Annotated in this window: 55 protein-coding genes and 4 tRNA genes; 17 read left to right on the forward strand and 42 right to left on the reverse strand. The window is 53.7% G+C overall.

From position 1 onward, the window contains the following. The first annotated feature begins 93 nt into the window (after positions 1 to 93). From FDX19_RS24260 to FDX19_RS24275, 4 genes are all read left to right on the forward strand, one after another. Positions 94 to 169: transfer RNA gene (locus FDX19_RS24260), tRNA-Val, on the forward strand. Positions 170 to 215: 46 nt separating this feature from the next. Further along, positions 216 to 291: transfer RNA gene (locus tag FDX19_RS24265), tRNA-Val, on the forward strand. 46 nt (positions 292 to 337) lie between these two features. Then, positions 338 to 413, forward strand: a tRNA-Val gene (locus FDX19_RS24270). Positions 414 to 459: 46 nt separating this feature from the next. Further along, a tRNA-Val gene (locus FDX19_RS24275) sits at positions 460 to 535 on the forward strand. 106 nt (positions 536 to 641) lie between these two features. On the opposite strand, the gene FDX19_RS24280 is transcribed toward FDX19_RS24275, so the two are convergent. From FDX19_RS24280 to xapA, 3 genes are all read right to left on the reverse strand, one after another. Then, entirely contained in the window at positions 642 to 1,526 is an 885-nt protein-coding gene (locus FDX19_RS24280) for a LysR family transcriptional regulator (RefSeq protein ID WP_137384713.1), read from the reverse strand. A 98-nt stretch (positions 1,527 to 1,624) separates the two neighbouring features. Beyond that, a complete protein-coding gene (locus tag FDX19_RS24285; RefSeq protein WP_137384714.1) occupies positions 1,625 to 2,881 on the reverse strand; it encodes a nucleoside permease in 1,257 nt (418 codons plus the stop codon). Between the two features lie 56 nt (positions 2,882 to 2,937). Then, positions 2,938 to 3,771 carry a xanthosine phosphorylase gene (xapA, locus tag FDX19_RS24290; protein WP_137384715.1) on the reverse strand — a complete coding sequence of 278 codons (834 nt, stop codon included), beginning with the start codon at positions 3,769 to 3,771 and terminating at the stop codon, positions 2,938 to 2,940. A 290-nt stretch (positions 3,772 to 4,061) separates the two neighbouring features. On the opposite strand from xapA, the gene FDX19_RS24295 reads away from it, so the two are divergent. Beyond that, positions 4,062 to 4,403 (forward strand): FlxA-like family protein, encoded by a 342-nt coding sequence (locus FDX19_RS24295; RefSeq protein ID WP_137384716.1) that lies wholly within the window; start codon positions 4,062 to 4,064, stop codon positions 4,401 to 4,403. On the opposite strand, the gene FDX19_RS24300 is transcribed toward FDX19_RS24295, so the two are convergent. Next, positions 4,394 to 5,320, reverse strand: coding sequence for a LysR family transcriptional regulator (locus FDX19_RS24300; RefSeq protein WP_137384717.1), 927 nt, complete (start codon positions 5,318 to 5,320; stop codon positions 4,394 to 4,396). The genes FDX19_RS24295 and FDX19_RS24300 overlap by 10 nt on opposite strands. Positions 5,321 to 5,409: 89 nt before the next feature. Between FDX19_RS24300 and FDX19_RS24305 the strand changes: the two genes are divergently transcribed. Beyond that, on the forward strand, positions 5,410 to 6,411 hold the full coding sequence (locus FDX19_RS24305; protein ID WP_137384718.1) for a bile acid:sodium symporter family protein: 1,002 nt from the start codon (positions 5,410 to 5,412) through the stop codon (positions 6,409 to 6,411). Here FDX19_RS24305 and FDX19_RS24310 read toward each other — a convergent pair. From FDX19_RS24310 to zipA, 3 genes are all read right to left on the reverse strand, one after another. Further along, the gene (locus FDX19_RS24310; RefSeq protein ID WP_045445890.1) at positions 6,408 to 6,626 is read right to left on the reverse strand and encodes a DUF3820 family protein; all 219 of its coding nucleotides are present in this window, start codon (positions 6,624 to 6,626) and stop codon (positions 6,408 to 6,410) included. The genes FDX19_RS24305 and FDX19_RS24310 overlap by 4 nt on opposite strands. Before the next feature lies 1 nt (position 6,627). After that, the gene (gene ligA / locus FDX19_RS24315) at positions 6,628 to 8,643 is read right to left on the reverse strand and encodes an NAD-dependent DNA ligase LigA (RefSeq protein ID WP_137384719.1); all 2,016 of its coding nucleotides are present in this window, start codon (positions 8,641 to 8,643) and stop codon (positions 6,628 to 6,630) included. Between the two features lie 71 nt (positions 8,644 to 8,714). Beyond that, entirely contained in the window at positions 8,715 to 9,728 is a 1,014-nt protein-coding gene (zipA, locus tag FDX19_RS24320; RefSeq protein WP_137384720.1) for a cell division protein ZipA, read from the reverse strand. Between the two features lie 230 nt (positions 9,729 to 9,958). Here zipA and cysZ point away from each other — a divergent pair, with 230 nt between their 5' ends. The 5 genes from cysZ (at position 9,959) to crr (ending at position 14,819) form a co-directional block, all read left to right on the forward strand. After that, positions 9,959 to 10,720 carry a sulfate transporter CysZ gene (gene cysZ / locus FDX19_RS24325; protein ID WP_137384721.1) on the forward strand — a complete coding sequence of 254 codons (762 nt, stop codon included), beginning with the start codon at positions 9,959 to 9,961 and terminating at the stop codon, positions 10,718 to 10,720. Between the two features lie 163 nt (positions 10,721 to 10,883). Beyond that, positions 10,884 to 11,855, forward strand: a complete 972-nt coding sequence (cysK, locus tag FDX19_RS24330; protein WP_003038091.1) for a cysteine synthase A — start codon at positions 10,884 to 10,886, stop codon at positions 11,853 to 11,855. 383 nt (positions 11,856 to 12,238) lie between these two features. After that, positions 12,239 to 12,496 carry a phosphocarrier protein Hpr gene (gene ptsH / locus FDX19_RS24335; RefSeq protein WP_002913505.1) on the forward strand — a complete coding sequence of 86 codons (258 nt, stop codon included), beginning with the start codon at positions 12,239 to 12,241 and terminating at the stop codon, positions 12,494 to 12,496. A 45-nt stretch (positions 12,497 to 12,541) separates the two neighbouring features. After that, positions 12,542 to 14,269 (forward strand): phosphoenolpyruvate-protein phosphotransferase PtsI, encoded by a 1,728-nt coding sequence (gene ptsI / locus FDX19_RS24340; RefSeq protein ID WP_137384722.1) that lies wholly within the window; start codon positions 12,542 to 12,544, stop codon positions 14,267 to 14,269. A 40-nt stretch (positions 14,270 to 14,309) separates the two neighbouring features. Beyond that, positions 14,310 to 14,819, forward strand: coding sequence for a PTS glucose transporter subunit IIA (gene crr / locus FDX19_RS24345; protein ID WP_000522253.1), 510 nt, complete (start codon positions 14,310 to 14,312; stop codon positions 14,817 to 14,819). A 145-nt stretch (positions 14,820 to 14,964) separates the two neighbouring features. On the opposite strand, the gene FDX19_RS24350 is transcribed toward crr, so the two are convergent. After that, positions 14,965 to 15,204, reverse strand: a complete 240-nt coding sequence (locus tag FDX19_RS24350; RefSeq protein ID WP_137384723.1) for a cytoplasmic protein — start codon at positions 15,202 to 15,204, stop codon at positions 14,965 to 14,967. After that, positions 15,201 to 16,067: a pyridoxine/pyridoxal/pyridoxamine kinase gene (pdxK, locus tag FDX19_RS24355; protein ID WP_137384724.1), complete on the reverse strand. Its 867-nt coding sequence runs from the start codon at positions 16,065 to 16,067 to the stop codon at positions 15,201 to 15,203. The genes FDX19_RS24350 and pdxK overlap by 4 nt, the downstream gene beginning before the upstream one ends. An 82-nt stretch (positions 16,068 to 16,149) precedes the next feature. On the opposite strand from pdxK, the gene ptsJ reads away from it, so the two are divergent. Together ptsJ and FDX19_RS24365 are read left to right on the forward strand one after the other, a co-directional pair. Further along, on the forward strand, positions 16,150 to 17,442 hold the full coding sequence (gene ptsJ, locus FDX19_RS24360; protein ID WP_137384725.1) for a transcriptional regulator PtsJ: 1,293 nt from the start codon (positions 16,150 to 16,152) through the stop codon (positions 17,440 to 17,442). A 13-nt stretch (positions 17,443 to 17,455) separates the two neighbouring features. Further along, a complete protein-coding gene (locus FDX19_RS24365; protein ID WP_137384726.1) occupies positions 17,456 to 18,172 on the forward strand; it encodes a type 1 glutamine amidotransferase in 717 nt (238 codons plus the stop codon). A 90-nt stretch (positions 18,173 to 18,262) separates the two neighbouring features. On the opposite strand, the gene cysM is transcribed toward FDX19_RS24365, so the two are convergent. From cysM to FDX19_RS24415, 10 genes are all read right to left on the reverse strand, one after another. Then, positions 18,263 to 19,174, reverse strand: coding sequence for a cysteine synthase CysM (gene cysM, locus FDX19_RS24370; protein WP_137384727.1), 912 nt, complete (start codon positions 19,172 to 19,174; stop codon positions 18,263 to 18,265). A gap of 118 nt (positions 19,175 to 19,292) precedes the next feature. After that, the gene (gene cysA, locus FDX19_RS24375) at positions 19,293 to 20,390 is read right to left on the reverse strand and encodes a sulfate/thiosulfate ABC transporter ATP-binding protein CysA (RefSeq protein WP_137384728.1); all 1,098 of its coding nucleotides are present in this window, start codon (positions 20,388 to 20,390) and stop codon (positions 19,293 to 19,295) included. Then, complete coding sequence (cysW, locus tag FDX19_RS24380) at positions 20,380 to 21,255, reverse strand: sulfate/thiosulfate ABC transporter permease CysW (RefSeq protein WP_137384729.1); 876 nt, start codon at positions 21,253 to 21,255, stop codon at positions 20,380 to 20,382. The genes cysA and cysW overlap by 11 nt, the downstream gene beginning before the upstream one ends. Continuing rightward, entirely contained in the window at positions 21,255 to 22,088 is an 834-nt protein-coding gene (gene cysT, locus FDX19_RS24385; RefSeq protein ID WP_003038061.1) for a sulfate/thiosulfate ABC transporter permease CysT, read from the reverse strand. The genes cysW and cysT overlap by 1 nt, the downstream gene beginning before the upstream one ends. Then, positions 22,089 to 23,105, reverse strand: coding sequence for a thiosulfate/sulfate ABC transporter substrate-binding protein CysP (cysP, locus tag FDX19_RS24390; RefSeq protein WP_137364488.1), 1,017 nt, complete (start codon positions 23,103 to 23,105; stop codon positions 22,089 to 22,091). A 305-nt stretch (positions 23,106 to 23,410) separates the two neighbouring features. Continuing rightward, positions 23,411 to 24,202, reverse strand: coding sequence for an SDR family oxidoreductase UcpA (gene ucpA, locus FDX19_RS24395; RefSeq protein WP_137384730.1), 792 nt, complete (start codon positions 24,200 to 24,202; stop codon positions 23,411 to 23,413). 205 nt (positions 24,203 to 24,407) lie between these two features. Then, complete coding sequence (yfeX, locus tag FDX19_RS24400; protein ID WP_137384731.1) at positions 24,408 to 25,307, reverse strand: porphyrinogen peroxidase; 900 nt, start codon at positions 25,305 to 25,307, stop codon at positions 24,408 to 24,410. Between the two features lie 92 nt (positions 25,308 to 25,399). Continuing rightward, the gene (locus FDX19_RS24405; RefSeq protein WP_137384732.1) at positions 25,400 to 25,975 is read right to left on the reverse strand and encodes an RpoE-regulated lipoprotein; all 576 of its coding nucleotides are present in this window, start codon (positions 25,973 to 25,975) and stop codon (positions 25,400 to 25,402) included. A 59-nt stretch (positions 25,976 to 26,034) separates the two neighbouring features. Continuing rightward, positions 26,035 to 26,484: a DUF2919 domain-containing protein gene (locus FDX19_RS24410; RefSeq protein WP_137384733.1), complete on the reverse strand. Its 450-nt coding sequence runs from the start codon at positions 26,482 to 26,484 to the stop codon at positions 26,035 to 26,037. Then, the gene (locus tag FDX19_RS24415; protein ID WP_048210972.1) at positions 26,471 to 26,896 is read right to left on the reverse strand and encodes a GNAT family acetyltransferase; all 426 of its coding nucleotides are present in this window, start codon (positions 26,894 to 26,896) and stop codon (positions 26,471 to 26,473) included. The genes FDX19_RS24410 and FDX19_RS24415 overlap by 14 nt, the downstream gene beginning before the upstream one ends. Before the next feature lie 211 nt (positions 26,897 to 27,107). On the opposite strand from FDX19_RS24415, the gene amiA reads away from it, so the two are divergent. Both amiA and hemF read left to right on the forward strand, forming a co-directional pair. Further along, entirely contained in the window at positions 27,108 to 27,977 is an 870-nt protein-coding gene (gene amiA / locus FDX19_RS24420) for an N-acetylmuramoyl-L-alanine amidase AmiA (protein ID WP_137384734.1), read from the forward strand. Between the two features lie 2 nt (positions 27,978 to 27,979). Then, the gene (gene hemF, locus FDX19_RS24425; RefSeq protein WP_137384735.1) at positions 27,980 to 28,879 is read left to right on the forward strand and encodes an oxygen-dependent coproporphyrinogen oxidase; all 900 of its coding nucleotides are present in this window, start codon (positions 27,980 to 27,982) and stop codon (positions 28,877 to 28,879) included. 99 nt (positions 28,880 to 28,978) lie between these two features. Here hemF and eutR read toward each other — a convergent pair whose 3' ends face one another. The 21 genes from eutR to FDX19_RS24530 all read right to left on the reverse strand — a co-directional run bounded on the left by eutR (position 28,979) and on the right by FDX19_RS24530 (position 48,912). Beyond that, on the reverse strand, positions 28,979 to 30,031 hold the full coding sequence (gene eutR, locus FDX19_RS24430; RefSeq protein ID WP_137384736.1) for an HTH-type transcriptional regulator EutR: 1,053 nt from the start codon (positions 30,029 to 30,031) through the stop codon (positions 28,979 to 28,981). 48 nt (positions 30,032 to 30,079) lie between these two features. Continuing rightward, positions 30,080 to 30,610 carry an ethanolamine utilization microcompartment protein EutK gene (eutK, locus tag FDX19_RS24435; protein ID WP_137384737.1) on the reverse strand — a complete coding sequence of 177 codons (531 nt, stop codon included), beginning with the start codon at positions 30,608 to 30,610 and terminating at the stop codon, positions 30,080 to 30,082. A gap of 11 nt (positions 30,611 to 30,621) precedes the next feature. Continuing rightward, positions 30,622 to 31,281, reverse strand: a complete 660-nt coding sequence (eutL, locus tag FDX19_RS24440) for an ethanolamine utilization microcompartment protein EutL (RefSeq protein WP_137384738.1) — start codon at positions 31,279 to 31,281, stop codon at positions 30,622 to 30,624. Between the two features lie 9 nt (positions 31,282 to 31,290). Next, positions 31,291 to 32,187 (reverse strand): ethanolamine ammonia-lyase subunit EutC, encoded by an 897-nt coding sequence (gene eutC / locus FDX19_RS24445; protein WP_137384739.1) that lies wholly within the window; start codon positions 32,185 to 32,187, stop codon positions 31,291 to 31,293. A gap of 20 nt (positions 32,188 to 32,207) precedes the next feature. Then, entirely contained in the window at positions 32,208 to 33,569 is a 1,362-nt protein-coding gene (eutB, locus tag FDX19_RS24450; RefSeq protein ID WP_003038029.1) for an ethanolamine ammonia-lyase subunit alpha, read from the reverse strand. A gap of 11 nt (positions 33,570 to 33,580) precedes the next feature. Then, a complete protein-coding gene (gene eutA / locus FDX19_RS24455; protein WP_137384740.1) occupies positions 33,581 to 34,984 on the reverse strand; it encodes an ethanolamine ammonia-lyase reactivating factor EutA in 1,404 nt (467 codons plus the stop codon). Next, positions 34,981 to 36,213, reverse strand: coding sequence for an ethanolamine utilization protein EutH (gene eutH, locus FDX19_RS24460; protein WP_003835043.1), 1,233 nt, complete (start codon positions 36,211 to 36,213; stop codon positions 34,981 to 34,983). Before eutH ends, eutA begins: the two co-directional genes overlap by 4 nt. Positions 36,214 to 36,332: 119 nt before the next feature. Beyond that, entirely contained in the window at positions 36,333 to 37,520 is a 1,188-nt protein-coding gene (gene eutG, locus FDX19_RS24465) for an ethanolamine utilization ethanol dehydrogenase EutG (RefSeq protein WP_137384741.1), read from the reverse strand. Beyond that, complete coding sequence (gene eutJ, locus FDX19_RS24470) at positions 37,510 to 38,349, reverse strand: ethanolamine utilization protein EutJ (protein WP_137384742.1); 840 nt, start codon at positions 38,347 to 38,349, stop codon at positions 37,510 to 37,512. The genes eutG and eutJ overlap by 11 nt, the downstream gene beginning before the upstream one ends. A 32-nt stretch (positions 38,350 to 38,381) precedes the next feature. After that, the gene (locus FDX19_RS24475; RefSeq protein WP_137384743.1) at positions 38,382 to 39,785 is read right to left on the reverse strand and encodes an aldehyde dehydrogenase family protein; all 1,404 of its coding nucleotides are present in this window, start codon (positions 39,783 to 39,785) and stop codon (positions 38,382 to 38,384) included. An 11-nt stretch (positions 39,786 to 39,796) separates the two neighbouring features. Continuing rightward, positions 39,797 to 40,084, reverse strand: a complete 288-nt coding sequence (gene eutN / locus FDX19_RS24480) for an ethanolamine utilization microcompartment protein EutN (RefSeq protein ID WP_137384744.1) — start codon at positions 40,082 to 40,084, stop codon at positions 39,797 to 39,799. Positions 40,085 to 40,194: 110 nt separating this feature from the next. Next, positions 40,195 to 40,488 (reverse strand): ethanolamine utilization microcompartment protein EutM, encoded by a 294-nt coding sequence (eutM, locus tag FDX19_RS24485; RefSeq protein WP_003835054.1) that lies wholly within the window; start codon positions 40,486 to 40,488, stop codon positions 40,195 to 40,197. 36 nt (positions 40,489 to 40,524) lie between these two features. Further along, positions 40,525 to 41,541, reverse strand: a complete 1,017-nt coding sequence (gene pta, locus FDX19_RS24490) for a phosphate acetyltransferase (protein WP_137384745.1) — start codon at positions 41,539 to 41,541, stop codon at positions 40,525 to 40,527. Beyond that, a complete protein-coding gene (gene eutT / locus FDX19_RS24495; protein ID WP_137384746.1) occupies positions 41,538 to 42,341 on the reverse strand; it encodes an ethanolamine utilization cob(I)yrinic acid a,c-diamide adenosyltransferase EutT in 804 nt (267 codons plus the stop codon). The genes pta and eutT overlap by 4 nt, the downstream gene beginning before the upstream one ends. 9 nt (positions 42,342 to 42,350) lie before the next feature. Beyond that, positions 42,351 to 43,058, reverse strand: a complete 708-nt coding sequence (eutQ, locus tag FDX19_RS24500; RefSeq protein ID WP_137384747.1) for an ethanolamine utilization acetate kinase EutQ — start codon at positions 43,056 to 43,058, stop codon at positions 42,351 to 42,353. Further along, complete coding sequence (gene eutP / locus FDX19_RS24505; RefSeq protein ID WP_016153958.1) at positions 43,036 to 43,515, reverse strand: ethanolamine utilization acetate kinase EutP; 480 nt, start codon at positions 43,513 to 43,515, stop codon at positions 43,036 to 43,038. Before eutP ends, eutQ begins: the two co-directional genes overlap by 23 nt. 12 nt (positions 43,516 to 43,527) lie before the next feature. After that, positions 43,528 to 43,863: an ethanolamine utilization microcompartment protein EutS gene (eutS, locus tag FDX19_RS24510; RefSeq protein WP_137384748.1), complete on the reverse strand. Its 336-nt coding sequence runs from the start codon at positions 43,861 to 43,863 to the stop codon at positions 43,528 to 43,530. Positions 43,864 to 44,086: 223 nt separating this feature from the next. Continuing rightward, a complete protein-coding gene (locus FDX19_RS24515; RefSeq protein ID WP_137384749.1) occupies positions 44,087 to 45,541 on the reverse strand; it encodes an MdtP family multidrug efflux transporter outer membrane subunit in 1,455 nt (484 codons plus the stop codon). Beyond that, positions 45,538 to 47,586 carry a multidrug efflux transporter permease subunit MdtO gene (gene mdtO, locus FDX19_RS24520; protein ID WP_137384750.1) on the reverse strand — a complete coding sequence of 683 codons (2,049 nt, stop codon included), beginning with the start codon at positions 47,584 to 47,586 and terminating at the stop codon, positions 45,538 to 45,540. Before mdtO ends, FDX19_RS24515 begins: the two co-directional genes overlap by 4 nt. Then, positions 47,586 to 48,617, reverse strand: a complete 1,032-nt coding sequence (gene mdtN / locus FDX19_RS24525; protein ID WP_137384751.1) for a multidrug transporter subunit MdtN — start codon at positions 48,615 to 48,617, stop codon at positions 47,586 to 47,588. Before mdtN ends, mdtO begins: the two co-directional genes overlap by 1 nt. A 19-nt stretch (positions 48,618 to 48,636) precedes the next feature. Then, positions 48,637 to 48,912, reverse strand: a complete 276-nt coding sequence (locus FDX19_RS24530; protein WP_137384752.1) for a YtcA family lipoprotein — start codon at positions 48,910 to 48,912, stop codon at positions 48,637 to 48,639. A 402-nt stretch (positions 48,913 to 49,314) separates the two neighbouring features. On the opposite strand from FDX19_RS24530, the gene FDX19_RS24535 reads away from it, so the two are divergent. Further along, the gene (locus FDX19_RS24535) at positions 49,315 to 50,556 is read left to right on the forward strand and encodes an anaerobic sulfatase maturase (RefSeq protein ID WP_137384753.1); all 1,242 of its coding nucleotides are present in this window, start codon (positions 49,315 to 49,317) and stop codon (positions 50,554 to 50,556) included. Positions 50,557 to 50,599: 43 nt separating this feature from the next. On the opposite strand, the gene FDX19_RS24540 is transcribed toward FDX19_RS24535, so the two are convergent. Beyond that, a complete protein-coding gene (locus tag FDX19_RS24540; protein WP_137384754.1) occupies positions 50,600 to 52,252 on the reverse strand; it encodes a sulfatase-like hydrolase/transferase in 1,653 nt (550 codons plus the stop codon). Between the two features lie 614 nt (positions 52,253 to 52,866). After that, entirely contained in the window at positions 52,867 to 55,146 is a 2,280-nt protein-coding gene (gene maeB, locus FDX19_RS24545) for an NADP-dependent oxaloacetate-decarboxylating malate dehydrogenase (RefSeq protein WP_137384755.1), read from the reverse strand. A 280-nt stretch (positions 55,147 to 55,426) separates the two neighbouring features. Here maeB and tkt point away from each other — a divergent pair, with 280 nt between their 5' ends. Then, positions 55,427 to 57,421, forward strand: a complete 1,995-nt coding sequence (tkt, locus tag FDX19_RS24550; RefSeq protein ID WP_137384756.1) for a transketolase — start codon at positions 55,427 to 55,429, stop codon at positions 57,419 to 57,421. Positions 57,422 to 57,473: the final 52 nt, after the last annotated feature.

The following is a 57,473-nucleotide window of genomic DNA, read 5'->3' on the forward strand; positions in this document are numbered from 1 at the left end:
CCCTTACAAGGAGGGGGTCGGCGGTTCGAACCCGTCATCACCCACCAACTACTTTAAGTAGTCTCCGCCGTGTAAAGTAAGAAATTGAGAAGTGGGTGATTAGCTCAGCTGGGAGAGCACCTCCCTTACAAGGAGGGGGTCGGCGGTTCGATCCCGTCATCACCCACCACTTTCTCGCCAGCTGGATTTCTTACAATAAAATGAAGTACCGAAGTGGGTGATTAGCTCAGCTGGGAGAGCACCTCCCTTACAAGGAGGGGGTCGGCGGTTCGATCCCGTCATCACCCACCACTTTCTCGCCAGCTGGATTTCTTGTTAAAATGTGCAGTACCGAAGTGGGTGATTAGCTCAGCTGGGAGAGCACCTCCCTTACAAGGAGGGGGTCGGCGGTTCGATCCCGTCATCACCCACCACTTTCTCGCCAGCTGGATTTCTTGTTAAAATGTGCAGTACCGAAGTGGGTGATTAGCTCAGCTGGGAGAGCACCTCCCTTACAAGGAGGGGGTCGGCGGTTCGATCCCGTCATCACCCACCACTTTCTCGCCAGCTGGAAACTGCCTGATGCGCTGCGCTTATCAGGCCTACAGACAATACCGCACGCGTAGGCCGGATAAGACGTTAGTCGCCATCCGGCACAGACATCACATCGTCAATGCCGCTACCAGTTTCTCCAGCGCGGGCGTCGCCTGTTGTTGGTCATATACAATATACAAATCCGCCGGAATACGTTCCTCTAACGGGCGGAACACCACTCCCGGCCAGTTCATCTGCGCATAACTGTCCGCGATTAAGGTAATCCCAATCCCCATACTGATCATCGCCAGCACCGTTTGCGGCTCCCTCACCTCGCGAATAATCATTGGCGTAAAGCCAGCGCTCAGGCAAACACGCTGCAAAAACGTCCAGTCAGTATGAACGGAAGGCATCGTGACGAAATATTCGTTCCGCAACGCCTCCAATGGTATCGCTGCAAGCGCGGCCAGTGGGTGCTCTTCTGGCATCGCTACCAGAAAAGAGGACTCATGCAAACGCAGGCTGGTGAATCCAGGCGAAGGTTCGGTCGCCATCCGCCATACCCCCGCATCCAGCTCACGCCGCTCCAGCATCGTCATCTGCATTGCCGGCATATGTTCACGAAACAGCACTTCAACGTTGGGATTCTCCTTCAAAAAACGCCGCATTACCGGGCGCATTTTCCCCCACATCGCAGTACCGATAACGCCAAGCTCAATTCGCCCTGCCTCACCACGACCAATCTGCTCCACTCTCGCCAGCGCCTGATTGGCACTGGATAACAGTCGGCGCGACTCTTCCATCAATATCTTCCCGGCGTGAGTTAACGCCACGCTGCGGGAATGACGGATAAATAGCAAAGTGCCGAGCTGTTGCTCCAGCTCTTTAATATGGGTACTGAGCGGCGGTTGCGACATATTCAGGCGAGCAGCGGCACGTCCAAAATGCAGTTCTTCTGCGACAGCAAGAAAATAACGCAGTAACTTCAGATCGATGCGGTGCGTGCGTTCCATGGATAATGCGCTCCTGAAATAAGGATAATGCGCAAAGTTACCACATTGCCTCGCAGAAAATGAAACGGCGGGTATCAGAACCCGCCGCCAATGGAGCGTTAATGTGCCGGTGATTTCTGCGCCAGTCGTTCAGGCTCATGCTTGTACTTAAAGAACAATGCAAAGATAACCGCCAGAGCCAGTGCATATGCGGCAAACACCAGCCAGATGGTCTGCCAATCCTTGACGCCATCGACAGAAAAATAGTCCACCGCCATACCGCTCAGGATTGACCCCACCCACGCGCCAACGCCATTTACCATCGTCATAAACAGCCCCTGCGCACTGGCGCGAATATTAGAGCTAACCTCCTGCTCGACAAATACCGACCCTGAGATATTGAAGAAATCAAACGCACAGCCGTAGACAATCATCGACATCAGCAGCAGCACAAAACCAAACGGCGACGGATCGCCAAAGGCAAAGAAGCCAAAACGCAGCGTCCATGCCAGCATGCTCATCAGCATCACCGTTTTAATGCCAAAGCGTTTAAGGAAGTACGGAATAGTGAGAATAAAACCCACCTCCGCCATCTGTGAAACAGAAAGCAATATGGAGGGGTACTTCACCACAAAGCTGTCGGCAAATTCCGGGTTACGGGCAAAATCATGCAGGAACGGATTGCCAAAGACATTAGTGATTTGCAGCACCGCCCCCAGCATCATCGCAAACAAAAAGAAGATTGCCATCTGCGGTTTTTTAAACAGGACAAAGGCGTCCAGACCAAGCTTGCTGGCAAGAGTGGTGCTTGCTTTCTTCTCAGCAACCGGGATTTTCGGCAACGTAAGCGCATACAGAGCCAGCAGCAGCGATGCACCTGAAGCGATATACAACTGCGCGCTGCTCAGTTCCAGCCCCATCAGGCTGACTGTCCACATCGCCACAATAAACCCTATGGTGCCAAACACACGAATTGGCGGGAACGCGGTGACCGGATCCTGACCCGATTGCGCCAGGCACGAGTATGAGACGCTGTTCGATAACGCAATCGTCGGCATATACGCCATTGCGTTAACCAGCATCACCCAAAACATGGTCTGTGGATCGGTAACGGTTGTGGCATATAACAACACGCCCGCACACACCAGATGACAAAGCATATAGGCGCGCTCGGCGCGTAGCCATTTATCGGCAATAATACCCATAATGCCCGGCATGATAATCGCCGCCAGCCCTTTCGAACTGTAAATCATACCGACGTTCGCGCCGGTAAAATCCAGGGTGTTAATCATGTAAGAACCCAGGGTTACCAGCCAGCTTCCCCAGATAAAATATTGCAAAAACGACATGAGCTTTAAGCGAGATGCGATACCCATTTTTCCGTTCCTTGCCATAAAGTAAGACCCCGCAAGCGGGGTCATTTTTTAGTTATTCAGGCCAGTTTGCGCAAGAATCCGCAGATCAAATTGATGAAATTCTGCCGGGAGAGTTCCGCCGCTGCCAGCGTCTGCGCGTGGGATAATTTCACATCACCCAAACCTTCCGCCAGGTTGGTGATGGCCGCCACTGCAACCACTTTCAAACCGCAGTGTCGCGCAGAGATAACTTCAGGCACCACCGACATCCCCACCACGTCGCCACCGATGATTTGCATCATGCGGATTTCTGCCGCGGTTTCAAAGTTCGGTCCCGGATAAGAAACAAATACACCTTCACTCAGCGGGAACCCTTCCTCAGCGGCAACGGTTTGCAGGACCGCACGGTAGTCAGCATCATAGGCATTCGCCAGCGAAAAGAATCGCTCGCCAAAACGCTCATCGTTAAGTCCCACCATCGGTGTGCCCGGCATTGTATTAATGTGATCGCTAAGCGCAACGAGGCTACCCGGACCGACTTCGGGGCGCAAAGAACCTGCGGCATTGGTGCAAAACAGCAACTCACAGCCCAGCAGCTTCAGCGTACGAATGGCATCCGTCATCACCGTCATGCCGCGACCTTCATAGAAATGTCCACGTCCTTTCATACAGGCCACCGGAATTCCCGCCAGATTCCCCAGCACCAGCTCACCAGCATGACCGTGTACGGTGCTCACCGGGAACCCCGGCAGTTTCTCGTAAGAGATGGCTACCGCATCCTCAATTTGATCCGCCAACGCACCCAGGCCGGAGCCGAGGATAAAGGCTACGCGCGGCGTAAAATCCGGCTTGTAACCACGAATGATATCGGCGCTATACCAGGGATTTTGCGAGAAAAGAGAGTGGCTCATGAGATGTCCTTAATACTGAGTAATCGAAAATAACGTAGCGTACCGCACTGTTATAGCGAGACTGCGCAATCGATTACCAATACCGTTTATCCCAACAACCGATAGTAAATCGGTATCGATGAGTTGCACTAAATCAGCCTGAAATCACATTATTTTTGAGCCAGAAATGGCACAGGAATACAGATACATGAAGGTTTGGGATTTTTATGATTAAACTCCACTCGCCGTATTGTCGCTGAAGTTCTGTTCGCTGATGCCGATACTCATGTTTTATGGCGCGAGGAATCCGTATGACAACTATCAACGTTTCCACCCCAACTGTTCAAAGCAGTAGCGGCGGTGGAAAAGCATCAGCCGGGAATGACATCTCCGCACAGATTTCACAAATCACCCAAAAGATAACCAAGCTAACCCAGCAGCTCAAAGATATCCCCAATAGCAGTGGCAGTGTTGAGCAGAAGCGCGAGCAGCAGGAGCTTATTCAGACTCAAATCAAGATGTTACAAGCACAGCTGGCTCAATTGTTGCGCCAGCAGGCCGAGGAGTCACAGCAAAAGCAAAGCGCCGATCAAAGAAAAGCTGAGGGCGTCAACAATGCTACCGATCCACATCGGGTCGATATTTATATCTGATACAACGGATCGCGTGCCCGACCGGCGGTTAATTCACTGGCCTGCATCCGCACCACGTCCCACAGCGCCTGGGCCGCAGTCGATAAAGAACGATTTTTACGTCGTGCCAGCATCAGTTGCCGTTCCACAACCGGCGTCAGGCGCTTAACCTGCAGATGACTGCCCTGCGGTAAGGGGAGCGCCAGCGCAGGCAGCACGCTGATACCAATCCCGGCTTCGACCATCGGGAACAGCGTTGCCGGGTGCCCAATCTCCTGAACAATGTTGGCATCAATAGAAAAATGAGACAATGCCGCATCAATCAGCGGTCGGCTACCGGAGGCATAATCCTGCAAAACCAGGCGCTCATGCTGCAGATCCTGCCAGTTAATCCATTCCCGGTGAGCTAGCGGGTGATCCTGACGACACAACAACAGAAACGGCTCCGATAGCACCGCTTCACACTGCAGATCGGTCACGGCTCCCGGATCAATCACAATACCAAAATCCACTTCCCCCTGACGAATACTCTCCAGTACCCACTGTTGTGGCCGGTCGTGCAGGACAAAATCGATTGCCGGATACAGCTGATTGCTCTGCGCAATACACTGCGGAATGAGATGCGCGGAAATCGTCTGGCTGGCGGCAACGCGCACCGTACCGGTTAACTGCGTTCCCACCTGGCCTGCTTCGCGCAGCGTGCTGTGCAGTTCATCCAGAATGCGTTCCAGCCGTGCTGCCAGTTGCTGCCCGGCTTCCGTCAGCACCACCTCGCGCGTTGTACGATCCAGTAGCCTGACACCCGTCTGCCCTTCCAGCTCTTTTACACTATGACTGACCGCCGACTGGCTTAAGCCGATGATATCCCCCGCCCGGCTAAAACTTTTGGCCTGAGCGACGGTGACAAAGATACGTAATTGGCGCAAAGAATAATTCATCGATTCAATTCATATATAGATGCAATAAATCAATTTTATTTCTCAAACGGAAAAACGCAAAATGTTCCTACCGAATTTCAGGAGCTTTTATGAAACTTTTTCGTATCCTTGATCCGTTCACGATAACGCTGATTACCGTCGTTTTATTGGCCTCATTTTTCCCTGCAGAGGGCGGCTTTGTGCCTTTCTTTGAAGGCCTAACCACCGCCGCCATTGCCCTACTCTTTTTTATGCACGGCGCAAAGCTCTCGCGTGAAGCCATTATTGCCGGCGGTAGCCACTGGCGTTTGCATCTGTGGGTCATGTGCAGCACCTTTGTGGTCTTCCCCGTGCTGGGTGTCCTGTTTGCCTGGTGGGCACCGGTCAACGTTGATCCGATGCTCTACACGGGTTTCCTGTACCTGTGTATTTTGCCTGCCACGGTGCAGTCGGCAATTGCCTTTACGTCACTGGCGGGCGGTAACGTTGCCGCCGCCGTGTGCTCCGCCTCGGCCTCCAGCCTGTTGGGTATTTTCCTCTCTCCGCTGTTGGTCGGACTGGTGATGAATATGCATGGTGCAGAGGGCAGCCTGGAGCAGGTAGGGAAAATCATGCTGCAACTGCTGCTGCCATTCGTACTTGGGCATCTTTCACGTCCATGGATTGGCGACTGGGTGTCGCGCCATAAAAAATGGATCGCCAAAACGGACCAGTCATCCATTCTGCTGGTGGTTTACTCTGCTTTCAGTGAAGCGGTCGTGAATGGCATCTGGCACAAAGTTGGCGTCGGTTCACTGCTGTTTATTGTGATTGTCAGCCTTGTATTACTGGCCATCGTGATTGGTATCAACGTCTTTGTCGCACGCAAATGTGGTTTCAACAAAGCCGATGAAATTACCATTGTCTTCTGTGGGTCGAAAAAGAGTCTGGCGAACGGGATCCCCATGGCCAATATCCTGTTCCCGACTTCGGTGATTGGTATGATGGTGCTGCCGTTGATGATCTTCCATCAAATCCAACTGATGGTATGCGCCGTGTTGGCGCGTCGGTATAAGCGCCAGACGGACGCATTACAGGCGGCGCAGCAGAATAGCCGCGCCGCGAAGGCTTAAAGCGGACGTTTCAGGGGCTGTACCAGCTGTGTCAGCCCCTCGGTTTTAATCAGCAGCGTGATTTGCATTAGCTCGCCCAGTTTACCCGGCGGAAATTCATCTTTGCGGGCAAACCACAACAGATACTCTTCCGGAACGTCAATCAGCCGACGCCCCTTATATTTTCCGAAAGGCATCACGGTGTTGGCAATGTCAATCAGTTGCTCTTTTTCCATCTCAGGCGCCCAGTAAGCGGATCATTTCCGCTTCATCGATAACGGCAATACCCAACTCCTGCGCTTTTGCCAGCTTCGAACCTGCCGCTTCGCCGGCAATAACCAGATCGGTTTTCTTCGACACGCTACCGGCCACTTTTGCCCCCAGTGCGGTCAGCCGCGCTTTGGCATCATCACGCGACATCAGGCTCAGACTCCCGGTCAGTACGACCGTTTTACCGGCGAAAGGACTGTCGATCTCTTCGGCATTGACGACGACGGGAGCTGGCCAGTGAATCCCCTGCGCCAGCAGTTGCACGATCACCTCGCGGTTGCTCTCTTCGGCAAAGAAGTTAAACACGTGAGTGGCCACCACAATGCCGACATCCGGTACTTTTTGCAGCTCTTCAATAGAGGCCGCCTCCAGCGCATCCAGCGTACCGAAATGCGCCGCCAGGCCAGCCGCCGTGGCTTCACCGACTTCGCGAATGCCCAGCGCATACAGGAAACGGGCAAAGGTGGTTTCTTTCGCTTTTTCCAGCGCGTTCACCACGTTTTGCGCCGACTTCGGCCCCATACGATCGAGACCGGTCAGCTTACCTGCGGTCAACGTGAACAAATCCGCTGGTGTGTGCACGTACTCTTTCTCGACCAGTTGATCGATAATTTTGTCGCCCATACCGTCAACATCCAGCGCACGACGGGAAACGAAGTGTTTGAGCGACTCTTTACGCTGCGCACCACAGATTAAACCGCCCGTGCAGCGAGTCACGGCTTCGCCTTCCACGCGTTCAACGTCAGAGTTGCACACCGGACAATGAGTGGGGAACTCGATTTCGCGCGTATCTTCAGGACGCTCGGACAACACCACGTTAACCACCTGCGGGATCACATCGCCCGCACGACGAATAACGACTTTGTCGCCAATGCGTAACCCCAAACGTTCGATTTCATCGGCATTATGCAACGTCGCGTTACTGACCAGCACGCCAGCCACCTGCACCGGCTCGAGGCGGGCGACGGGCGTAATCGCGCCGGTACGCCCGACCTGAAACTCAACGTCACGAACAAAAGTCATCTGTTCCTGCGCCGGGAACTTAAAGGCTACCGCCCAGCGCGGCGCGCGGGCAACAAAGCCCAGTTGCTCCTGCAGCGCCATGGAGTTGACTTTGACAACCACGCCGTCGATATCAAATCCCAACGTTGGGCGGTCTTCTTCAACCTGATGATAGTAAGCGAGTACTTCCTGCGGAGAGTCGCACAACGTTACCCTGTTGCTGACCGGTAGGCCCCACGCTTTAAACTGCAGCAAGCGCCCCAAATGCGTATCGGGCAGTTCGCCGCCTTCCAGCACGCCGACGCCATAGCAGAAGAAAGTAAGCGGTCGCTTCGCGGTGATACGCGGATCGAGCTGGCGTAATGATCCTGCCGCCGCATTACGCGGGTTAGCAAACACTTTGTTGCCCGTGCGGCGGGCTTCTTCGTTAATTTTTTCAAACCCGGCCTGCGGCAAAAACACTTCGCCGCGCACTTCCAGACGTGCCGGAATATTATCGCCACGCAGTTTTAACGGGATCGCACGGATGGTGCGCACGTTCGAGGTAATATCCTCGCCAGTCGTACCATCACCACGCGTTGCCGCGCTGACCAGTACACCGTTCTCATACAGGATACTGACCGCCAGACCATCCAGCTTCAGCTCACAGCACCAGGTCAGCTTATCCGTGCTCTTCAGTCTGTCCTGAACGCGCTTATTGAAAGCGAGAAAACTCTCCTCATCAAACACGTTATCCAGCGACAGCATCGGCACTTCATGACGGATCTGGCTGAATGCCGCCAGAGGTGCGGCACCTACGCGCTGGGTGGGTGAATCGGGCGTCACAAGTTCAGGATGCTGCGCTTCCAGTTCACGCAGTTCGCGCATCAGGCGATCATATTCCGCATCAGGAATTTCCGGCGCGTCCATCACATGGTAGAGATGCTCATGATGGCGAAGCGTGGTTCGCAGTTCTGTCAGTTGTTGTTCGATTGATTCCATATCGCACCATCAATGATAAAAAACCCCCGACAGGCGGGGGTTCAGAAAGGAGAGGTCACGCCAGAGGAAAATCAGGCGTGAGATTCTTTAACTTCGCGGATGCGGTCCTGATACTCGCGCAGTTTCTGCGGCGTCATCATACGACGTTGATCGTCAAGCACCACACCACCCACTTCATCGGCAATGTGCTGTGCGGACTGCAGCATCAGCTTGAAGTTTTGCAGCTCGTCGCCATAGGACGGAACCTGCATAAAGATAGTGACGCCCGGCGTGCTGAAATCGCCGGTCATCTCAGGGTCAAACGTCCCTGGGTTAACCATATTGGCAAGACTGAACAGCGACGGGCCACTACCATCCGGGCTGAGATGACGATGGAAAATATTCATATCGCCAAATTTAAAACCAGCCTGCTGAATGCTGTTGAGCAACACTTCACCGTTGAGCTCGCTGCCATGATGCGCCGCGACGTTCATAATGATGACCGCTTCTTTACGCTGCGGTTTTTCAGCAACAGGCGCTTCTTCAACTACCGGCTCAGGCTGCGGTTGCGGTTCAACAACAGGCTCTACGGGCTGGAAAGTCTGCGGCGCAGGTTGCGGTGCTTGCTGCACGGGCTGCTGAACCTGCGGAGCAACGGGCTGATGCTGCATCGGCTGCTGCACAGGTTGTTGCTGAACAGGCTGATGTTGCACCGGCTGTGGCTGTTGTACAGGCTGCGGCTGCTGCTGAGCATGCGGCGGCGGTACCGGCGCTTGTGCAGGCTGCGGCGCGGGTTGACGCGGCTGAGCAGACGCATAAGGCGGCTGGTACTGGTGTTGCGGCGACTGAGGAGGAACACCATGTTCCTGCGCGCTGCCGGGAGCATGATTCACACGATGCACGCGGACTTCGCCCACGCCTTCGTCTTCCTCGACGTTGTCGTCGTAGGAATCCTCGTCATCACGTTTAGACTTCATGCGTTTCAGTGGGCGATCGCGGAATATAGAAGACCGTTCTTTACGGCTAGTCCAGAAACCATGTACCAGTAAAGCGATTATGGCGATCGCGCCAACAATGATTAATATCAGACGCAAATCCTGCATCATTATATTCTCTGTTGTTCTAACACCTTGCCACCACGGCAAACATTTACTCACTAAGAGTATTTGCCGATTACGCCAAGTGCAAGTGCACTCTTGGCTTTCACGGCATAAAGATGAATAAAAACGTGCTTTTTGCTGTTTTTTCGAACATTTCTGAACAGCCTAACGCTCAACAACCCGGTAAGATACGCAAAGTTTACCAGAGCTTTTATAACAAGGAGTATGTCCTGACCATGGTTTCATCATCTGCAGTTGTACCTCGCAGCGGTTTTTATTACTTTTCTCAGGGATGGAAACTCATCACGCAACCGGGAATTCGTCGCTTTGTTATCCTGCCTTTACTGGTGAATATTCTGCTGATGGGCGGCGCATTCTGGTGGCTGTTTACGCAACTGGACAGTTGGATCCCCGCGCTGATGAGCCACGTCCCGAACTGGCTACAGTGGCTGAGCTATTTGCTATGGCCGATTGTGACTGTCTCCGTGCTACTGGTGTTTGGCTACCTGTTCTCCACCATCGCCAACTGGATTGCCGCACCGTTTAACGGCTTGTTGGCAGAACAACTCGAAGCCCGCCTGACGGGCGCGACGCCGCCTGACACTGGCGTTCTTGGCATCATGAAAGATGTGCCGCGTATTATGAAGCGTGAATGGCAAAAGCTGGCGTGGTATCTCCCGCGCGCCTTTGTGTTATTGCTCCTCTATTTTATCCCCGGCGTGGGGCAGACCGTCGCACCTGTACTGTGGTTCCTGTTCAGCGCGTGGATGCTGGCTATTCAATATTGTGATTATCCGTTCGACAACCACAAAGTGCCCTTTAAAGAGATGCGGATCGCCCTGCGCACACGCAAAGTCACCAACATGCAGTTTGGTGCGCTAACCAGTCTGTTTACGATGATCCCGGTGCTCAATCTGTTCATCATGCCAGTTGCGGTTTGTGGTGCCACGGCGATGTGGGTAGACTGCTACCGTGCTAAACACGCGTTATGGAAGTAATGCAAAAATGTGTAAAACAGGGATGGCTTATGCCGTCCCTTATTCCATACTGACGTCGAATATTTCCTTTCTGAATATAGATATGCTAAATCCTTACTTCCCCATACTTTCTCAACAGGTATGCTGAAGCGGTATCCCAATTTCATACAGTTAAGGACAGGCCATGAGTAAGATTTTTGAAGACAACTCGCTGACTATCGGTCATACGCCGCTGGTTCGACTGAACCGTATCGGTAACGGACGCATTCTGGCGAAGGTGGAGTCACGTAACCCGAGCTTCAGCGTCAAATGCCGTATCGGTGCCAATATGATTTGGGATGCCGAAAAACGTGGTGTACTGAAGCCGGGCGTTGAGTTGGTCGAACCGACCAGCGGTAACACCGGGATCGCGCTGGCCTACGTTGCTGCCGCCCGTGGTTACAAACTCACCCTGACGATGCCAGAAACCATGAGCATTGAGCGTCGCAAGTTGCTGAAGGCATTGGGTGCAAACCTGGTGCTGACCGAAGGCGCGAAAGGCATGAAGGGCGCGATTCAAAAGGCAGAGGAGATTGTTGCCAGCGACCCAGAAAAATTCCTGCTGCTTCAGCAATTCAGCAACCCGGCGAACCCGGAAATCCACGAGAAAACCACCGGCCCGGAAATCTGGGAAGATACCGACGGTCAGGTTGATGTGTTTATCTCTGGCGTCGGTACCGGCGGTACGCTGACTGGGGTGACTCGCTACATTAAAGGGACCAAGGGCAAAACGGACCTCATCACCGTTGCCGTTGAGCCGACAGACTCGCCGGTTATCGCCCAGGCGCTGGCGGGTGAAGAGCTGAAACCAGGCCCGCATAAAATTCAGGGCATTGGCGCAGGCTTCATTCCTGGTAACCTTGACCTGAAGCTTATCGATAAAGTGGTTGCCATCACTAATGATGAAGCGATTTCCACGGCGCGCCGCCTGATGGAAGAAGAAGGTATTCTGGCAGGTATCTCTTCAGGTGCTGCGGTTGCTGCCGCGCTTAAGCTCCAGGAAGATGAAACCTTTACCAATAAGAATATAGTGGTTATTCTACCGTCATCGGGTGAGCGTTATCTGAGCACTGCACTGTTTGCCGATCTCTTCACTGAGAAAGAACTGCAACAGTAATGCCAGCATGTTAAATACGCGTAAAAAAGCACCCTTTTGGGTGCTTTTTTGTGGCCTGCTTCAAAGTTTCAACCCACCTGGCATTGATTCAGCCCGCCGGAACTGGTATTTAACCAAACTAATTATTTTGATGCGCGAAATTAATCGTTACAGGAAAAGCGCTAGCTGAATCGATTTTATGATTTGGTTCAACTCTTCCTTTCGCGGCATAATGTTTAATGACGAACGAAACGTCAGCGGCAAGAAGTTGCCAGCAACGGATTGCACCGAACTCCTTTTGTGTCGCGTCCTGTTTACGTCGACGCTAACAATACAGGCTAAAGTTGAACCGCCAGGCTAGACTTTAGTTCCACAACACTAAACCTATAAGTTGGGGAAATATAATGTTCCAGCAAGAAGTTACCATTACCGCTCCGAACGGTCTGCATACTCGCCCTGCTGCTCAGTTTGTTAAAGAAGCAAAAGGCTTTACGTCTGAAATCACTGTGACTTCCAACGGCAAAAGCGCTAGCGCAAAAAGCCTGTTTAAGCTGCAGACTCTGGGCCTGACTCAGGGCACCGTTGTTACCCTTTCCGCAGAAGGCGAAGACGAGCAGAAAGCAGTTGAGCATCTGGTTAAACTGATGGCTGAACTCGAGTAAGTTCAACGAGTTCTTTTAAATATCAGTCACAAGTAAGGTAGGGTTATGATTTCAGGCATTTTAGCATCCCCGGGTATCGCTTTCGGCAAGGCACTGCTGCTGAAAGAAGACGAAATCGTCATTGACCGGAAAAAAATTTCTGCCGACAAGGTTGATCAGGAAGTTGAACGTTTTCTGAGCGGTCGTGCCAAGGCATCTGCGCAACTGGAAGCGATCAAAACCAAAGCTGGTGAAACATTCGGTGAAGAAAAAGAAGCCATCTTTGAAGGGCATATCATGCTGCTCGAAGATGAGGAGCTGGAGCAGGAAATCATAGCCCTGATTAAAGATAAGCACATGACGGCTGACGCAGCTGCGCATGAGATTATCGAAGGTCAGGCCACAGCCCTGGAAGAGCTGGATGATGAATACCTGAAAGAACGTGCGGCTGACGTACGTGACATCGGTAAACGCCTGCTGCGTAACATCCTGGGTCTGGCAATTATCGACCTGAGCGCTATCCAGGAAGAAGTTATCCTGGTTGCCGCTGACTTGACCCCGTCAGAAACCGCACAGCTGAACCTCGAGAAGGTGCTGGGTTTCATCACTGACGCAGGTGGACGTACCTCTCATACCTCAATCATGGCGCGTTCTTTGGAACTGCCTGCCATCGTAGGTACCGGTAGCGTCACCTCTCAGGTGAAAAACGACGACTATCTGATTCTGGATGCCGTAAACAATCAGGTTTACGTCAACCCAACTAACGACGTTATCGAACAACTGCGTGCCGTTCAGGAGCAGGTTGCTACCGAGAAAGCGGAACTCGCTAAGCTGAAAGATCTGCCCGCTATCACGCTGGACGGTCACCAGGTTGAAGTGTGTGCCAACATCGGTACCGTTCGTGACGTTGAAGGCGCTGAGCGTAACGGCGCTGAAGGCGTGGGTCTGTATCGTACCGAATTCCTGTTCATGGACCGTGAATCGCTGCCGACTGAAGAAGAACAGTTTGCTGCGTATAAAGCCGTTGCTGAAGCGTGTGGCTCTCAGGCGGTTATCGTACGTACCATGGACATCGGCGGCGATAAAGAACTGCCGTACATGAATTTCCCGAAAGAAGAGAACCCGTTCCTGGGCTGGCGTGCCGTGCGTATCGCGATGGATCGTAAAGAGATCCTGCGTGACCAGGTTCGCGCTATCCTGCGTGCCTCTGCTTTCGGCAAACTGCGCATCATGTTCCCGATGATTATCTCTGTTGAAGAAGTGCGTGCGCTGCGCAAAGAGATCGAAATCTACAAACAGGAACTTAGGCTCGAAGGTAAAGCATTTGACGAAAGCATTGAGATTGGCGTGATGGTGGAAACACCGGCTGCGGCAACAATTGCACGTCATTTAGCCAAAGAAGTTGATTTCTTTAGTATCGGCACCAATGATTTAACGCAGTACACCCTGGCAGTTGACCGTGGTAATGATATGATTTCACACCTTTACCAACCGATGTCGCCATCTGTTCTGACGCTGATCAAGCAAGTTATTGATGCTTCTCATGCTGAAGGCAAATGGACCGGCATGTGTGGTGAGCTTGCAGGCGACGAACGTGCTACACTTCTGTTGCTGGGGATGGGTCTGGACGAATTCTCTATGAGCGCCATTTCTATCCCGCGCATTAAGAAGATTATCCGTAACACGAACTTCGAAGATGCGAAGGTGTTAGCAGAGCAGGCTCTTGCTCAACCGACAACGGACGAGTTAATGACGCTGGTTAACAAGTTCATTGAAGAAAAAACAATCTGCTAATCCACGAGATGCGGCCCAATTTACTGCTTAGGAGAAGATCATGGGTTTGTTCGATAAACTGAAATCTCTGGTTTCTGATGATAAGAAAGACACCGGAACTATTGAGATTGTTGCTCCGCTCTCTGGCGAGATCGTCAACATCGAAGACGTGCCGGATGTAGTTTTTGCTGAAAAAATCGTTGGTGATGGTATTGCTATCAAGCCAACCGGTAACAAAATGGTTGCCCCTGTTGATGGCACCATCGGCAAAATCTTTGAAACCAACCATGCGTTCTCTATCGAATCTGATAGCGGCATTGAGCTGTTTGTTCACTTCGGTATTGATACCGTTGAACTGAAAGGCGAAGGCTTCAAGCGTATCGCTGAAGAAGGCCAGCGTGTGAAAGTGGGCGACCCGGTTATTGAATTCGATCTGCCGCTGCTGGAAGAGAAAGCCAAGTCTACCCTGACGCCGGTTGTTATCTCCAACATGGACGAAATCAAAGAACTGATCAAACTGTCCGGTAGCGTGACCGTGGGTGAAACTCCGGTTATCCGCATCAAGAAGTAATTCTTGCCGCAGGGAAGAATGGCGCCAGATGGCGCCATTTTTTTATCTAACGGACGTCAAAACCTGCCGGATGGCGCGACGCTTCTCCGGCCTACGAAAAACGCCGTAACGTAGGCCAGGTCAGGCGTATGCGCCGCCATCAGCATTAAATTTGTGAAGTAACCGGTCGGTAACACGCCTCGCGCATCAGGATTTTCATACCTTCCGGCCCGCTTTCCAGCATCCGCCGTTCCGAATCCGCCACTAGCAGTTCACAATCATAGCCACCGGCAATCCCAAACATGGCGCGCGCCACACAGATATCTTCCAGCGCTTCTGTTCCGCTGGTATCAAAATGTCCAACGATGCGTCCATGCTGACTAACCACCAGTCGATAACTCTTCATCGCGCCTCCCCTGCCGGTGGCAGAATTAACTCATCACAACCGCACAAGTGCGTCCATGTCATCACTTCCAGCACGCGCTGTGCAGCATCGTGCGTGGCAGCAGTAAGTGGTTTTCCCAGCACGATACCGCTCACCAGTTCAGCGCAGAACAGATCGCCGGTCCCCTTCAGCTCCGTTTTCACCCGCGGATGGGCTAGCACCTCAACCGTTTCAGCCGTCACGACGGCAACCTGAATGACCTCCTCGGTTTCTCCCGGCGCGCTAGTGATTACCACCCATTTCAGCGTATCGGTGAGCAGCGATTTGGCTGCCGATATCGCTTCATCCAGCGTGCGACACGGTTTACCGCTCAACATCTGCAGCTCAAACACGTTTGGCGTCAGTCCCTGTGCCAGCTGTAGCAGATGCTTGCGATACGCCTCCGGTATTTCGGCCTTTACGTACATGCCGCTGTCTGTATCGCCAATCACTGGATCGACCAGAATACACAGATCCGGGTGGGTAGCCCGAACGGTCTCCAGCCACTGTGCCAACAGAGCGATTTGTTCCGCACTGCCCATATACCCCGTGGTCACCGCTTTTAGCTCACGTAACGCATCGCGTTCATTTAAGGCGCGAAGATAGCCGCTAAACCAGTCTGCCGGGATAACACCGCCATAAAAGGTCTCATAATGCGGGGTATTGCTGAACAGTACCGTTGGGATCGCGGTGACGCGTAATCCCTGCGCTTTGATGGCCGGGACGGCGATACTGTTACCTACGCTGCCATACACCACCTGTGACTGGACGGCGACGATATCGGTTTGTAACGCCCGATGCTTGTCGTCGAAGAGCACTGACTGTATTTCACTCTCCTGCTGCATAAACTTTTCCTCTCGCTGGACAGCGGGCTATCGCCTCACTATTATCGTCATATGCTAAAATTCATTTTGTCATAGGTCAATAATGATCGACGGAAAAACCGCTAACGAAATTTTTGACAGTATTCGTCAACATGTCGCTACAGGCACCCTCGCCTCAGGCGAAACGCTTCCGCCGGTGCGCGAGCTGGCGACGACATTGAACGTCAACCGCAATACTGTCGCGGCGGCTTATAAACGACTGGTCACCTCCGGGCTGGCACTCAGTCTTGGGAGAAACGGGACGGTAATAAAAGGGATTTCCTCCCCTATCGCGCTGGAGGGAGGGAGTCCGGATACCCCACTTACCGACCTTTCCGGCGGTAACCCTGCGCCGACTTGTCTCCCCGATCTCAGTCGTTATTTCGCGCAAATAAATAAGAACCCACGTCTGTATGGCGATGCCGTCGTATCGCCTGAGCTTAAAACCTGGGCCACACGCTGGATGCAGGATGCCCTCCCTGGCGTGGGAGAAATTGATATCACCAGCGGTGCTATTGATGCCATTGAACGACTACTGTGCGCCCATTTATTGCCGGGCGATAGCGTCGCGGTAGAAGATCCCTGCTTTTTAAGTAGTATCAATATGTTGCGTTATGCGGGATTCTCAGCAAGCCCGGTCACCGTAGACAACGAAGGCATGCAACCCGACATGCTGGAGGCGGCGTTACAAAGAGGGGCGCGGGCAGTGATCCTGACGCCGCGGGCCCACAACCCGACGGGATGTAGCCTGAGCGCCTCACGCGCCGCCCAGTTACAAAAAATCCTGGCCCGCTATCCGCAGGTACTGGTGATTGTCGACGACCACTTTGCACTGTTGTCTGCATGCCGTTGGCACCCGGTGATTGCCACGCAAACTACGCACTGGGCAGTCGTCCGTTCAATGTCGAAAACATTAGGCCCGGACTTACGCCTTGCCATCGTTGCCAGCGATCCGGTCACTTCTGCAAAACTGCGGTTACGACTCAACGCCGGCAGTCAGTGGGTCAGTCATCTGCTGCAGGATTTAGCCTGCGCCTGCCTGAGCGATGAAGAGTATCAACGTAAGCTGGTCCAGACTCAGCGGTTTTACGCAACACAGCAGCAAAAACTGACCACCGCTCTCAGAGGATATGGCATTGATCTGCCCGTCGGTGATGGTCTGAATCTGTGGCTGCCTCTGGCGCACCACAGTCAATCACTTGCTTTTGCCCTGGCAAAATCTGGTTGGCTGGTACGCGAAGGTGAGGTGTTTGGTGTGAATACACCATCGCACGGTCTGCGCATTACGCTGTCGACCTTAAACGACAGCGATATTCATAAGCTGGCGGCTGATATTCATCAGGCGCAAAAGCGCTAACAGGAGAGAAAAAGTGCGAGTTCATTTTGTTATTCATGAGTCTTTTGAATCTGCTGGCGCGTATCTGCCGTGGGCAGAACAGCGTGGCTATACCATCACCTGGTCACGGGTTTACGCCGGAGAATCGGTTCCCGCCAATGCTGATGGGTTCGATATGCTGGTCGTCTTTGGTGGCCCGCAGTCTCCCCGCACCACGCTGGCAGAGTGCCCGTATTTTGACTCTCAGGCCGAACAGCATCTGATCAATCAGGCGATTTCAGCACGCAAAATTGTGGTGGGGATCTGCTTAGGTTCACAGCTGATTGGCGAAGCGCTGGGCGCGAAGGTGTGTCAAAGCCCGGAAAAAGAGATTGGTCATTATCCCATTACACTGACTGAAGCAGGTAAAGCGCACCCGCTGATCGCCCACTTTGGATCGCCACTGATGGTCGGTCACTGGCACAACGACATGCCTGGATTAACCGATCAGGCGACAATTCTGGCGACAAGTGAAGGCTGCCCGCGACAAATCGTGCAATACGGTAATTTTATCTATGGCTTCCAGTGTCATATGGAATTCACCGCCGAGGCAATCGAGGGGCTGATTCAGCATTCAGAACAAGAGTTAGCAGAGGCCAAAGGAAAACGCTTCATCCGCTCTGTGGAAAAGATGCGTGAATGGGATTATCAGCAGATGAATGAAAAACTGTGGCAGTTCCTGGATAAACTGGTAGAGAACCGTAACGATTAGTCATTGAAGGCCGGATAAAACACGCAACGTCTTATCCAGCGATCGTGTCGTCTGTTTGCCTGATGGCGCGACGCTTATCAGGCAAACAAATTAGATCCCTGCGCCCTGGTTGAAGTGCTCTTCACCAAAAACGCCGGTCGAAAGGTAGCGATCGCCGCGATCGCAGATGATCGCCACCACCACAGCGCCGGGCGTAGCACGCGCCACGCGTAACGCCCCTGCCACCGCGCCGCCAGAACTGACACCGCAGAAAATGCCTTCACGAATCGCCAGCTCACGCATGGTGTTTTCTGCATCATTCTGATGAATATCCAGCACCTCATCCACCAGCGAGGCGTTAAAAATGCCCGGCATATACTCCGCAGGCCAGCGGCGGATTCCCGGAATGCTGCTGCCCTCTTCCGGCTGCAGCCCGACAATCGTCACCGGTTTAGCCTGCTCGCGCAGAAAACGAGATACACCAGTAATGGTGCCGGTCGTGCCCATGCTGGAGACAAAATGGGTAATGCGTCCGGACGTTTGCTGCCAGATTTCCGGGCCGGTTGTGGTGTAGTGCGCGTACGGGTTATCCGGATTATTAAACTGATCGAGAAGTTTACCTTCTCCACGCTGCGCCATCTCAAGGGCTAAATCGCGCGCGCCTTCCATTCCCTGCTCTTTGGTCACCAGAACCAGTTCAGCCCCGTATGCCCGCATCGCCGCACGGCGTTCCTGACTCATGTTGTCTGGCATCAGCAGCTTCATGCGGTAACCCTTCAGCGCGGCGATCATCGCCAGCGCGATACCGGTATTTCCGCTGGTTGCTTCAATCAGTACATCGCCGGGCTTAATTTCTCCGCGCTTTTCCGCTTCGACGATCATCGACAGCGCAGCCCTGTCTTTCACCGAGCCCGCTGGATTATTCCCTTCCAGTTTGACCCAAATTTCACTGCCGTTTTCCGGCGCAAGGCGCTGCAGTTTCACCAGAGGCGTATTGCCAATCGTTTGTTCTAATGTGTTCACGTTTTCAGCTCAATAAAATGCCGGGTGGCGCTGCGCTTACCCGGCCTACAGGTCATACTTTAGCCCGTAAGCCCGGTAAACGCAGCGCCACCGGGAGATAACGATGCGAATTAACCTATCAGGCCGATTGCGCCAGGGCAAGTTCCGCTTCACGCGTTTCAATGCGCTGATCACCATTGTACAGACGTGCATTTTGCAGCCCGACAAACAGACGTTCGCCACGAGCTGGGGAATCATCTCCCTGCATGACCACTGTCAGCGGTTCGTTATACCACCCCAGTGGCTGCACAACTAATTGGGTGTAGTGACCTTTCGGGCTGGCTTCCAGCACCTGTACCGGCAACGGGGAATCCAGGCTGGTACGACGGCTGACGTCCACTTCCCACGGGCGCAGGAACAGGTCGACCGGCCCTTGATACGCTGGCGTATAACCCAATGGCCAACGGTGTGCGCCGACATGGAACTGTCCGCCACGAATCGTCCCCTGCAGACGGTTAACCTCACCCATAAATTCCAGCACAAAGCGGGTAGCCGGTTCGCGCCATACCTGATCCGGCGCATCGGCTTGTTCAATATGTCCCTGGCTCATTACCACCACGCGATCGGCCACTTCCGTCGCCTCTTCCTGATCGTGGGTAACAAACACGCTGGTGAATTTCAGTTCTTCGTGTAACTGACGCAGCCAGCGACGCAACTCTTTACGCACCTGAGCATCAAGTGCACCAAATGGCTCATCGAGTAGCAGGATCTGCGGTTCCACCGCCAGCGCTCGTGCCAGCGCCACACGCTGTTTTTGCCCGCCAGAAAGCTGCGCCGGAAAGCGATCCGCCAGATGGGCAAGCTGCACCATCTCCAGCAATTTGGTGACTTTCGCCTTGATGGCCGCCGCGTTTGGACGCTCGCGACGCGGTAAGACCGTCAGCCCAAAGGCGATATTGTCGAAAACGGTCATATGGCGAAACAGCGCATAATGCTGAAAGACGAAGCCAACTTTACGGTCACGCGCATGTAAGCGACTGACGTCAGTACCATGAAAGCGAATATGCCCGCTGGACTGATGTTCCAGCCCGGCAATAATTCGCAGCAGCGTGGTTTTACCCGAACCGGAGGGTCCCAGCAGCGCGACCATCTGACCTGAAGGAATATCCAGCGAGATATCGTTCAGCACCTGGGTGCGACCAAAAGACTTCTTAATATTGGCAATCTCAATGCTCATGATTTTCCTCCTGCTGCGCGCGTTTTTCCTGGTTCTCCAGGCGCCATTGCAGCATGCTCTTCAAAAACAGGGTAATAATCGCCATCAGCGTTAACAACGCCGCTGCGGTAAAGGAGCCGACCGTGTTGTAGTCCTGCTCCAGTAATTCAATCTGTAATGGCAGCGACAAGGTTTCACCCCGTATCGAGCCGGAAACCACCGACACCGCGCCAAATTCGCCAATCGCACGCGCGTTGGTCAACACCACGCCGTACAGCAATGCCCAACGAATATTTGGCAGCGTAACGCGTCGGAACATCTGCCAGCCGGACGCGCCCAGCAACACAGCCGCTTCATCTTCATTGCTGCCCTGGCTCAACATCACGGGCACCAGTTCGCGCACCACAAACGGACAGGTTACAAAAACCGTAACCAGCACCATGCCCGGCCAGGCAAACATGATTTGCAGGTTATGTTCATCCAGCCAACCGCCGAGTGGGCCGTTAGAACCGTAAAACAGCAGATACACCAGACCCGCGACCACTGGCGAGACGGCAAACGGAATGTCCAGTAAGGTCAGCAACAGCTGGCGTCCTGGGAAGTTGAAGCGAGTCACCAGCCAGGCCAACAACACACCAAACACCAGGTTCACCGGCACTGCGATCAGTGCGATCAACACCGTAAGCCAGATGGCATGCAGCATGTCCGGGTTAGCCAGATTCTGTAATACCGGCAGTAACCCCTTACTGAACGCCTGCACGAAGATATAGATCATCGGCACCAGCAAAATAAAGGCAGACACCAGCATGCCCGTGCCGATCAAAAACCATTTACCCCAGTTGATGCGGGGTGCGCCATAGCGTTTCAATTGGGTAATGTCTGCCATCAGTGACCTACCACGCGTCGACCAAAGCGACTCTGCAGGGTGTTAATCGAAAACAGCAGCAACAACGAAGCCCCAAGGATTACTGACGCAATCGCACTAGCGGCCGGGTAGTCAAACTCCTGCAAGCGAACAAAAATCATCAGCGAGGTGACTTCCGTTTTCCACGCGATATTCCCGGCGATAAAGATAACCGCGCCAAATTCGCCTAAACTACGGGTGAATGAGAGCGCGACACCGGCAACCAGCGCAGGTGATAACTCCGGCAGCACCACTTTGCGGAAACTCTGCCAGCGGGTGGCACCGAGCGTTTCCGCCGCTTCTTCATACTCCGGACCTAACTCTTCCAGCACCGGCTGTACGGTACGCACCACGAACGGAATGCTGGTAAAAGCCATCGCCACCGCGATGCCCAGCCAGGTGTAAGTGACCTTAATATCCAGCTTCGCCAGCCATTCGCCGTAGAAACCGTTGACTGAAAACAGCGATGCCAGCGTCAGGCCAGCCACCGCCGTAGGCAGCGCAAACGGCAGATCCATCAACGCATCCAGCAGTGTACGGCCCGGAAAGCGATAGCGGGTTAAGATCCACGCCATCAGCAAACCAAACACGCCGTTAAAAATCGATGCCACAAACGCTGACAGCAGCGTCACTTTATAAGCCGCCACCACCTGCGGATTGGTAATCACATCCCAGTATTGCGCCCAGCTCATTTGCGCCAGTTGCATTACCAGCGCGCTCAGCGGTAACAGCAATATCAGGCAGACAAACAGTAAGCTGGTGCCCAGGCTTAAGGTAAAGCCGGGCAGCACGCGTCGGGAAGAAACAGCGAACATTTACTTGCGCCCCGCCGCCAACAGTTTGTCCAGCTCACCGCCGCTGACAAAGTGTGTTTTCATCACTTCAGGCCAGGAGCCGAACTTGTCTTCTACGCGGAACAATTCAGTCTGCGGGAATTTATCTTGCAGCTTGTCCATGACCTGTGGGTTATTCACACGGTAGTAATAGTCGGTAATGATGGTTTGCGCCTGCGGGCTGTACAGCCAGTTCAGGTAAGCTTTAGCCGCTTTCTCTGTCCCGTTGGCCTGCACATTCTTGTCTACCCAGGCAACCGGAAACTCGGCAAGAATATTGGTTTTCGGAATAACAACCTCAAACCCCTGCGCTTCATACTGCTTGCGAATGTTATTCACTTCTGACTCGAAGCTGATCAATACGTCACCGAGCCCACGCTCGGCAAAAGTGGTGGTCGCGCCGCGGCCGCCGGTATCAAACACTTCGACATTTTGCAGGAACTGGGTCATAAACTGTTCGGTTTTGGCTTTATCGCCGCCGTCTGCTTTATCCGCAGCGCCCCACGCCGCTAAATAAGTGTAGCGCGCATTCCCGGACGTTTTCGGGTTCGGGAAGATGAGCTTGACGTCAGATCGAACAAGGTCATTCCAGTCGTGAATATTTTTAGGGTTTCCTTTACGCACCAGGAATCCCATTGTGGAATAGAACGGTGAACTGTTGTTCGGCAGACGGGATTGCCAGTCGGCCGGGATCAGCTTGCCTTTGTCGTGCAGGATCTGCACGTCAGTCACCTGGTTATAGGTCACCACATCGGCTTTCAGTCCCTGTAAAATCGCCAGCGCCTGTTTTGATGACCCGGCATGAGATTGTTTTATCGTCAGTTTATCGCCGCCGTTATCCTTCGCCCATTGCTGTTCAAACGGGGGATTAAGGGCGGCAAACAGCTCGCGAGACACATCGTATGAACTGTTCAACAGCTCTGTTGCCTGCGCCTGCCCCACCAGCAACAGCAGCGCCGCCAGCGTCAGCGTTCTTTTTTTCAGTAAGTTAACGGCCATTGCGCACCCTTATAAATTAAATGACTTTCTTATGGTCATCATATTTATAACCAGTGCTAAAGGAGTAACGGTTTTATATACCGTTTGATGATTTGAAAGTTGAAAAGAGAATAAGAGCTTATCCCAGTAGGTGTAATTGTTGCAGGCAGTTTGGACATGGACAGCGCGGAAAAACCGGAGCGTACACGAAGTACGTGAGGATTTTGAGCACTGCCCAGGGCCAAACTGGCAAATAAAATAGCCTAATGGGATAGCTCTAAGGGGTACCTCCTCCCCAGGTTCACCAGGGAGGAGACTGGCATCAATCAGATGCCGACGCTGACGCTTTCAGGCAGTGTGCTGCCGCCATCAATCACGTTTTGCGTGCCCGTTAAGTAGCTGGATTCATCCGACGCCAGGAACGCCGCCAGTTCACCCACTTCAAGCGGACAGGCCAGACGGCGCATTGGAATCGCTTTCGCCATGTCGACTAAAACCGATTCAGGATCGTCCGGGTTAGACTGACGTGCAATATTTTCCGCCATTGGCGTACGAACGTAGCCTGGGCAAATTGCATTTACACGAATCCCCGATTGCGCGTATTCAACCGCCAGGGACTTGGTTAAGCCGATAATAGCGGCTTTCGACAGCGCATACGCCGTTTCGCCCGGGTCGGCAACCATATCGCCTGTTACCGATGACATCATCACGATGCGCCCGTCTTTGCGCGCAATCATCTCCGGCAGAACGGCCTTCGTCACGTTCCAGACGCCTTTAATGTTGACATCAATGTGGAAGTCGCGATCTTCATCGCTCATTTCAAGGAAGTTGCCAAGGCGGCATACGCCGGCATTGTTGACCAGAATGTCGATTTTGCCTTCAATTTTCTTCGCGCGTTTTACCGCTTCCGTGACCGACGCAAAATCTCTGACGTCTGCGTGAACCGCTGTGCAGCGATGCCCGCGCCCAGCCAGTTCATCCGCCAGCTTTTCAATCTCATCGGAGATATCCAGCAGGATTAAGTTCGCGCCATGGCGGGCAAACGTTCTGGCGATCCCCTCGCCAATACCCTGAGATGCGCCCGTAATCAATGCTGTTTTGCCCGTGAGTTTTCCCATTTCAATATTCTCCTTTTGAATATGAAGCCTTCGCTTCATTCACGCAGAAGATACAGCATTAACAAATTCATGCTGAGGAATAGCTCACTAAATCAGGTTAATTTCAGGTAAAAAAAATCCCCGTCGGAGCGGGGATTTTCAATTTGATGACAGATAAGAACGCGGCAGGTCCGGTAAGCGTTAGCGCCACCAGGCAACACCGGGATTACAGCGCCATCAGTCGATCCAGCGACGGTGCAAAGTAATAGCCACCGGTGACCGGTTTGGTGAAGCGCAGCATCGCGTCACGTTTGCCATCGGTATCACCAAACATGCTCAGCAGTTGCTGCTCAATATTGTGCAGACGCGCGCAGTACGCGCAGAAATAGAGACCATGCGTACCGCTGGCTGTACCGTACGGCAGACTTTGACGAACAATTTTCAGACCCTTGCCATCTTCTTTCAGATCCACACGGCTCAGGTGGGATGTTACCGGACGCTCGTCACCATCGATCTCTTCGTTGGCTTCCTTGGTGCGGCCAATCATCATTTCCTGATCGTGAATACTCATGCGGTTCAGTTGCTTCAGGTTATGTTCCCAACGCTGCACGAATACATAGCTGCCGCCAGCATCGACACCATCTTTAATAACCGCGACTTCACGACGCGTTTCTTCGCCCGCCGGGTTTTCAGTGCCATCAACAAAACCGCTGAGGTCACGCTCTTCCACCCAACGGAAACCGTGGATCTCTTCTTTGACATCAATGCAGTCGCCAAACGCTTCCATGGCCGCCTGCGCAACGGAGAAGTTCACGTCATGGCGCAGCGAGAGAATATGGATCAGTACGTCATACTGAGTCGCCGGAGCCAGACCTTTACCGTAAGGGATGAAGTCCTTCAGCTCTTCCGCGCCCACGCCGCCGCTCAGTGTGCGCCAGGTGTTGTTGCCAAAAGCGACTACCGCGCCCAGATGCGCATCCGGGAATTTCGCTTCAAAGGTCGCCAGCTTATCGGCAAACGTTTTGCTGGCCGCACGCAGGGCCTCAACATCACCTTTTACATTGGCTTCAATCCAAATCGCCGCACGGCAATGTTCTGGCAAAATGCCACTCTGAACCTGAGACATTGTTCCTCCTGAAAAAAGCTGCCACGACATCGTGGCATTGATGAACGCTATTCTACCTGTTTTTTTAGTCAGTCGATTTGTTCAGACGCAAATTAACGCCGCCAGATAATTTTGCTTACTTTCCACTGTTGTAGCGTATCGTCAGACGGCATTATGCCCTCAGGGCCGCTCCAGTCACCGGAAAAAATATAGCTAATATGCTGACTTCCTTCGGCTTTACACTCAACATGCGCACTGTCATCACCGGTTGCTTTCTGGCAATGTCCAAAAGCTTTAGTGTAAAGGTCGCTAAACGGTGTACCGATTTCAACACCCGCGGCTGATGCGATGTCGCTGTCCAATACATCAATGCGACCGATCGTTCCCTGGTCGCCATTGATCACCATTGCCAGCTTGTCACCTTTCATTGCCTCAAAAAAACGCACGACATTGCCGTTATTGGTTTTCATCCCACTACGCAGGCGATAATCGCCATCCAGCGCATCAGCAATGGTCTTTTCATCCAATGTCGTCGCACCCGTGAGTTTTCCCACGCCTTGCTCAGTGACCTCGGTCGAAGAACCAAACCAGTTCCACGGATTAGCGGCGGACCAGTTCACCGATGAGAGGGTTGAACACCCGGTCAGCACCAGCGGTATCGCGCATAACGTCAAACGCAGTGATTTCATTTCACTTCCTTCCATATTTATCAACGCTGCTTTGAGTCCGGTTTCACAAAAAAGTGCCGTTATTCTTTCTCGGGGGAAAAACAGGCACGCAAACGTTGATTGGTTAACAACCAGACCAGCGCGACAATATCCGCCACCAGCAGCGCCAGACCAACGCCGTTGACAGGATCGCCTCCCAACCACAACATCGGCTGCCAGCAGAGTAGCGCCAGTTGAGCCAGAATCAGTAGTCCGCGCAGCCTGTGCCACAAAACGGGGAACGCGAAACGCCGCCCGCTGAGTAGAAACGCCAGCACGGCCGGAACGCCGGGCAGTAACCCCAGCCAGAACGCATCATGATCGGGATAAAACAAATTCAGCAACGTGTTGCCTTGATCGCGGGAAGAACCTGCAATCACAAACAATACCCAGGTGCGCGCCTGGAGCAGCAGCACGCACCAGAACAGAAATGGCAGGCGCAGACGCCCGTGACCGTCATAGTCGGCGGGATGGAACTCAGTACTCTTCATCTTCAATTAAACGTTTACCCAGATGGAGTACATCGGTATGTTCATAGCCCAGACGCTCATACATACCCAGCACAACGTCATTATCGTCACGTACCATGATTTGAATCTTTGGACAACCACGGGCAATGAGCTTTTTCTCCAGTCGGTTCAGCAGCGCATTCGCAATACCGCGCCCCCTGAACTCAGGATGCACGCCAAGGTAATAGGCGGAGCCACGATGACCGTCATAGCCCCCCATCACTGTGCCGACAACTTCACCGTTCACTTCTGCGACCAGAAACAAGCTGACGTCATGATTAACTTTGCGCTCAATGTCCATTTCCGGGTCATTCCATGGACGCAGCAGATCACAGCGCTCCCAGAGGGTGATCACCTCTTCGAAATCTTCCTGGCGAAATACGCGTATTTCCATGGTATTAGTTTCCTTTTCAGGACGTTAAAAAGCGATTATGGCGCGAACCACTGATTTAGCCAATATCTGACGCGAAGCGACGGAAAAAATGGCATAATACGGAATTGTCACGTATTGAAATGAAAAGTAAAACAATTCTTATCCCGATCCGTCGCAACGGACTACGCGATACGATATAACGTCTGGAACCTTTTTTTACAACTCAGGCCGTATGAGCACTTTTAAACCACTAAAAACTCTCACATCGCGCCGCCAGGTGCTGAAAGCCGGGCTGGCAGCCCTGACGCTGTCCGGCATGTCGCAAGCCATCGCAAAGGAAGAAACGCTAAAGACCAGTAATGGTCACAGCAAACCGAAAGCCAAAAAAGCGGGGGCTAAGCGTGTTGTTGTTCTTGATCCAGGACACGGTGGTATCGATACCGGCGCCATTGGTCGCAACGGTTCGAAAGAAAAACACGTGGTGCTGGCGATTGCCAAGAATGTACGCTCGATTTTGCGCAATGAAGGAATTGATGCACGCCTGACCCGCTCCGGCGATACCTTCATTCCACTGTACGATCGCGTTGAGATAGCCCACAAGCACGGTGCCGATCTGTTTATGTCGATTCACGCCGACGGCTTCACCAATCCGAGCGCGGCGGGGGCATCGGTCTTCGCCCTGTCCAATCGCGGCGCCAGTAGCGCCATGGCGAAGTACCTGTCCGATCGTGAAAACCGTGCCGATGAAGTCGCGGGTAAAAAGGCCACCGATAAAGACCATTTATTGCAGCAGGTACTGTTCGATTTGGTACAAACCGACACCATTAAAAACAGCCTGACGCTCGGTTCGCACATTCTTAAGAAAATCAAGCCGGTACACCGCTTGCACAGTCGCAGCACGGAACAAGCCGCTTTCGTGGTGCTAAAATCACCGTCAATTCCGTCGGTACTGGTCGAAACGTCATTCATCACCAACCCGGAAGAAGAACGCCTGCTGGGCACAACGGCATTTCGCCAGAAAATCGCCACCGCTATCGCCAATGGCATCATCAGCTATTTCCACTGGTTTGATAATCAGAAAGCACATTCGAAGAAACGTTAATCATGAAGCCCGATGCACAGCGCGTTAAACAGTTCCTGCTGAGTCTGCAGGATAATATTTGCCAGCAGTTATCTGCCGTCGATGGCGCAGAGTTTGTTGAAGATAACTGGCAGCGTGAAGCGGGCGGCGGCGGTCGTAGCCGGGTGCTACGCAACGGCGGTATCTTTGAACAAGCGGGGGTGAATTTCTCCCACGTACACGGTGACGCAATGCCAGCCTCAGCGACTGCACACCGGCCAGAGCTTGCCGGGCGCAGCTTTGAGGCGATGGGTGTCTCGCTGGTCGTGCATCCGCTCAATCCGTACATCCCTACCAGCCATGCCAACGTGCGTTTTTTTATCGCGGAAAAACCGGGTGCCAATCCCGTGTGGTGGTTTGGCGGCGGCTTTGACTTAACGCCATATTATGGTTTTGAAGAAGATGCCGTTCACTGGCATCGCACCGCGCTTGAACTCTGCCAACCGTTTGGTGATGACGTGTACCCGCGTTACAAAAAATGGTGCGACGACTACTTCGTTCTGAAGCACCGTAACGAGCAGCGCGGCATTGGTGGGCTGTTTTTTGATGACTTAAATACGCCAGATTTCGACCACTGCTTCGCCTTTATGCAGGCGGTCGGGCAAGGTTACACCGAGGCGTATCTGCCGATCGTCGAACGCCGCAAAGCGATGCGCTGGGGCGAGCGCGAGCGCAATTTCCAGCTTTATCGTCGCGGACGCTATGTGGAATTTAATCTGGTGTGGGACAGAGGCACGTTGTTCGGTCTGCAGACCGGCGGGCGCACCGAATCGATTCTGATGTCGATGCCGCCGCTGGTACGCTGGGAGTATGACTGGCAGCCGGAAGCGAACAGCCCGGAAGCCGCCCTTAGCGAATTTATTCAGGTCCGCGACTGGGTGTAATTGCCTGATGGCGCTACGCTTATCAGGCCTGCAACTACAACGGTACTGCCCCGTAGGCCGGATAAGACGTAAAGCGTCGCATCCGGCACAATTCTTTCATCACGCCCACTGACGCATACGCTGATGCAGCGTCAGCGAGGGTTTTTCCGCAAACAGCTGCTGGTAATCGGTAGCAAACTGCCCTAAATGCCAGAATCCCCACTGCATCGCAGCGTCTTTCACCGTCGCACTTTGCGACCACGGGCTAATAAGCTCACGGCGCACGGCATTCAGACGAATACGTTTTAACCAGGCATTCGGTCCGATACCGAGGATCGCGTGAAACGCGTTTTGCAACGTGCGACGACTCACATGTAGCTGGTTACACAAGTCGAGCACGGTCAGCGGCTCAGACATATTTTCCAGCACATATTCGCGCGCACGCGACAGCAGGCGGCGATAGCTCTGATGGCTGATGCTTTCAGCGGTTATCATTGGCTGCGCGTCTTCCAGCATAGTGCCCATCGCCAGCAGCAGGTTATCACCCAACACTTTGCGCACCGCCGGTTGATGAAGGTTCTCAGGATTTTCACTAAACGTCGCCAGCGCCTGTTGCACAAAGCCCCATAACGCGGCTTTATGCTGTTCTTTTACTTCTAACGCCGACTGGTTGCGCAACATATGCAACACCCTTTCCGGGTTATGCAGGAAGTTAGCCTGACGCGCAATGGTGTCTTCAGAGATAACGACCCCAAGAATGGTGTAATCATCCGGTGTGCTCAGCTCAAACTCCGTTCCGCCTGGGCGGGTCGCAATTTCAGCACTGCCAAGGCATTGTGTACCAATAAATCCCTGCTCGCCGCGGGTAGCCGGAATACCAAACCAGAACGAGTTCGGCCAGACCAGGCATGACTGGCGCAGCGCAAGACCGGTGTATTCACGGAACACCTGAATATCATCAAGCAGGATTTCCGTGAACTCGCCATGAAATTTTCCCGGATGCAGTTGATCGTAAATCTGCTGCCAGGCGGTAATCGTCAGGGCATGCTCATACACATCTGTTGTTCGCCGTTGGTGAACGTTGTCCACCTCCACCTTCGGCGTAAGTTTAACGTCTTCGGGTAATGCTTCATGATAAAGATGGTGCAGGTTTGCAGTACGGGTCTTTTTCATGATCTTTTAAGCCGGAAGCTTCAATGAAGCCCCCGGCCCTCCGACAGGTTAATTTTTTAAGCGATAGCGACTACTGCGTTTACGCAACGCTCCGTCAGAAAAGAGCTGTTCCAGCGCATTTCTGGCTTTATCAAGTGACCAGCCAAAGTGCGCGGCCACTTCCCCTGCCGTCATTCCTTGACGGGTTGATGCCAACAACGCCAGGAGCTCATCAGAAGATTCAGATGTCACAGGCGCTTCCTGCGTCTTTTCCGCTTTGGCTTCTGGTTTCATTTCTGGCTTCGGTGCGGGTTTCTTCGGCGCACGTTTAAAACCGCCGATCAGCCACTGGGTGTCATCATCCGGCCGCCCTATCTCCTTACGACTGATAACACGGCCTGTACGCGCAGCGGCAGCACTGCCAGCATCCAGCGCAGCACGGCACGCCGCCAGATCGCCTTCCACCACCAGCGTCAGCCTGCCAGGATCGAGCACTTCGTGGCTAAGCAGTCGCACGTTCGCAGCTTTCAGCATGGCGTCAGCAGCATCAACAGCCGCAACCATGCCATCCACTTCCAGTAATCCCAGTGCATTGATCATCACAACCTCTCTTACGCGCGTTGTACCGGATTACGAGCAATATCCAGAACGGCATCGGCAAAGGCGTTACACGCGGCTTTACAGGCGGCCTGACTACCGGTCAAAAACGCCGCTGAGTAGTTGGTTTCTGACGGTGGCGGAACGTAGGTCACCAGCTGTACATCGGCAGATTTCAGTGCAGCATCAATACCGAATGTCGCTTCCAGCGGCGGTGCCACCAGATAAGCCATCGGATCGCCAAGTCGACATCCCGCTGTCGCGGAAAGATACGAACCCGTACGCGATACGACGTGCGCCAGGAAGGCGGTATTTTCTGCGTCATTTGCCCACTGGAACGCCGCGCCACTTTCAATATTGGCAACCATAGCGTCCAGGCCCGCGCGAACTTCAGCCGGGTTCGGCCCACCGAGCATAATCAGCACTTCACCTGCGGTTGGAGAAGGTCCGTGCGCCGCACCGGCATACAATGAGCGGCCATAAACCACTTCCACCATCGCCTGTTTTGTCGCTTCGTCTGCGGCAATATACGCCACGTCATCAGAATCTGCTGTGATGAGTCCGAGGCTACGTATATGTGACGGCAATTTAAGTTCGCGAGCAAAACCGTCATTTACCGAGGCAATCACGCGCATTGCGGTGACTGAGGGTCTTATCAAATCTAATGCTGGCATGATGCCTCCTTAACGGGTCATATTGATGCCGGAGGCTTTTTGCTCCAGCATGCGCTTGGCCAAATCGACGATTACCGCAGCCGCTTCTACCGGAGGCGTACCGCCCTGGTGAATGTTCGAGATACAGGTGCGGTCAGCTTCAACGGTAGTCGCCACGCGCGGTGAATACACCGCGTAGCAGGAAAGGCTCTCCGACTGGCCTAAGCCCGGACGTTCACCCACCAGCAGGATCACCGCTTTCGCGCCCAGCAGTTCGCCAATCTGATCTTCGATTTTTACGCGACCATAGCGAACAAAGAACGGCGTACCGACCTTCAGTCCGGCTTGTTTTAAGCCCGACAGCAGCGGCGGCAGGATCTCTTCGTAGTTGGCGGTGATCGCATCGGTAGACAGGCCATCAGAGACAATCACCTGCACATCCGGGTTAGCCACACACTGCGATTTCAACGCTTCAATGGCTTCCGCACTCAGACGACGCCCCATGTCTGGACGCGTCAGATACAGGTTTTTGTCACTGATTTCTGAACGAACTTCCAGCAACCCTTGGGCTTTTACCCACTCTTCCGGCACTTCTTTTAAGACCGTATCTTTCGAACGCGAATGGTCGGCCAGGAAACGCAACAACGCCTGAGTACGCGGGCGAGGACCGGCACGACCGGTGCACACGCGCGCTGCGGTACTGCGACGCAGTTCGGTCAACACGTCCGCACGGTGTGGATTTTCAACGCCAATCCACGCTTTGGCTTCAGCAGAACCTAAGTCCATCGCACAGCTTTCACCTGTCGGCGCTGCACACTGCGTGGTGCTGCATTTCGCTTCCGGTGACGGTGCCTGAGCCTGCGGCTGTGACTCACCCATTGACGCCATTACGCTGCGTACAATTTCTTCAATCTGTTTTTGATCCATCGTGTGTCATCCCCGCGTCATCAGAAGAACAGTGACGGATCGCCCGCCCGTTTGGTCAGGCGACCGTTTGCCATAATGCCCATGGTTTCCAGCCAGCGCTCAAACTCCGGCGACGGACGCAGGTTCAGCAGCTGGCGCACGGTCGCGGTATCGTGGAATGCGGTGGTCTGGTAGTTGAGCATGATGTCGTCACCGAGCGGCATGCCCATGATGTAGTTGCAGCCAGCGGTGGCGAGCAGAATCATCAGGTTTTCGTTGAGGTTCTGGTCAGCATCAGCATGGTTGGTGTAGCAGCAGTCACAGCCCATTGAGATGCCGCTCAGCTTGCCCATGAAGTGGTCTTCCAGACCGGCACGAATAATCTGACGGTCGTTGTAGAGATACTCTGGTCCGATAAAGCCAACCACGGTGTTCACCAGGAACGGATCGTAGTGACGCGCCAGCCCGTAGTTACGTGCTTCCATCGTCACCTGATCGGCACCAAAGTTAGCGCCAGCAGAAAGCGCAGACCCTTGCCCGGTTTCGAAGTACAGGCAGTTTTCCCCGGCGATACGGTTAAACTCCGCACCCACGGCACGCGCTTCATCCAGCATAGCCAGCTCAACGCCAAACTCTTTTAAGCCTTTTTCACTGCCGCAGATACTCTGGAAAATCAGCCCGCCCGGCGCGCCGCGACGGATTGCTTCAATCTGAGTGGTGACGTGCGCCAGTACGCAGCCCTGGGTCGGGATGTTAAATTTGTCGATGACGCCATACACGGTATCGAGGACGCGGCTTAAGTTCTCCACATCATCCGTTACCGGGTTGACGCCAATGACCGCATCACCCGCACCGAAGGAAAGACCTTCATAGATTTGAGCTGCGATGCTCTGTACATCGTCACGGGTATCGTTCGGCTGCAAACGGCAGCTAAAGGTGCCCGGCAGACCAATGGTGGTGTTCGCCTTTTTGATCACCGGCATTTTCTTACCGCCGTAGATCAGGTCGGCGTTGGAACAGATTTTAGCCACCGCAGCAACGACTTCCGACGTTAGCCCTTTGCGCGTAAACGCAATGTCATCGACCGAAGTTTCATCACTCAGCACATACTCGCGCAGCTCACTGATACTCCAGTTTTTGATGCGGTTATAGGCCGTTTCGTTGACGTCATCCTGAATCAGACGCGTTACACAGTCTTCTTCATAGGAAATCACCGGGTTATTGCGAATATCCGCCACCGTCATTTCCGACAACACCTGCTTGGCCGCCACGCGCTCTTGCGAACTGGTTGCAGCTACCCCTGCCAGCACATCCCCCGAACGCAGTTCGTTGGCTTTTGCCAGCACCTCTTTTACATCCTTAAACTGATAAACATTGCCGAACAATGTGGTCTTTAGTTTCATAAGTCGTTCCCTCAGGAAGGAAATGCGAGTGATTTCACCGTCACCGGCACAACCGATCCGCCAAAAAGAGGCGTACCAATGTCGATATAGTCCCCCGCCCGGACAACCACCTCATCGATGACTGCCAGCGGGTGTTGCTGTAACTGTGGGCGTAACAGCATGCCCAGGGCTTTACCAAAATCCTGCTCGGCTACCACCAGCAGGGGATGCGGATTCGGATAACGCGCGACGAAGGCCAGCAGTGCGTCAATCACCGTTAACAGCGCGGCGTAGCGCACCGGTAACGAACCGGGCAGCGCCAGCACATAAGCATCCGTTTGTGGATCCAGATCGAGCTGCATCAACGCCTGCTGCCAGGCAGCAACCAAATCGGACTCATCCAGCGGAATCGCCACCGGCAGATTGCGCAGCGGAAGCTGAACGCCCTCCAGCCAGATGGTGCTGCCCGAAAGCGACAGCGTATGCGCCCCGGCGCCAATCACCGTGGCGCGCACGGTTTGCGCCGGGAACTGCACGTTCATCTCACGCAGACGCGGGTGCTCATGCAGCGCCGTGGCGAGCAGTGGCCCTATGTCGGAAAAACAGAACGGATCGGCAGGTTGGTTGCGGTAGCATTCGCCCACCCCGCCGGACAACGTAATCACTTCCGGTTTCACGCCCGCAGGCAGCAGACCGGTTTGCATCAGCGCCTGCGCCAGTGGTGAAAGCGTGCCTTCAATCACTTCCACAATCAGCGCCGCCATCCGTCGCGCCACCTGAACCAGTTGCGTGGCGTTAAGCGAACGCGCATCGGTGCCAGGGCCAAAAACGTCATCGACAATCATCTGTCCCGGCTGATGCGCGTGAACCACGCGCCCCTGGCCGTCCGTTTCCAGCAGACGCCCACCGACGTTCAGGCAGGCTGAACCGCTGACTTTTCCCGCGTCGAACAGCACGTAGTTTGAGGTCCCGCCACCGATGTCGATATTCAGTACACGGCACAACTTCTGCTCTGACAGGGTCTGGGCACCCGCACCATGACCAGCAATCACCGATTCCAGATGTGGACCGGCGCTGGCCACCACGAAGTCCCCCAGCGACTGGGAGAGCGCCATCACCGCCGGTCGCGCATTGCGGGTTTTCGCACTTTCCCCGGTAATGATGATCGCGCCGGAATCAACGGTTTCTGGTGCGATACCCGCGGCCTGATACTGGGCGAGGATCAGCGCTTTCAGTTCGGCCTCTTTCAACCCGCCCTGCTTATCAACGGGGGTAAAGAACACCGGGCTTTGCCAGCTAATTTCGCGTTTGATGAATTCGTAGCGCGGCACCTGCGACACTGCCGCACGGTTAACCAGCTCAAGGCGGGAGAAGATCACCTGAGTGGTGGTGGTGCCGATATCGATACCGACGCTCAGTAGCTGGCGAGTGTTCACGATTGCGCCTCCGGGTTGGTTTCTACTTCTGCTGGCACATCTTCATCTTTCGGTACCAACAGCATAGCCACACCAATCGCCGTCACGCCGCCAATCAGCTTGCCGACAATCATCGGGAAGATCATGGCGTTCATGTTCGCTGCGGCGAAACCTAAGTGGTCACCCAGCGCGAAAGCCGCGGAGACCGCAAAGGCGCAGTTGATCACTTTGCCGCGGGTATCCATATTCTTCATCATGCCGAACATTGGGATGTTGTTCGCCAGCGTCGCGACCATGCCTGCAGCCGCAATATTATTGATTTTTAACAGGTTACCGACGCTCATCAGCGGTTTTTCAAACCAGCGGGTCAGCAGCAGCACCATTGGGTACGCACCGAGCAGTACGCAGGAAATAGAACCGATAACTTCGATAGCGCGCATCACTTCACCCGGCTTGTCGCCCGGTGCCATGAAGATGGGATCAAGCCCCGGGATCAGCTCCCAGCCGAGCAGGAATTTGACCACCGCAGCTGCCAGGCCGATGGTGATCAGCGCCACGAGGAATTTCGCGAAGATCTGGAAGCCGTTGATCATTTTTTCCGGGATGAATTTCAGTCCCAGCGCCACCAGCACGGCCACGATCAGCACCGGGATCATATTCATCAGGATCAGCGCGAAGGTGAACTCCACCGGCTGCCCGTTGATTTCGACGCCGGAGTACATCGCAATCAAACCGCCCGCAATACAACCAATCGGAATGGTGACGATACCGGCCAGCACGCCCAGCGCCAGATAACGACGGTCAGACGGTTCAATAATCCCCAGCGCAACCGGAATGGAGAACACCAACGTCGGCCCCATCATCGCCCCAAGGATCAGGCCAGAGTACAGCCACGCCGCAACGTCGCCGCCCGCCAGTTCTTTCGCCAGGAAGAAGCCGCCCATATCGCACGCCAGCAGCGTTCCGGCAAACATCGACGGGTTCGCGCCCAACATTTCGTACAGCGGAATAATCACCGGCCCGAGCACATGCGCCAGTACCGGCGCCAGCGCGGTCATACCAACCATCGCCAGACCCAGCGCGCCCATCGCCATAAAACCTTCTTCAAACTGACCGCCCGATCCCTCAATGCTCTTACCGAACTTGCCGAGGAAGCGTGCCGAACCGCCGAACTGCGACAGGATCCTGTCCACGGCGGCAATCAGCATAAAGAACATCATGATGTACATGATGATTTCGTTAATTCCCATAGCCCCTACTCCCTGTCATTTGTGATTTGTAGGCCGGATAAGACGTTTACGTCGCCTCCGGCATTAACGCCGTGTTATTGCCGGATGGCGGTGCGCGCACCTTCTCCGGCCTACAGGCATTACCCAGCAGCCGCGTACAGGTCGATAATCTGTGCCTGTGTGGCGGTGCGAGGGTTACTGCGAATACAAATATCCTCCAGCGCGGCGTGAGCCCATGCGCTGTAATGCTCGGGCTTTGCCCCAACGTCAGAGAGTCGTTTGGTCTGGCCCACCTCGTTAATCAGATCGCTAACCGCGCTGATGGCGTCACGATCGTCCGATTTCTTATTGGTTAATGCCCGCCCGATATGGCTGAAGCGTTCGCGACACACCATGCGGTTAAACCCCATTACCGTGGGCAGCAGCATGGCATTAGCCTGTCCGTGCGGAATGTGCAGCGTCGCCCCCGGCTGGTGCGCCATTGCGTGGCATAAGCCCAGCCCGGCACTGGAAAACGCCATTCCGGCCATACAGGAGGCCAGTAACATGCTTTCGCGTGCCGCCAAATCCTGACCGTAGCCGACGGCCTTCGGCAGCGATTTGCCGATCATCGCAATCGCACCAATCGCCAGGCTGTCGGTAAAAGGCGTCGCGTTCAGCGCGCTGTAGGCTTCCACTGCATGGGTCAGCGCATCAATTCCGGTCATTGCTGTCACGTGCGCGGGCACACCTTCCGTCAGCGCGGCATCCAGAATTGCCACATCCGGCATCAGGGTTGCATGCGCCAGCACTTTCTTCAGCCCGGTTGCGGCATCAATAATCACCGTGACGTTGGTGGTTTCTGAGCCTGTTCCGGCGGTAGTCGGTACAGCAATCAGTGGCAACCGTGGACGTAACACGCTGCGTTCGTCCATGTCAGCCAGCGTCTGGGTCGGGTTGGTCACCAGCAGAGCGACCGCTTTGGCCGCATCCAGTACGGAACCGCCGCCAAAGGCCACGACGCCGTCGCACTTCGATTCACGCAGTTGCGCTACCGCCGCGCAGACGTCCGTAATGCACGGTTCGCCCACCGGGCACGGCCACAACGTCATCGCCACACCTTTCATCGCCAGACTGCGTTCCAGTGCGGCGGTCATCCCTGCCTGATGCAGGAAGCTGTCAACCATGACGAACATATGCGTCAGTCCGCGCGTTTGTGCTTCCTGTCCGCAGGTACTGAGCGCTCCCAGTCCACATAACGTAACCGGTGGAACGCTAAACGTTTTTACGCGTTGCAGATTCAGGGTATCGAATGCCTGAAAGAGCGCGGTCTGCAATTCAGCTTGCATAGATTCCTTCCGCTTTTTCTTTTCCGCTATTTGCAATCGCCAGCGGGGTCATAAACAGGCTGTGTTGGGGTAAATGCACCTGCAGTTCCGGAAAACGCTTGCGGAACAGTTCATCAACACCCGGCTGCATGCAGGAACCACCGGCCAGCCATAAATCGGTAACTCCCTGTCCTGCAATATGGTGAGCTACGATTTCCGCCATCTTTTCGTAGACCGGCTTCACCACCGGCCAAATTTCTTTACCGTTGCTGCGCTTGTACTGCTCTGCTTCTTCGAGCTGAATACGACGATTCCCGGCCAGCGTCAGAGAAATGTGGTGCCCACCGGTCGCTTCATCGGCGGAATAAGTCACTTTGCCCTGCTTAACAATGGCAATCCCGGTGGTGCCGCCACCGATATCCACCACGCCAGCGTTATCGAGTTGCAACAGGTCCGCCACCGCGGTCGGCTCGTCTAACACATGACTCACTTCAAGCCCGGCGGATTCCAGCACGTTGATGGAGATACGTGGGTCGGTTCCCGGTGGGAATGAGGTCGCCGCATGGGTAAAACGGCAACCTAACTGTTGTTCGAGCGTATCGAGATGGCGACGAACAATGGTCACCGCACCAAAGAAATCCCAAACGATGCCATCGCGCACAACATCAGCCCAGTCCAGACAGACCGCAACCGGCTGCCCATCGCTGTCGACAACCATCGACACCACATCACATGTCCCCAAATCAACGCCCAGCCACAGCGGTGATTCGCTCACGGCAGGCGTCTGGTTACATAGCGTTGCCGCTTTTTGCAGTCGGGGTGTGAGCCAACGTTGCTCGTCGTGCGCCATCTCTTTCTCCCTATAGCCTGATGGGCTAACTGTTATACGATGCGAAATGCATCCACCAACACACAGCGACGCAGACGCACAAACGTGCGCGCACTGGTCACCCCTTCCCCGGTTGGCGTGGTAATGGTCATCGTGGTCCAGCCTTCGCCGCCGAGTCCCAGGCCAGCAATACACGGCCCGTTCTTGACGAAAATGCTGGTATCAATGGCGTTAGCCATGCGGTTCATATTGTCGATGTTGCGTGAGTGCATTGCCGCCGTGTGGTGGCAACCGCCTTCAAGCACGACGGCCAGATCAATGGCCTCATCAACGTTGGCAACCCGCACCACCGGCAGTACCGGCATCATCAGTTCGGTGACAGCGAATGGATGCGTGGCCGGGGTTTCGACAAATAGCAACCGGGTTTGATCCGGTACGTTCAGGCCAATCGCCGCAGCGATTTTTCCGGCGTCACGCCCGACCCAGTCACGGCTGACCGTACCTTTGCCGCGCTCATCAACATTTTTCAGCAGCACCGGTTGCAGCTGTTCTGCCTGAGCCGTCGTCAGTTTGACCGCATGCTGGCTTTCCATCAGACGCATCAGCTCATCAGCAACGCTATCCACGACGATCAGGACTTTTTCATCGGCGCAGATGATGTTGTTATCAAACGATGCGCCTTTGACGATGGACTGTGCCGCACGTACCAGATCGGCCGTTTCATCAACCACCACCGGTGGATTACCCGCACCGGCGGCAATCAGACGTTTGTTGGTGTGCTTACGTGCCGATTCCACTACCGCTTCGCCGCCGGTTACCACCAGCAGGCCGATGCCAGGGTACTTGAACAGACGCTGAGCGGTTTCGATATCCGGGTTGGCAACGGTAACCAGCAGATTCGCCGGGCCACCCGCAGCAACCACCGCCTGGTTGAGCAAAGTGATGGCGCGCTGAGAAACACGCTTCGCCGCCGGGTGCGGGGCAAAGACCACGCTGTTGCCCGCGGCAATCAGGCTGATGGCGTTGTTAATGACGGTTGCCGCCGGGTTGGTGGACGGTGTCACCGAAGCCACCACGCCCCACGGCGCGTTTTCAATCAAGGTCAGGCCGTTATCGCCGGTCAGAACCTGTGGAGACAGGCATTCCACACCCGGAGTGCCACGAGCCTGAGCCACGTTTTTGGCAAATTTATCTTCAACGCGTCCCATGCCGGTTTCACTAACGGCAAGTTCCGCTAATTCTCTGGCGTATTTTTCGCCCGCTTCACGAATAGCGTGAATGGCCAGTTGGCGCATAGCGACGCTTTTCAGCCCCTGCTGGGCCAGTTTTGCGGCCGCCACTGCGTCATCCAGGGAGGCAAAAACGCCCATTTCTTGAACGGCACTGACGGGCTGGCTGCTGTCTTTCATTTTCAGCAGTACCGCTTTCACGACCTGTTCAATATCCTGTTGATTCATGATTTTCTGCCTTATTTATGGAAGATCACCTGACCACCTGCCACCACTTCATCGACAATGCCAATCACGCACAAATCGACAGGCGATGATTCGTTATGGTGCGCCTGACGGGCTGAGCTTCCGCTGACCAGCAGCACCCACTCTCCGTTTCCCGCCCCGATGCTGTCGATCGCAACAGCACACTGCCCGTCAGGATTTCCCTGGGCATCAATCATTTCCACCATCAGCAACTTATCGTGCGCGAGTCCCTGATGGCGTACGGTACAAACGATTTGTCCTGTGACGATTGCCAGTTTCATACCCGCCTCCGTGGCATATTTCAGGTAAAAGCTCCCCCTACCCTCCGCAGAAGGTAATGTGAAAAGGAGAGAGGGTGACGCCAGCAATGATGTGGCGTCACATGGACGACTTACATGTCGTTGCTGTCGCCTTTAAAGCTGATCGGGAACACTTCTTCCAGATCGCCGTGCGGACGCGGGATCACGTGTACAGAAACCAGCTCGCCAATACGCTGTGCAGCCGCAGCACCTGCGTCCGTTGCCGCTTTACATGCCGCTACGTCACCACGGACCATGGCAGTAACCAGACCGCCACCGATCTGCTTCACGCCAACCAGTTTCACGCGTGCTGCTTTAACCATTGCGTCAGAAGCCTCAATCAGTGCAACCAGGCCCCGGGTTTCAATCATTCCTAATGCTTCCATTGTGTTTTCCTCTCATTAAGGGGTCCAGAACGGGACCTAAACAACCAGTGTGTGCGAGGCGTTTTCACGACTCACGTCAGTCTGGCGCGGCACTGCTGCCACCAACGCCAGTTCGATAATTTCCTGTACGCTACAGCCGCGAGAAAGGTCATGAAGCGGTGCGGCAAGTCCTTGAATCAACGGACCGACGGCACGATACCCTCCCAGGCGCTGAGCGATTTTGTAACCAATGTTGCCTGCCTCCAGTGACGGGAAGACCATCACATTGGCATTGCCGTGTAGCGGACTGGCAGGCGCTTTTTGCGCGGCGACATCCGGTACAAAAGCGGCATCAAACTGCAGTTCACCATCAACGATAAGCTGCGGTGCGCGTTCACGAACGATGTCCGTCGCCTGCTGCACGTTGGCAACGTTGGGATGACGCGCGCTGCCATTACTTGAAAAGGACAGCATGGCGACACGCGGTTCTTCTCCGGTAATGGCCTGCCAGGTCTGCGCGCTGGCAATCGCAATATCCGCCAGTTGTGCAGCAGTTGGCTGCGGCACCACGCTGCAATCGGCAAACCCTAATGACGGCCCGAGGTACTGCGGCAGCATCAGGAAAATCGACGACAGCGTTTTGCATCCCGGCTGTAGCCCAATGATGCGTAGCCCTGCACGCAGCACATTCGCGGTTGATGACAGGTTGCCGGCAATACAAACATCGGCTTTACCTGCGCTGACCATCGCGGCGGCGAACATTAGCGGATCGTTAAGTTTCTCAAGTGCATCTGGCGGCGTTTTCTCTCCCGCACGAGCCAGCCAACGCAGCGCAAATTCCTCTCGCATCGGCTGATTGCTTTGTGGGTCGATCACCTGAATACCGTCCATTGCCACGCGATGGCTGAGGGCAAACTGGCGCAGCGCGAACGGGCTGGCGACGAGAATGGGATGCGCCAGGCCGTGCTGATGCAGGTAGTTCGCGGCTTTCAACACCCGAACATCCAGCGCATCCGGGAACACCACCCGAGCGGGTGCGCGCTGAGCGAGTTGGCGAGCACGTTCAATGATCATTGCTTCTCCCCCAGTCGCTGTTGGATTTGGCTGATGCTCAGCGGATGCTTCGCCACGCTCAGAATCATCATCACGTAGACCGTACTGGAAAGGCGGTTGAGCGCCTGCATGATGTCCGGTCGCAATACTTCAAAACTGCGGGTGATAAACACCTGCGCCGCCACGGTTTCCGTTTCCCGGACTTTGGTACGCAGCAGATTAAGCAGCGCAGAATCGCGTCCGTGGCTGGCCTCAGGCACCAGATGATCGTGATCCAGATAGCGCAATGGCTGATGCGACAGGCGGTGCAAGTCTTCATCACTTAAACCGACGATAGCTTGTGCTGCCAGAGGCTCGTCCATAGCGTCGGCGCGCATGATGTTGCCCAAACGTGAGCGGATATCCGCCAGCCATGGCTGCCACGGCTCCGCCAGTTCAATCTGCAGCCACACCGCCAGACCAATGGTGCTGTCCAGCGCCGCACGAAATCCCAGTCGCGGATCGCTTTTGGCGACCATCTTGTCTGCCGTCAGATGCGTTAGCGTGTCAGGCTTCTTCATCACCGGTTGATGACACAGTTCGCAACTGGCCTGTGGATGCGTATCGCTACTGGTTAAACCATGCACCGGCTGCGGCTGCTGTTCTTCGTCATCGATAAACAGACTGCCCTGCTCGTCGATAAACTTAATGCGCAGATGTCGGCTTTCCAGTAATTCCCGGGCAGACGGCGTCAGGCGAGCATCAGCGGGGAGGTGAATTTCAGCCCCTTCGCTGAGCGTATGATTCGCTCTGAGCCATGCTTCGGTAATGAAATCCTTCATACATCCGCCTTAGCAGGACTGCCAGTTCGCAGGCCAGGCCACATACAGGAATTTCACGGTCGATGGCGTGCCAAATTCGATGCTGGAACCTTTCGGGATAAACATCACATCCCCGGCTTTCGCAATCATGGTTTCGCCTTCATGACGAACGTGCAGTTCGCCTTCCAGAATCATGTCGATTTCGTCGTAGTTCAGCGTCCATGGGAAAAAAGCGTTATCCCACTGCATGAAACCGGCGGCCATGCTGCTGCCGTCCTGGTCAGTCACTAAGTCGGTTAAGCCAACACAGTGCGGTTGAGCGCCGTCAAAACGACCAAACTTCACGCTGCTGCCGTCAATGACTTTCACGCCGCCTTTGCCGGTAACCGAGTTAAAGCTCGGCTGCATTCCGCCCTGCTCCAGCGACTGCTTCTCCTTCATGACTTTATCCATCAGCTGCGCGACCAGGCTTTCGGTGAACTGCCCTTCCGGCAGTTGCGCGATGATGGTTTCGCGAATGCGCTGACTTTCCGATTTGCCATCATCCGCTGGAGCGGCTGCCGCGGCAGTTGCTGCAACTGGCGCTGATTCGTCGCATTCAGTGATAGTGACGCCCAGCAGCTCCGCGACCTCGCGAGCCTCCGGGGTGATGATGCTGGCGCGCAGAACAACCGACAATTCCTGTTCGCCGCGTGCGTGGGCCGCACGAATATCGTTAGCTGTGATGAGTTTTTTCACCTGCCCTTTCCTCCTTTTGGCTGAGCTCAGTCAGATAATCCACCAGGTGCTGCACGCTGCGCGGGTCATGGCTATTGAGTTCAAAAATTGGCTCCTGAAACCCTATCCCGCGAAGTAGTTGTCGCGTTGCGGCGACGTCGGCATCCGGCATGTCCGTTTTGCTGATAACGGCGATTTGTCGTTTACTGGCGCCGATATCCAACAGCCCGGCAGGTAAGCGACTTTCTTTATCATTTGCCGCGTGTATATAAATCAACGTATCAACATCTTGCAGCGTAGTAATTAAGGCGTGATACCAGCGCGGATGGCTAAAATATTCTCCGGGTGTATCGATATCACCGTTTTCATTAAACTCCACGGCCTGCGTTTTTCTGGCGAGGGAATAATTTCCCTGGAGCGCATTAAAAAGCGTTGTTTTCCCCGCCCCGACCGTACCGACAAACGCAATACGTTTCATCGCCGCCTCTGATTAACTTTTTGTCAGGTTGCACAAAGTGAAATTTAATACCCGACCCAGGCCGCTAACGGTCTGCAATAATGCTTCCTCGACCGCCCCAACAGAGCCGTAGATCACCAGCGCACCGCTGAATCTATCGAGAAAACCGATATGTACATCCGCGGCCTTCATAGCCAAATCACCGGCAATCATCGCGGTTTCGCCCGGCGTCAGCGTCATGATGCCGATAGCACCCGCTTCGGGAACGCCGATCTTTTTCGCCAGTTCTTCGCCAGGGTGCGCAATGAGATGCGCCAGCGTGACCTGTTTCCCCGGCACAAATTCCTGAATGATGCGTTCTTTTTCCATTGCTCACCGCCTCCGCTAAAACTGTCCTCATCGTGGCAATTTTTTGTCAGAGTAAATAACAAAATTCGGCAACCAGGTTTAAAAGGTGAGGTAGATCACTAAGAAAATAAAATAAAAATAAGGGTTAAAAATCAGGATGAGGTGATTTATTAATGCAGGAAGAGTGCGCGTATAAAAAATGCCGAGTGAAGGGCTTCACGCGGCATCATCACGACTTTTCAAACTATTCTTTTGTCACTGCTGGAGCCTGGTAACCGCCCCCCAGCGATTTCATTAGCTGAATATTTTGAATAACCCGCTGGGTGTCCAGGATGAGTAGCGATATCTCTTCCGCCAGAACGGGAAGCCGGGCTTCGGTTGCCTGTAAGCGGCTTCCCAGACCACGTTGAAAGGCGGCTTCAGCGGCAGCCTGGGTATAGCGCATCGCCTCAACCCGGTCCAGTTGCATTCCTCGTTCTTCATTCAGCGTCTGCAAACGCGTACCGTTGATCGCAACATCGCGCACGGCGTCGAGTACCTGTTGATTATAGCGTTCAATCATCATGTTACTGGCGGCCCGGGTGTGCTGCAGGTTGGCATTGAGACGCCCGCCATCGAACAACGGCAGGCGCAAGCCAGGAATGAAGTTAATCTGCTTGCTGGTACTTTTAAACAGCTGGTCGAGATGAATTGCATCCAGGCCAAAAAACGCTTTGATATCGAAACTCGGATAGAACAGCGCGCGAGCGGCATCCACCTGGCTTAACGATGCCTGCACGTACCAGCGCATCGCCTGTAAATCAGGACGTCTGGCGAGCAATTCATACGATAGCGTTGCTGGAAGACCGGTTTGTATCTGCGGCAAAGCAATCGGCTTGATATCAGGAAAATCGCTGGCACCGATCAGCGCCCGCAGCGACTCCCGAGTTTCTTTGATTTGCCCTTTTACCGCCGCAATCTGTTTGTCCACTGCCAGCATCTGCGCTTTTGCACCGTGGTACGGCACCTTCGCTTCCAGCCCGTGGGCGACTTTGCTTTGGTGAGCTTTCACGGCGAAATCAATAACGTCACGAGTTTGTTGCAGCAGGTCAAGCATCTGATAGCTAGCCTGCATACTGTAATAAAGCTGCGCTACGCCAGCGCTGAGAGACAGTTCAACCGCCGCCGTCTCAGCAAGTGCAGCATTTTGCGCGCCGATGGCCGCCGCAACCGCTGAACGATGCACGCCCCACAGATCAAGATCCAGACCGGCAAACAATCCTACCGTCGCTTCAGTGTAGTAAGGGCCATCCATACCGAGCTTTGGCGCATCCATCGCATAAGGGCTAAGGAAGCCGTTGGCCGAAACCCGTTGCCGGTTGACCATCCCTAATGCAGCAATCTGGAGCCGCGATCCGGCCTCTAACAGGTCGGCCTGCGATTGTGCCTGCTCTTCGCGCAGTTTCGCCTCAGCCAGCGTATGCGAGCCGGAAAGCGTACGCTGAATAAGTTTGTCCAGTTGTGGATCGTTGAACTGACGCCACCATTGCGCCTGCGGCCACCCCTGGCTGGCGAGATGAATGTCATCAGCCAGTTTGATTTGATCGGGCTGAATGGACTGATGCTGGGCGGAATCTTTACGTATCAGCGCACAACCAGCGAGCGCTGTGGTGCCGGCAAGAATGCCACAAAGTAGTAATCGTGGAAGGTTACTGGTCATAGTTGAGAGACTCCTTGCACCGGCTCTCTGGCTGGCGATTGATCCGTGTGGGTCCAGTCGGGTAAACGGATCATCTGCTGCATGACGCATTGCTCCTGTTTGTCTGACCCGGATAATTTTTCCAAAGAGGAGGATGAGAGCGCGATATCAGGAGGTGAACTCGTGCCGCTCGTCAGGCCCTGCGCGTATTTTTCTAACGCATCGGCAAAACGGGCCGCTCTCGCCTGCTGCGCTTCGTCGTCCAGCATCTCGGTATGCTCCCAGGTTGTTTCCCAGGCATAAAGAATTTCTCGCCCCTGGTGAATAACCTGCTGGCCGTAATTAACCAGCCTGGTACGCTCATCGGCATCCAGATGACGCTCTAATGCCACTCGCTCGCAGATTTCCTCGCAGCTGCTGATTGTGGCCAGAAAACCAATACGCAGTTGCAAATAGTTGCGCTGAGCTACCGCATCCTGTGGGCGCGGAATACGCATAAGCTTACTGAGTATCCCCAGCGCGTCCGCCAGCTTTTTCGGCAGCGCGCCCGCTTCGCTTTCGGGCCAGATGAAGGTGTAGACAACGGCTGAAACCGCAGTACCAATCAGGATCCCGATGGCACGATCGCGTACTTCAACCAGGTCGTAGATCGGCCCGAATGTGTTCTCAAGCGTTGCCAGTGCGAAAGTGACGACCATCTGCGTACCGATGTAGGACGAGCGTTCCGAGCCTGTGGCGATCCACGCGCCAAGCAGAAATACCGGTGTCAGAACACACAATAATTCAACGATACCGTCTAGCCAGGGCATGATAAAAATCGTCACCAGCAGCGCTAAAATTGCGCCACATAGCGCACCGCCAAAGCGCAACACCATTTTCTGATACGACGAAGCAATACTGGCATTCGCCACAATGATACAGGTCAGCATACAGGTGTGGATGCCTTCCCAATCGACGCCGGAATAAAAGACATAGCAAATCAGGCATGCCAGCAGCGTTTTCAGGGCATAGCGGATATAGACCGGGTTGGTAAACGCATCAGCAGCCATTGACGGCGGCTTCACTGCCGGGGTTGGCGGTGCGTCGGGATCCATATGCCCTTGCTGTAACAACATCTGACAGAGCGTTTGCAGACCACACGCCTGCGCGACGGCACTCTCGTCAGCGCTGAGATGCCATTCGCTACGCCAAGGTTCACCCTGAGCAATCGCATTTTGCAGCCCGGCAATTTCACCGCGCAGCTTACTGATTAACTCGCCAGTTGGCGGGTCGCTGGGTATGGCCGAAATATCAAAGCGGTTAAGCGTGGCATATATCCAGGTCACCGTTGCGACACATGTCTGCCACCAGGCGCTTCTTGCGCGCCAGTCGGCATCATCAGCCATGCAAAACACGTTAAGCTTTTGCAGAGCCAGCGCTTCTTTCTCAATATTTTTTTCTGCCAGAGGCACAACGGACGACGTCAAATGGCTAACTGCATCATCCAGCCTCTCGCAAAGCGCCGTGCGCATCTGCTGAACCGCCCGGCTGGGAAACCACAAAACGCCGGTCAGCACCATCAGCAAGGTGGGATAGAGGCCAACCACGATACACCACAGCGTTAAACGCAGTACGATATCCGGATAATCGAGCATCCCCGGAAAGGTTTGGCCATATACCGCCACAATGGCAACGGCGAAAAAGACCAATCCCAGGCGATGGGTGCGCATCATAAACATGCTTCCCAACACAATCAGGCTGGCAATGCCCATGCGTAATAACGGATAGCTGTAGGTCCATTTGTAGATCAGCAGCAGGCTGCAAATCTCAAGCACGGTGGCGACCACAAACAGAATCGCCACAAATTTGGTATAGAAGGCGTTGGACTGAATACCGTAAAACAGCACCGCCAGCGATATTGCCAGGAATGGGATTTCAAAGGTCATTGAAACCAGCACTACCACCAGGCAATTCACCCATAGCAGCATCGTCTGATGGGCCCGCCCCGGACGCCGTTCGCTTAGCTCTTCATGAAAAAAAGCCAGCAGTCGGATCCATGACATCGGTAAACAATTGAGGGCGCGCATTATTGCGGCTCGAGCGTTGCGACAGCCGAAGCGCCAATACGAAACATCTCTGCGTCCGGCTTATCCACCCTAATTTTCACCGGAAAACGCTGCGCCACACGGACCCAGTTAATTGAGCGGGATACGTGCGGTAATCCTCCCAGCACAATGCCGCCATCATCAGGCAGCACCCCGTAGCCAATCGAATCCACTTTTCCCTGGAAGGTTCTGCCTGAATCGCTCATCAAATGAAGAGTCGCGGGAACGCCCGGGCGAATATTCTTTAAGTCCGTCTCGCGAAAATTAGCGATGACATACCACTGGCGTGTGTCGATCAGGGTAAATACGGGTTTCATTGCTGAAGCAAACTGGCCGACGGACGTTTTCAGAGAAACAATCCGTCCATCAAAAGGTGCGCGAACAATCGTCATATCCAGATAGAGCTTAGTCAGGGCGATATCAGCCTGTACAACCTCCCGTTGGGCCACCAGCGCATCAACGCCGCTCACGGCGCTGGCCGCCTGCTGCGCCTGGAGTAAAATAGCATTAAGATCGGCCGCAGCGGCCCGCTGTGCCGTTCTGGCGCGGTCAACATCTTCCACAGAGACAAAACCTTCCGATAACAGAGGTTCAGTACGGCGCAATGTATCGCCCGCCTGTTTTGCCGCGGCGCGCGCTTTCGCAACTGCCGCCTGAACGGAATCGGCACCGTATTTTTGTGCATCAACGCTGCGCTGGGTCAGCATAATCTGCTTATCTAGCGCGGCAAGCGCGGCTTCCGCCTTCGCCAGATTGGCTTGATACTGGCGCGGATCGATGCGGAAAAGCAGATCCCCCTGCTTGACCGGCTGGTTATCTTTTACCGCCAGCTCGACAATGCGCCCACTGACTTCGGGTACAACGTCAATGGTATCCGCAGCGGCATAGGCATCACTTGTTGATGGCGAACTGTCCACTCGCCAGATAACAAACACCAACACAACCAGCGTCAGTAGTACCAGAACCAAGGCTGGTATTTTTTTACCCGGCGATTTTTTCAGTGAACTTTCCATGAGGGTATCTCAACATGAATTAAAAAAACACCAGCCAGAACAGCATGGAGTAGAGGACAAAAAGGCTGGTATACACAATAGAGGGAAATCCCGGCCGTATATTTCTGTAAGTAATAAATCGCCGGGTGAGCAATGTCAGAAGAACGCCCATAATAATGCAAAATAGCCAACCAGGATAATATGCGCCGATAACGGGAATCGCGGGCGACAGGGTACATCCGGTTAATAATATCGCTGGCGTAAGCCAGAAAACTTTTTCAATTTGCGTCACAATACGGGATTTGAATTTTTGCATAATGAAATACATCCTGTTTATTGCGAACAATATCCTGAGTGAATGTAAAATATCTTAAGAAGGTAAAGGTATCGCTACCCATTACTAATAGTAAACTCTTTTATCAACTCACCGCATTCATAACTTATATTTACCATCTATCATCCAATAAAATACATTCAATAACCGAATAATTAAACGCTTTAAGCCCTTACAGCCGACTTCTCTTCTTATGATATTACCGCGCTATAGTGCTATAATGGGAAATATCAGCGTGTATTATTCTGAATTTACGCCCCGGCTTCAATAAATTATCAGGTGATATGGTTGAATGCTATTACTACCTATAGACGCATTGCCTGCCGCCCCTCTGAGTAAGGTGTCGCAGAGCATCGGAAAATAGTTTTTAAGGGTCAGCGTAATATGTCTCAAAATATATCAACCCGAGCTTTTCATGCTATGGCGAAACCTGGCGGGTCGGACTGCAACCTGAACTGCGCTTACTGCTTCTATCTCGAAAAACACGCGTTATATGACGATGTTTCACAACCTCGTATGAATGGTACGATGCTGGAGCATTATGTCCGCGATTATATCGCCTCAAGCGATCCAAAATCAGAGGTGGCATTCACCTGGCAAGGTGGGGAGCCGACGCTACTGGGACTGGATTTTTACCGTCGCGCTGTCGCTCTTCAGACCCAATACGGTGCCGGACGGCAGATCAGCAATAGTTTTCAAACCAACGGCGTGCTGTTAGATGATGAGTGGTGCGAGTTTTTTGTACGCCATAACTTCCTGATTGGCTTATCGCTGGACGGGCCGGAGGACATTCATAACGAATACCGCCTGACTAAGGGTGGCCGTCCGACGCACAAGCTCGTGATGCGTGCTTTAGCGCGGCTTCAGCAGCATGGCGTGCAGTATAACGTGCTGGCCTGCGTGAATCACCATAGCGCCCGGCAGCCGGAGAAAGTGTACGAATCTCTCGTCGCCAGCGGTATTGAGTTTATTCAGTTTATCCCCGTCGTCGAGCGTCTGGCCGACGCATCAGCACAGCAGTCCAGCCTGACGCTACGTTCGCCCGGCGAAGCCTCCGGGACGCTAACATCATGGTCGGTACAACCTGAAGACTATGGTACATTTCTTTGTCACGTTTTTGACCGCTGGGTTAAGCGTGACGTAGGTAAAGTTTACGTCATGAACATTGAGTGGGCATTCGCCAGCTTCGTCGGCATGCCCGGCGCGGTCTGCCATCACCAGCCTACCTGCGGGCGTTCCGTGGTTGTCGAGCATAATGGCGACGTTTATGCCTGCGATCATTACGTCTACCCGCAATATCATTTAGGCAATATCTGCGAGCAAACCTTTGCAGCAATGCTGGACTCAGCAAAACAGGTTGATTTCGGTAAAGATAAATACACCACGCTGCCCAATCAGTGCCGTCAGTGTTCGGTACTAAAAGCCTGCTGGGGCGGATGTCCAAAGCATCGTTTTGCGTTAACGGAAGAGGGCAAACCGGGATTGAATTATTTGTGTGCCGGGTTTCGCCGCTATTTCCAGCATTTACCGCCATATCTGAAGGCGATGACCGATCTGATGGCGATGGGCCGCCCGGTCAGCGATATTATGCATGCCCATTTACACCATCGCAGAAAAGAAAAATAGAATAACCGGCTGCATAAGAAGCCGGTTATCTACTGAATACAACTTAGAGTTTAATCTGCACTTTAGGCGGATATTTTTTCAGAATTTCCATGTAGTTATGGGCCTCATCCTGTAAAGGTACCCCCATCGGAATATGGCGTACGCCAACGCTTTCATCTTCCTGCGGATTGGTATAGAGGTTAAACATCATCGCTCCTGCCGTTTTCATCACTGCGCCTGTGAAGCCGCCCTGATAGCCAGTTTGCGTGAAAGCGAAAGGCTGCTGGATAAGCAGATGATATTTAAATTCATCGATACGAACCGCCGAAAGCTCACCATTGAGAAAGTAGTGTTCTGTTTTACGGTTTGATTGCCCGTCTTTACCGATAAAGAAAGATGCCTGGTCAACGCCATCAATAAAGGTTTTTTCAGGGACCAGTTTCGCCAGTTCCGCACCCGGATGGCCTGCCAGTGAAAGACTGGTCGGGAACAAATCCGCCAAATCCACAATCCCGTCGGATCGACGCGGTTGGATCATTCCCTTCCAGTAAACAAACGTCGGCACGCGCACCCCACCTTCCCACGTTGAGCCTTTCGCGCCACGGAACGGCGTGCGGCCATGTGGCGGCACTTCCGCTTCCGGGCCGTTATCGGAGGTAAAGACGATCAGTGTATTATCCAGTTGGCCGCTGGTCTCCAGCGCTTTGTACAGGTTGGCAAAGACGTCATTCATCTCCACCATACAATCGCTGTAGGAAGTGCGTGCTGGCGAGCGCCCGGCATAATGGGCATTCGGATAGTTATCAAAATGGCAGCCGCGCGTCCCGTAATACAGGAAGAACGGCTTGTCTTTCTTCGCCATGCTGTCGATAAACTCAACGCCGTATTTCATCCAACGCTGGTCCAGATCTTCCATATACTTCGGCGTGATTTCGGCTACAGCTTCCTGCTTGCCTCCGCGTACCGCATGGACATCATTTTTATCGAACGGCAGATTCTGAATATACTGGCTACGGGCAGGACTTAGCGCCACTTCCGGGTTCACATTCGGATCGCGCCATTCGGTGTACATGTCGGAGACGGAGTTAAAACCGCGGAAATCGTCAAAACCGACGTTTTGCGGCTGCGAACCGGTATTCTCACCCATGTGCCATTTACCGATGGCTTGCGTGATATAGCCTTGATCGTGCAACAGTTGCGGTAGCGTGGTCAGTCCTTCAAGACCGCCTGGCATACCGTACATTGGCGGCATTAAAATTCCATGATGAACGGAGTATTGCCCGGTCATGATCGTCGCACGAGTTGGAGAGGAACTCGGCTGCGAATAGGCCGAGGTCAGGACTAATCCCTGATTTGCGACGGCATCGATATCCGGCGTCGGGTTACCCACGGCCTCCCCTCCCCCGTTAAAACCGACATCCATCCAGCCGACGTCATCAAGAATGAACACCACAATATTAGGCTTTTTGCCCGTTTTCTTTTCTAACTCAGCCAGCTTCTGCCGCGTATCTTTATCCTGTGCAGGATGAGACATGACCGGCATCAAGTTGTCAGCAATTTTTGTCGTTGGCGTAACAAGGTATTGATTGGGGTGGTCATAACCCGCATGTCCATCCTGGGAAGTCGCAACGGCGGGGGTATCTGCCGCGCTGGCGGTCAATGGGATCGCTGCGGCAATAGCTATTGCAAGCAGCCTTGGAGAAAATACTAAATCCATAAGAATAAGCTCCCTCATTTTTGTTCCCCAAAGGGGATGAGACAACAGCCATGCTAAATAATGACTTTAGCCATATTTATCGTCATAACTTACTGGGTATTATTGAATTCAATGTAACTGTACCAGTTACATTGAACATTACTGGCAACACGCTGGAAATCATCATGATTTCAGTTACGTCATTTCAATACTACCTCGACATCACCTTTGTAAATGCTATTACGTTAGCAATTCTCTCTGGCCATCAATACAAGTATCAACACTGTGAATAAAATTATTTCATCTGTTACATCACCGTTCTATTAAATTTTAATAAACAACTTATAATTAATTGTATTAAAATGAATTTCACCACCAACCACAATCCACGCACTTCATACAAAACACAAAGCAATATAATCAATGAATATATTATTAAAATTTTCTTACAAAAAATATGATAAAAACCATTTCATAAAAAATAAATCAGAGAAATGAATCCATTAGTCTCTAATAAATGAAAATATGGAATGATTAATATCGCGCATTGATAAAATCAAGATTTGAATAATGATAAAATCAGAGAAAAAGAGAAGTGAAGTAAAGGTGCGGGAGAGTTCCCGCACCAGTATATATTACAGCGGTTGAGTTTGTGCTTCGACAACCGCCAGCGCCACCATATTCACGATACGACGAACAGAGGCGATCGGCGTTAATACATGAACGGGTTTCGCCACGCCCATCAGCACCGGGCCAACCGTTACACCTTCAGAGCTGGAAACGCGTAGTAAGTTGTAACTAATACGCGCCGCTTCCATATTCGGCATCACCAGAATATTGGCGGAGCCTTTCAGCGGACTGTCCGGCATCCGATCATTACGAATGCTTTCTACCAGCGCGGCGTCGCCGTGCATCTCACCGTCGATCATCAGCTCAGGCGCACGCGCCTTAATCAGCTCCAGCGCGTCGCGCATTTTGCTGGCGGATGGGCAATTGGAAGAGCCAAAGTTAGAGTGCGACAGCAACGCCACTTTCGGTTCGATACCGAAGCGACGCACGGTTTCAGCCGCCATCACGGCGATTTCAGCCAATTGCTCCGGCGTAGGATCGTCGTTGACGTAGGTATCGGCAATAAAGGTGTTGCCGCTTGGCAGCAGCAGCGCGTTCATCGCCCCCGCCGTATGCACACCGTCACGGTGACCGAATACGGCTTGCACCACGCTGAAATGCTCGTGATAGTCGCCAATTGTGCCGCAGATCATCGCATCCGCTTCACCACGTTGAACCATGATCGCGCCGATCACCGTGGTGTTGGCAATCACCGCACGCTGCGCCTGCTCCTGGGTGATCCCCCGGCGCTTCATGATCTGGTAATACTCGCTCCAGTATTCTTTGAAGCGCGGATCGGATTCATTGTTGACGATCTCAAAATCAACACCGGCTTTGATCTGCAGCCCCAGCTTCTGGATGCGCATTTCGATAACACTCGGACGACCAATCAGGATCGGCTTCGCCAGACCTAAGGTGATCAATTCCTGCGTTGCATGCAGTACACGCGCTTCTTCCCCTTCCGTCAGCACCACGCGCTTCGGCGCTTTACGTGCCAGCGAGAAAATCGGCTTCATGAACAGGTTGGTTTTGTAGACGAACTCACTCAGCTTATCGATGTAAGCATCAAAGTCAGTAATCGGACGCGTCGCCACGCCGGAATCCATCGCCGCTTTCGCTACCGCTGGCGCGATTTTGACAATCAGACGTGGGTCAAACGGTTTAGGAATGATGTATTCCGCGCCAAAGCTCAGATCCTGATCGCCGTAAGCCGAAGCCACGACTTCGCTCTGTTCAGCATGCGCCAGTTCCGCAATCGCGTGTACCGCAGCCAGTTTCATCTCTTCGTTGATGGCGGTAGCACCCACATCCAGCGCACCACGGAAGATGAACGGGAAGCACAGGACGTTGTTGACCTGGTTCGGGTAGTCGGAACGACCGGTACAGATGATGGCATCAGACCGGACTTCTTTCGCCAACGGCGGCAGGATTTCCGGCTCCGGGTTGGCGAGTGCGAGGATCATCGGCGCACGGGCCATTTTCTTGACCATTTCCTGAGTCAATACTTTCGGACCCGAGCAGCCGAGGAAAATGTCTGCACCGTCAATCACGTCATCCAGCGTACGCTTACCGTCATCTACCACCGCATAAGCCGCTTTGGTTTCCGCCATATTCGGCTCGCGGTCTTTGTAAATCACGCCTTTGGAGTCGCAGACCACAATGTTGTGCTTCTGCATACCCAGCGCCACCAGCAGGTTCATACAGGCAATCGCCGCAGCACCTGCACCAGACACCACCATGCGCACATCAGAAATATTCTTCTCTACCACCCGCAGACCGTTAAGAATTGCGGCCGTACTGATAATCGCAGTGCCGTGCTGGTCATCATGGAATACCGGAATATTCATGCGCTCACGCAGCTTTTGCTCAATGTAGAAACATTCTGGCGCTTTGATGTCTTCGAGGTTGATACCGCCAAACGTAGGTTCGAGGGCCGCCACGACATTGATAAATTTATCCGGATCGAGTTCATCGACTTCAATATCGAACACGTCAATTCCGGCGAATTTCTTAAACAGAACGCCTTTACCTTCCATCACGGGTTTACCGGCCAGCGCACCGATGTTACCCAGCCCCAGCACCGCAGTACCGTTAGAGATAACCGCCACAAGGTTGCCACGCGCGGTATATTTGTAGGCTGCCAGCGGGTCTTTTTCAATTTCAAGGCACGGTGCAGCTACGCCCGGCGAGTAGGCCAGTGCAAGATCGCGCTGTGTCGCCAGCGGCTTGGTCGGAGAAACCTGGATTTTACCGGGTACTGGAAATTCGTGGAAATCGAGGGCGCTTTGTTTTAACTGGTCATCCATCTTATTGTTCCTTTCACGTATCTATCAAAAAAGTGGCGCGGGTAACCATTCTGCTGAGCCGCACATTATCACCTCAGTCAGCGGCACAAACTTTGAAGGCCTCCAAACTCTCACCATTCAAAGAAAGAATTTGTTATCAATTTATAACAGCTATGTTACCTGCTTAAGCCAGCAATACCATGCCTGTCTGCTATGCTTTTTGCTGACAACGCCCGCAATTTTCCCAAAAGTGTGAATCACAACACGCATCTAACGCTTTACTTTTCAAGGAGTATTTCCTATGACCCGTAAAGAGCTTGCCAATGCCATTCGTGCGCTGAGTATGGATGCCGTCCAAAAAGCTAACTCTGGCCATCCCGGCGCACCGATGGGCATGGCCGATATTGCTGAAGTGCTGTGGAACGATTTTCTCCACCACAACCCGACCGACCCCAGTTGGTACGATCGTGACCGATTTATCCTGTCCAACGGTCATGCCTCTATGTTGCTCTACAGCCTGCTACACCTTTCCGGCTACGATCTGCCGTTAGAAGAGTTAAAGAATTTCCGCCAACTGCACTCGAAGACGCCAGGGCATCCGGAAATTGGCTACACACCGGGCGTGGAAACCACCACGGGTCCACTGGGTCAGGGACTCGCAAACGCGGTTGGGATGGCCATAGCTGAACGGACGCTGGCTGCACAGTTTAATCAGCCGGATCACGAAATTGTCAGTCACTTCACCTACGTCTTTATGGGTGACGGCTGTCTGATGGAAGGGATTTCTCACGAAGCCTGCTCACTGGCGGGCACGCTGGGGCTGGGTAAGCTGATCGGTTTCTACGATCACAACGGTATCTCGATTGATGGCGAAACCAAAGGCTGGTTTACCGACGATACCGCGAAACGCTTTGAAGCTTATCACTGGCATGTGGTGCACGAGATTGACGGCCACGACCCTGAAGCCGTGAAGCAAGCGATTGTGGAAGCACAGCGCGTTACCGATAAGCCGTCGCTGATTATTTGTCGGACGGTGATTGGTTTTGGCTCCCCCAATAAGGCAGGAAAAGAAGAAGCGCACGGTGCCGCGCTGGGTGAACAAGAAGTGGCGTTGACCCGTCAGAAACTGGGCTGGCATCACCCGGCCTTTGAGATCCCGAAAGAAATTTACCGGGCATGGGATGCACGCGAAAAAGGGGAAAAAGCGCAACAGAACTGGAATGCGAAATTCGCGGCTTACCAACACGCATACCCGGAACTGGCAGCAGAGTTTACCCGCCGGATGCGCGGCGAACTCCCCGACGAATGGGAAAAAACAACCCAGAAATACATTACCGAACTGCAGGCTAATCCGGCCAAAATCGCCAGCCGCAAAGCTTCGCAAAATACACTGAATGCCTACGGGCCAATACTTCCTGAACTGCTGGGTGGTTCGGCAGATCTCGCGCCCAGCAACCTGACTATCTGGAAAGGCTCTGCATCCCTGAAAGAAGATCCCGCCGGCAATTATATTCACTACGGCGTGCGTGAGTTTGGCATGACCGCCATTGCCAACGGCATCGCTCATCACGGTGGTTTTGTGCCGTACACGGCGACCTTCCTGATGTTTGTCGAGTATGCGCGTAACGCCGCACGCATGGCGGCACTCATGAAAGCCAGGCAGATTATGGTCTATACCCATGACTCGATTGGCCTGGGAGAAGATGGGCCGACGCACCAGGCCGTCGAACAACTCGCCAGCCTGCGCCTGACACCTAACTTCAGCACCTGGCGCCCGTGCGATCAGGTGGAGACAGCGGTCGGCTGGAAACTGGCGGTGGAGCGTCATGACGGACCCACGGCGTTGATCCTCTCCAGACAGAATCTGGCACAGATTGAACGTACACCCGAGCAGGTGAAGCAGATTGCCCGCGGTGGCTATGTGCTGAAAGACGGTGGAGGAAAACCCGATGTCATCCTGATTGCTACAGGTTCAGAAATGGAAATTACATTGCTGGCGGCGGAAAAACTGACCGGTGAAGGCCGCAATGTCCGCGTAGTTTCACTGCCCTCAACGGATATTTTCGACGCCCAGGATGAGGCTTACCGGGAATCGGTTCTGCCGGCAAACGTGAGCGCACGCGTGGCAGTAGAAGCGGGTATTGCCGACTACTGGTACAAATACGTCGGCCTGAAAGGGGCTATTGTCGGCATGACGGGATATGGAGAATCCGCCCCGGCGGACAAGCTGTTTCCGTTCTTCGGCTTTACGGTGGAGAACATTGTCGACAAAGCGCATAAGGTGCTGAACACCTGATGGCGATGCTCACGCGTCTTATCAGGCCTACGAAATCTATCACCATCAGGCC

The sequence above is a fragment of the Citrobacter sp. wls619 genome, assembly GCF_005281345.1.
In the GTDB taxonomy this organism is placed as follows: domain Bacteria; phylum Pseudomonadota; class Gammaproteobacteria; order Enterobacterales; family Enterobacteriaceae; genus Citrobacter.

Bases quoted from the DNA above. Each gene is read 5' to 3' on its own strand.
- FDX19_RS24280 (WP_137384713.1), bottom strand. From the start codon at position 1,526: ATGGAACGCACGCACCGCATCGATCTGAAGTTACTGCGTTATTTTCTT.
- FDX19_RS24285 (WP_137384714.1), bottom strand. From the start codon at position 2,881: ATGGGTATCGCATCTCGCTTAAAGCTCATGTCGTTTTTGCAATATTTT.
- xapA (WP_137384715.1), bottom strand. From the start codon at position 3,771: ATGAGCCACTCTCTTTTCTCGCAAAATCCCTGGTATAGCGCCGATATC.
- FDX19_RS24295 (WP_137384716.1), top strand. From the start codon at position 4,062: ATGACAACTATCAACGTTTCCACCCCAACTGTTCAAAGCAGTAGCGGC.
- FDX19_RS24300 (WP_137384717.1), bottom strand. From the start codon at position 5,320: ATGAATTATTCTTTGCGCCAATTACGTATCTTTGTCACCGTCGCTCAG.
- FDX19_RS24305 (WP_137384718.1), top strand. From the start codon at position 5,410: ATGAAACTTTTTCGTATCCTTGATCCGTTCACGATAACGCTGATTACC.
- FDX19_RS24310 (WP_045445890.1), bottom strand. From the start codon at position 6,626: ATGGAAAAAGAGCAACTGATTGACATTGCCAACACCGTGATGCCTTTC.
- ligA (WP_137384719.1), bottom strand. From the start codon at position 8,643: ATGGAATCAATCGAACAACAACTGACAGAACTGCGAACCACGCTTCGC.
- zipA (WP_137384720.1), bottom strand. From the start codon at position 9,728: ATGATGCAGGATTTGCGTCTGATATTAATCATTGTTGGCGCGATCGCC.
- cysZ (WP_137384721.1), top strand. From the start codon at position 9,959: ATGGTTTCATCATCTGCAGTTGTACCTCGCAGCGGTTTTTATTACTTT.
- cysK (WP_003038091.1), top strand. From the start codon at position 10,884: ATGAGTAAGATTTTTGAAGACAACTCGCTGACTATCGGTCATACGCCG.
- ptsH (WP_002913505.1), top strand. From the start codon at position 12,239: ATGTTCCAGCAAGAAGTTACCATTACCGCTCCGAACGGTCTGCATACT.
- ptsI (WP_137384722.1), top strand. From the start codon at position 12,542: ATGATTTCAGGCATTTTAGCATCCCCGGGTATCGCTTTCGGCAAGGCA.
- crr (WP_000522253.1), top strand. From the start codon at position 14,310: ATGGGTTTGTTCGATAAACTGAAATCTCTGGTTTCTGATGATAAGAAA.
- FDX19_RS24350 (WP_137384723.1), bottom strand. From the start codon at position 15,204: ATGAAGAGTTATCGACTGGTGGTTAGTCAGCATGGACGCATCGTTGGA.
- pdxK (WP_137384724.1), bottom strand. From the start codon at position 16,067: ATGCAGCAGGAGAGTGAAATACAGTCAGTGCTCTTCGACGACAAGCAT.
- ptsJ (WP_137384725.1), top strand. From the start codon at position 16,150: ATGATCGACGGAAAAACCGCTAACGAAATTTTTGACAGTATTCGTCAA.
- cysA (WP_137384728.1), bottom strand. From the start codon at position 20,390: ATGAGCATTGAGATTGCCAATATTAAGAAGTCTTTTGGTCGCACCCAG.
- cysW (WP_137384729.1), bottom strand. From the start codon at position 21,255: ATGGCAGACATTACCCAATTGAAACGCTATGGCGCACCCCGCATCAAC.
- cysT (WP_003038061.1), bottom strand. From the start codon at position 22,088: ATGTTCGCTGTTTCTTCCCGACGCGTGCTGCCCGGCTTTACCTTAAGC.
- cysP (WP_137364488.1), bottom strand. From the start codon at position 23,105: ATGGCCGTTAACTTACTGAAAAAAAGAACGCTGACGCTGGCGGCGCTG.
- ucpA (WP_137384730.1), bottom strand. From the start codon at position 24,202: ATGGGAAAACTCACGGGCAAAACAGCATTGATTACGGGCGCATCTCAG.
- yfeX (WP_137384731.1), bottom strand. From the start codon at position 25,307: ATGTCTCAGGTTCAGAGTGGCATTTTGCCAGAACATTGCCGTGCGGCG.
- FDX19_RS24405 (WP_137384732.1), bottom strand. From the start codon at position 25,975: ATGAAATCACTGCGTTTGACGTTATGCGCGATACCGCTGGTGCTGACC.
- FDX19_RS24410 (WP_137384733.1), bottom strand. From the start codon at position 26,484: ATGAAGAGTACTGAGTTCCATCCCGCCGACTATGACGGTCACGGGCGT.
- FDX19_RS24415 (WP_048210972.1), bottom strand. From the start codon at position 26,896: ATGGAAATACGCGTATTTCGCCAGGAAGATTTCGAAGAGGTGATCACC.
- amiA (WP_137384734.1), top strand. From the start codon at position 27,108: ATGAGCACTTTTAAACCACTAAAAACTCTCACATCGCGCCGCCAGGTG.
- hemF (WP_137384735.1), top strand. From the start codon at position 27,980: ATGAAGCCCGATGCACAGCGCGTTAAACAGTTCCTGCTGAGTCTGCAG.
- eutR (WP_137384736.1), bottom strand. From the start codon at position 30,031: ATGAAAAAGACCCGTACTGCAAACCTGCACCATCTTTATCATGAAGCA.
- eutK (WP_137384737.1), bottom strand. From the start codon at position 30,610: ATGATCAATGCACTGGGATTACTGGAAGTGGATGGCATGGTTGCGGCT.
- eutL (WP_137384738.1), bottom strand. From the start codon at position 31,281: ATGCCAGCATTAGATTTGATAAGACCCTCAGTCACCGCAATGCGCGTG.
- eutC (WP_137384739.1), bottom strand. From the start codon at position 32,187: ATGGATCAAAAACAGATTGAAGAAATTGTACGCAGCGTAATGGCGTCA.
- eutB (WP_003038029.1), bottom strand. From the start codon at position 33,569: ATGAAACTAAAGACCACATTGTTCGGCAATGTTTATCAGTTTAAGGAT.
- eutH (WP_003835043.1), bottom strand. From the start codon at position 36,213: ATGGGAATTAACGAAATCATCATGTACATCATGATGTTCTTTATGCTG.
- eutG (WP_137384741.1), bottom strand. From the start codon at position 37,520: ATGCAAGCTGAATTGCAGACCGCGCTCTTTCAGGCATTCGATACCCTG.
- eutJ (WP_137384742.1), bottom strand. From the start codon at position 38,349: ATGGCGCACGACGAGCAACGTTGGCTCACACCCCGACTGCAAAAAGCG.
- FDX19_RS24475 (WP_137384743.1), bottom strand. From the start codon at position 39,785: ATGAATCAACAGGATATTGAACAGGTCGTGAAAGCGGTACTGCTGAAA.
- eutN (WP_137384744.1), bottom strand. From the start codon at position 40,084: ATGAAACTGGCAATCGTCACAGGACAAATCGTTTGTACCGTACGCCAT.
- eutM (WP_003835054.1), bottom strand. From the start codon at position 40,488: ATGGAAGCATTAGGAATGATTGAAACCCGGGGCCTGGTTGCACTGATT.
- pta (WP_137384745.1), bottom strand. From the start codon at position 41,541: ATGATCATTGAACGTGCTCGCCAACTCGCTCAGCGCGCACCCGCTCGG.
- eutT (WP_137384746.1), bottom strand. From the start codon at position 42,341: ATGAAGGATTTCATTACCGAAGCATGGCTCAGAGCGAATCATACGCTC.
- eutP (WP_016153958.1), bottom strand. From the start codon at position 43,515: ATGAAACGTATTGCGTTTGTCGGTACGGTCGGGGCGGGGAAAACAACG.
- eutS (WP_137384748.1), bottom strand. From the start codon at position 43,863: ATGGAAAAAGAACGCATCATTCAGGAATTTGTGCCGGGGAAACAGGTC.
- FDX19_RS24515 (WP_137384749.1), bottom strand. From the start codon at position 45,541: ATGACCAGTAACCTTCCACGATTACTACTTTGTGGCATTCTTGCCGGC.
- mdtO (WP_137384750.1), bottom strand. From the start codon at position 47,586: ATGCGCGCCCTCAATTGTTTACCGATGTCATGGATCCGACTGCTGGCT.
- mdtN (WP_137384751.1), bottom strand. From the start codon at position 48,617: ATGGAAAGTTCACTGAAAAAATCGCCGGGTAAAAAAATACCAGCCTTG.
- FDX19_RS24530 (WP_137384752.1), bottom strand. From the start codon at position 48,912: ATGCAAAAATTCAAATCCCGTATTGTGACGCAAATTGAAAAAGTTTTC.
- FDX19_RS24535 (WP_137384753.1), top strand. From the start codon at position 49,315: ATGTCTCAAAATATATCAACCCGAGCTTTTCATGCTATGGCGAAACCT.
- FDX19_RS24540 (WP_137384754.1), bottom strand. From the start codon at position 52,252: ATGGATTTAGTATTTTCTCCAAGGCTGCTTGCAATAGCTATTGCCGCA.
- maeB (WP_137384755.1), bottom strand. From the start codon at position 55,146: ATGGATGACCAGTTAAAACAAAGCGCCCTCGATTTCCACGAATTTCCA.
- tkt (WP_137384756.1), top strand. From the start codon at position 55,427: ATGACCCGTAAAGAGCTTGCCAATGCCATTCGTGCGCTGAGTATGGAT.